The sequence below is a fragment of the Microbacterium paludicola genome (genome assembly GCF_015235415.1).
Classification (GTDB): Bacteria; Actinomycetota; Actinomycetes; order Actinomycetales; family Microbacteriaceae; genus Microbacterium; species Microbacterium paludicola.
The window spans coordinates 1-57475 of sequence record NZ_JADGLL010000019.1; the positions used below are offsets into that span (position 1 = coordinate 1).

At 70.3% G+C, this 57475-nt stretch carries 52 protein-coding genes (1 of these 52 cut by a window edge); 23 read left to right on the plus strand and 29 right to left on the minus strand.

The features are described 5' to 3' along the window. Nucleotides 1-50: 50 nt before the first annotated feature. The 7 genes from IR155_RS08990 to IR155_RS16240 all read right to left on the minus strand — a co-directional run bounded on the left by IR155_RS08990 (nucleotide 51) and on the right by IR155_RS16240 (nucleotide 5607). Complete coding sequence (locus IR155_RS08990; RefSeq protein ID WP_135114504.1) at nucleotides 51-812, minus strand: hypothetical protein; 762 nt, start codon at nucleotides 810-812, stop codon at nucleotides 51-53. Beyond that, nucleotides 809-1831 (minus strand): VWA domain-containing protein, encoded by a 1023-nt coding sequence (locus tag IR155_RS08995; RefSeq protein ID WP_233441160.1) that lies wholly within the window; start codon nucleotides 1829-1831, stop codon nucleotides 809-811. The genes IR155_RS08990 and IR155_RS08995 overlap by 4 nt, the downstream gene beginning before the upstream one ends. Beyond that, a complete protein-coding gene (locus IR155_RS09000; RefSeq protein WP_228066935.1) occupies nucleotides 1813-2805 on the minus strand; it encodes a vWA domain-containing protein in 993 nt (330 codons plus the stop codon). Before IR155_RS09000 ends, IR155_RS08995 begins: the two co-directional genes overlap by 19 nt. Next, complete coding sequence (locus IR155_RS09005) at nucleotides 2796-3269, minus strand: hypothetical protein (RefSeq protein WP_135114505.1); 474 nt, start codon at nucleotides 3267-3269, stop codon at nucleotides 2796-2798. The genes IR155_RS09000 and IR155_RS09005 overlap by 10 nt, the downstream gene beginning before the upstream one ends. Next, entirely contained in the window at nucleotides 3256-4143 is an 888-nt protein-coding gene (locus tag IR155_RS09010; protein ID WP_135114506.1) for a DUF58 domain-containing protein, read from the minus strand. Before IR155_RS09010 ends, IR155_RS09005 begins: the two co-directional genes overlap by 14 nt. A gap of 22 nt (nucleotides 4144-4165) precedes the next feature. Then, nucleotides 4166-5188 (minus strand): AAA family ATPase, encoded by a 1023-nt coding sequence (locus IR155_RS09015; RefSeq protein WP_135114507.1) that lies wholly within the window; start codon nucleotides 5186-5188, stop codon nucleotides 4166-4168. Nucleotides 5189-5250: 62 nt separating this feature from the next. Then, nucleotides 5251-5607 (minus strand): hypothetical protein, encoded by a 357-nt coding sequence (locus tag IR155_RS16240; protein WP_233441163.1) that lies wholly within the window; start codon nucleotides 5605-5607, stop codon nucleotides 5251-5253. Here IR155_RS16240 and IR155_RS09020 point away from each other — a divergent pair. The 4 genes from IR155_RS09020 (at nucleotide 5509) to IR155_RS09035 (ending at nucleotide 10527) form a co-directional block, all read left to right on the plus strand. Continuing rightward, nucleotides 5509-7092: a DNA glycosylase AlkZ-like family protein gene (locus IR155_RS09020; protein WP_233441162.1), complete on the plus strand. Its 1584-nt coding sequence runs from the start codon at nucleotides 5509-5511 to the stop codon at nucleotides 7090-7092. The two genes, IR155_RS16240 and IR155_RS09020, sit on opposite strands and share 99 nt — an antisense overlap. A 236-nt stretch (nucleotides 7093-7328) precedes the next feature. Further along, nucleotides 7329-8612, plus strand: coding sequence for an adenylosuccinate synthase (locus IR155_RS09025; RefSeq protein WP_135114509.1), 1284 nt, complete (start codon nucleotides 7329-7331; stop codon nucleotides 8610-8612). Nucleotides 8613-8704: 92 nt separating this feature from the next. Next, nucleotides 8705-10045: a lactonase family protein gene (locus IR155_RS09030; RefSeq protein WP_135114510.1), complete on the plus strand. Its 1341-nt coding sequence runs from the start codon at nucleotides 8705-8707 to the stop codon at nucleotides 10043-10045. Between the two features lie 179 nt (nucleotides 10046-10224). Then, nucleotides 10225-10527 carry a chorismate mutase gene (locus tag IR155_RS09035; protein ID WP_135114511.1) on the plus strand — a complete coding sequence of 101 codons (303 nt, stop codon included), beginning with the start codon at nucleotides 10225-10227 and terminating at the stop codon, nucleotides 10525-10527. Nucleotides 10528-10530: 3 nt separating this feature from the next. On the opposite strand, the gene IR155_RS09040 is transcribed toward IR155_RS09035, so the two are convergent. Genes IR155_RS09040 through IR155_RS09050 form a run of 3 tightly spaced genes read right to left on the minus strand, consistent with a single transcriptional unit; the run spans nucleotide 10531 to nucleotide 12502 of the window. Continuing rightward, complete coding sequence (locus IR155_RS09040) at nucleotides 10531-11220, minus strand: hypothetical protein (RefSeq protein ID WP_135114512.1); 690 nt, start codon at nucleotides 11218-11220, stop codon at nucleotides 10531-10533. Then, nucleotides 11217-12125, minus strand: coding sequence for an ABC transporter ATP-binding protein (locus IR155_RS09045; RefSeq protein ID WP_135114513.1), 909 nt, complete (start codon nucleotides 12123-12125; stop codon nucleotides 11217-11219). Before IR155_RS09045 ends, IR155_RS09040 begins: the two co-directional genes overlap by 4 nt. Further along, the gene (locus IR155_RS09050; RefSeq protein ID WP_135114514.1) at nucleotides 12122-12502 is read right to left on the minus strand and encodes a GntR family transcriptional regulator; all 381 of its coding nucleotides are present in this window, start codon (nucleotides 12500-12502) and stop codon (nucleotides 12122-12124) included. The genes IR155_RS09045 and IR155_RS09050 overlap by 4 nt, the downstream gene beginning before the upstream one ends. A gap of 149 nt (nucleotides 12503-12651) precedes the next feature. Between IR155_RS09050 and IR155_RS09055 the strand changes: the two genes are divergently transcribed. Then, the gene (locus IR155_RS09055) at nucleotides 12652-14097 is read left to right on the plus strand and encodes a class-II fumarase/aspartase family protein (protein ID WP_135114515.1); all 1446 of its coding nucleotides are present in this window, start codon (nucleotides 12652-12654) and stop codon (nucleotides 14095-14097) included. Nucleotides 14098-14109: 12 nt separating this feature from the next. Here IR155_RS09055 and IR155_RS09060 read toward each other — a convergent pair whose 3' ends face one another. The 13 genes from IR155_RS09060 to purL form a co-directional block, all read right to left on the minus strand. Next, nucleotides 14110-14511: a RidA family protein gene (locus IR155_RS09060; RefSeq protein ID WP_135114516.1), complete on the minus strand. Its 402-nt coding sequence runs from the start codon at nucleotides 14509-14511 to the stop codon at nucleotides 14110-14112. A gap of 47 nt (nucleotides 14512-14558) precedes the next feature. Next, nucleotides 14559-15092: an alpha/beta fold hydrolase gene (locus tag IR155_RS09065; protein ID WP_135114517.1), complete on the minus strand. Its 534-nt coding sequence runs from the start codon at nucleotides 15090-15092 to the stop codon at nucleotides 14559-14561. Continuing rightward, entirely contained in the window at nucleotides 15092-15880 is a 789-nt protein-coding gene (locus tag IR155_RS09070) for an ABC transporter permease subunit (protein WP_135114518.1), read from the minus strand. The genes IR155_RS09065 and IR155_RS09070 overlap by 1 nt, the downstream gene beginning before the upstream one ends. Further along, the gene (locus IR155_RS09075) at nucleotides 15877-16869 is read right to left on the minus strand and encodes an ABC transporter ATP-binding protein (protein ID WP_135114519.1); all 993 of its coding nucleotides are present in this window, start codon (nucleotides 16867-16869) and stop codon (nucleotides 15877-15879) included. The genes IR155_RS09070 and IR155_RS09075 overlap by 4 nt, the downstream gene beginning before the upstream one ends. A 54-nt stretch (nucleotides 16870-16923) precedes the next feature. Further along, a complete protein-coding gene (locus tag IR155_RS09080) occupies nucleotides 16924-17676 on the minus strand; it encodes a DUF899 family protein (RefSeq protein ID WP_322783518.1) in 753 nt (250 codons plus the stop codon). Beyond that, on the minus strand, nucleotides 17673-18032 hold the full coding sequence (locus IR155_RS09085) for a YciI family protein (RefSeq protein ID WP_135114520.1): 360 nt from the start codon (nucleotides 18030-18032) through the stop codon (nucleotides 17673-17675). Before IR155_RS09085 ends, IR155_RS09080 begins: the two co-directional genes overlap by 4 nt. Further along, nucleotides 18029-19312 (minus strand): RNA polymerase sigma factor, encoded by a 1284-nt coding sequence (locus IR155_RS09090; protein WP_135114521.1) that lies wholly within the window; start codon nucleotides 19310-19312, stop codon nucleotides 18029-18031. Before IR155_RS09090 ends, IR155_RS09085 begins: the two co-directional genes overlap by 4 nt. Next, complete coding sequence (locus IR155_RS09095; protein WP_135114522.1) at nucleotides 19309-19668, minus strand: YciI family protein; 360 nt, start codon at nucleotides 19666-19668, stop codon at nucleotides 19309-19311. Before IR155_RS09095 ends, IR155_RS09090 begins: the two co-directional genes overlap by 4 nt. 171 nt (nucleotides 19669-19839) lie before the next feature. Further along, nucleotides 19840-23448 (minus strand): ATP-binding cassette domain-containing protein, encoded by a 3609-nt coding sequence (locus IR155_RS09100; protein ID WP_228066936.1) that lies wholly within the window; start codon nucleotides 23446-23448, stop codon nucleotides 19840-19842. Nucleotides 23449-23572: 124 nt separating this feature from the next. Then, the gene (locus IR155_RS09105; RefSeq protein ID WP_135114523.1) at nucleotides 23573-24301 is read right to left on the minus strand and encodes a hypothetical protein; all 729 of its coding nucleotides are present in this window, start codon (nucleotides 24299-24301) and stop codon (nucleotides 23573-23575) included. Nucleotides 24302-24323: 22 nt separating this feature from the next. Continuing rightward, nucleotides 24324-24725, minus strand: coding sequence for a hypothetical protein (locus IR155_RS09110; RefSeq protein WP_135114524.1), 402 nt, complete (start codon nucleotides 24723-24725; stop codon nucleotides 24324-24326). Continuing rightward, nucleotides 24725-24883, minus strand: a complete 159-nt coding sequence (locus IR155_RS09115; RefSeq protein ID WP_194210318.1) for a hypothetical protein — start codon at nucleotides 24881-24883, stop codon at nucleotides 24725-24727. The genes IR155_RS09110 and IR155_RS09115 overlap by 1 nt, the downstream gene beginning before the upstream one ends. A gap of 16 nt (nucleotides 24884-24899) precedes the next feature. Then, nucleotides 24900-27281, minus strand: coding sequence for a phosphoribosylformylglycinamidine synthase subunit PurL (purL, locus tag IR155_RS09120; protein WP_135114525.1), 2382 nt, complete (start codon nucleotides 27279-27281; stop codon nucleotides 24900-24902). Nucleotides 27282-27321: 40 nt separating this feature from the next. On the opposite strand from purL, the gene IR155_RS09125 reads away from it, so the two are divergent. The 4 genes from IR155_RS09125 to IR155_RS09140 all read left to right on the plus strand — a co-directional run bounded on the left by IR155_RS09125 (nucleotide 27322) and on the right by IR155_RS09140 (nucleotide 31554). Next, a complete protein-coding gene (locus tag IR155_RS09125; protein WP_135114526.1) occupies nucleotides 27322-28938 on the plus strand; it encodes a hypothetical protein in 1617 nt (538 codons plus the stop codon). Nucleotides 28939-29136: 198 nt separating this feature from the next. Continuing rightward, complete coding sequence (locus tag IR155_RS09130) at nucleotides 29137-29934, plus strand: amino acid ABC transporter substrate-binding protein (protein WP_135114527.1); 798 nt, start codon at nucleotides 29137-29139, stop codon at nucleotides 29932-29934. A gap of 161 nt (nucleotides 29935-30095) precedes the next feature. After that, entirely contained in the window at nucleotides 30096-30755 is a 660-nt protein-coding gene (locus tag IR155_RS09135) for an amino acid ABC transporter permease (RefSeq protein ID WP_135114528.1), read from the plus strand. Further along, a complete protein-coding gene (locus IR155_RS09140) occupies nucleotides 30742-31554 on the plus strand; it encodes an amino acid ABC transporter ATP-binding protein (RefSeq protein ID WP_135114529.1) in 813 nt (270 codons plus the stop codon). Before IR155_RS09135 ends, IR155_RS09140 begins: the two co-directional genes overlap by 14 nt. Before the next feature lie 190 nt (nucleotides 31555-31744). On the opposite strand, the gene IR155_RS09145 is transcribed toward IR155_RS09140, so the two are convergent. Then, nucleotides 31745-32977 (minus strand): hypothetical protein, encoded by a 1233-nt coding sequence (locus IR155_RS09145; protein WP_135114549.1) that lies wholly within the window; start codon nucleotides 32975-32977, stop codon nucleotides 31745-31747. Between the two features lie 214 nt (nucleotides 32978-33191). Here IR155_RS09145 and rpsF point away from each other — a divergent pair, with 214 nt between their 5' ends. The 14 genes from rpsF to IR155_RS09215 all read left to right on the plus strand — a co-directional run bounded on the left by rpsF (nucleotide 33192) and on the right by IR155_RS09215 (nucleotide 51831). Beyond that, nucleotides 33192-33554: a 30S ribosomal protein S6 gene (gene rpsF / locus IR155_RS09150; RefSeq protein ID WP_135114530.1), complete on the plus strand. Its 363-nt coding sequence runs from the start codon at nucleotides 33192-33194 to the stop codon at nucleotides 33552-33554. A gap of 5 nt (nucleotides 33555-33559) precedes the next feature. Next, on the plus strand, nucleotides 33560-34078 hold the full coding sequence (locus IR155_RS09155) for a single-stranded DNA-binding protein (protein WP_135114531.1): 519 nt from the start codon (nucleotides 33560-33562) through the stop codon (nucleotides 34076-34078). 89 nt (nucleotides 34079-34167) lie between these two features. Further along, entirely contained in the window at nucleotides 34168-34422 is a 255-nt protein-coding gene (gene rpsR / locus IR155_RS09160) for a 30S ribosomal protein S18 (RefSeq protein ID WP_055987764.1), read from the plus strand. A gap of 9 nt (nucleotides 34423-34431) precedes the next feature. Next, complete coding sequence (gene rplI / locus IR155_RS09165; RefSeq protein ID WP_135114532.1) at nucleotides 34432-34887, plus strand: 50S ribosomal protein L9; 456 nt, start codon at nucleotides 34432-34434, stop codon at nucleotides 34885-34887. A 136-nt stretch (nucleotides 34888-35023) separates the two neighbouring features. After that, complete coding sequence (locus tag IR155_RS09170; protein WP_135114533.1) at nucleotides 35024-36337, plus strand: GAF domain-containing protein; 1314 nt, start codon at nucleotides 35024-35026, stop codon at nucleotides 36335-36337. Between the two features lie 189 nt (nucleotides 36338-36526). Then, on the plus strand, nucleotides 36527-38074 hold the full coding sequence (gene exaC / locus IR155_RS09175) for an acetaldehyde dehydrogenase ExaC (protein ID WP_135114534.1): 1548 nt from the start codon (nucleotides 36527-36529) through the stop codon (nucleotides 38072-38074). Nucleotides 38075-38108: 34 nt separating this feature from the next. Continuing rightward, nucleotides 38109-38492 carry a DUF779 domain-containing protein gene (locus IR155_RS09180; protein WP_135114535.1) on the plus strand — a complete coding sequence of 128 codons (384 nt, stop codon included), beginning with the start codon at nucleotides 38109-38111 and terminating at the stop codon, nucleotides 38490-38492. A 160-nt stretch (nucleotides 38493-38652) separates the two neighbouring features. Further along, on the plus strand, nucleotides 38653-41973 hold the full coding sequence (locus IR155_RS09185) for an AAA family ATPase (RefSeq protein ID WP_135114536.1): 3321 nt from the start codon (nucleotides 38653-38655) through the stop codon (nucleotides 41971-41973). A 543-nt stretch (nucleotides 41974-42516) separates the two neighbouring features. After that, nucleotides 42517-43860: a replicative DNA helicase gene (dnaB, locus tag IR155_RS09190; protein WP_135114550.1), complete on the plus strand. Its 1344-nt coding sequence runs from the start codon at nucleotides 42517-42519 to the stop codon at nucleotides 43858-43860. Nucleotides 43861-44511: 651 nt separating this feature from the next. Next, the gene (locus IR155_RS09195) at nucleotides 44512-45417 is read left to right on the plus strand and encodes a type III PLP-dependent enzyme domain-containing protein (RefSeq protein ID WP_135114537.1); all 906 of its coding nucleotides are present in this window, start codon (nucleotides 44512-44514) and stop codon (nucleotides 45415-45417) included. Between the two features lie 549 nt (nucleotides 45418-45966). Further along, nucleotides 45967-47139 carry a dipeptidase gene (locus tag IR155_RS09200; RefSeq protein WP_135114538.1) on the plus strand — a complete coding sequence of 391 codons (1173 nt, stop codon included), beginning with the start codon at nucleotides 45967-45969 and terminating at the stop codon, nucleotides 47137-47139. Continuing rightward, nucleotides 47136-48524: an NtaA/DmoA family FMN-dependent monooxygenase gene (locus IR155_RS09205; RefSeq protein ID WP_167760749.1), complete on the plus strand. Its 1389-nt coding sequence runs from the start codon at nucleotides 47136-47138 to the stop codon at nucleotides 48522-48524. The genes IR155_RS09200 and IR155_RS09205 overlap by 4 nt, the downstream gene beginning before the upstream one ends. A 45-nt stretch (nucleotides 48525-48569) precedes the next feature. Then, a complete protein-coding gene (locus tag IR155_RS09210; protein ID WP_135114540.1) occupies nucleotides 48570-50138 on the plus strand; it encodes an ABC transporter substrate-binding protein in 1569 nt (522 codons plus the stop codon). A gap of 136 nt (nucleotides 50139-50274) precedes the next feature. After that, nucleotides 50275-51831 carry a hydantoinase/oxoprolinase N-terminal domain-containing protein gene (locus IR155_RS09215; protein ID WP_135114551.1) on the plus strand — a complete coding sequence of 519 codons (1557 nt, stop codon included), beginning with the start codon at nucleotides 50275-50277 and terminating at the stop codon, nucleotides 51829-51831. 23 nt (nucleotides 51832-51854) lie between these two features. Here the strand turns inward: IR155_RS09215 and IR155_RS09220 are convergent, their stop codons facing one another. From IR155_RS09220 to IR155_RS09240, 5 genes are all read right to left on the minus strand, one after another. Then, nucleotides 51855-53237: an NtaA/DmoA family FMN-dependent monooxygenase gene (locus IR155_RS09220; RefSeq protein WP_167760750.1), complete on the minus strand. Its 1383-nt coding sequence runs from the start codon at nucleotides 53235-53237 to the stop codon at nucleotides 51855-51857. After that, a complete protein-coding gene (locus IR155_RS09225) occupies nucleotides 53234-54397 on the minus strand; it encodes a dipeptidase (protein WP_209306761.1) in 1164 nt (387 codons plus the stop codon). The genes IR155_RS09220 and IR155_RS09225 overlap by 4 nt, the downstream gene beginning before the upstream one ends. Nucleotides 54398-54437: 40 nt before the next feature. Further along, on the minus strand, nucleotides 54438-55331 hold the full coding sequence (locus IR155_RS09230) for an oligopeptide/dipeptide ABC transporter ATP-binding protein (RefSeq protein WP_167760751.1): 894 nt from the start codon (nucleotides 55329-55331) through the stop codon (nucleotides 54438-54440). Nucleotides 55332-55381: 50 nt separating this feature from the next. Further along, a complete protein-coding gene (locus tag IR155_RS09235) occupies nucleotides 55382-56344 on the minus strand; it encodes an IS481 family transposase (protein ID WP_135114543.1) in 963 nt (320 codons plus the stop codon). 112 nt (nucleotides 56345-56456) lie between these two features. Continuing rightward, nucleotides 56457-57475 carry the 3' portion of an ABC transporter ATP-binding protein gene (locus IR155_RS09240; RefSeq protein ID WP_209306762.1) on the minus strand. It continues 22 nt past the right edge of the window, so only the last 1019 of its 1041 coding nucleotides appear in the window; the start codon falls outside the window, past its right edge — the gene reads right to left on this strand; the stop codon is at nucleotides 56457-56459.

Here is a 57475-nt window from a genome sequence, read left to right on the forward strand (position 1 = left end):
GGTCTGCTGTGGGTCGGGGCTCACAGGCTCGGGGGTCACAGGCTCGGGGGTCACCATGGCTTGTCCGTTCCCGAGCCCGACTGCCCGTCGTCGCCCTGATACTGCTGGCGCTCGCCGTCGCCCTGCTGCAGCTTCTCCTCGAGGTCCTCCAGCTGCTCGTCCGACGGCTTCGGCTCCTGCCCCTCCTGCGGGTCCTCCGACGGGGAGGGCGACGGCTGTGGCTGCGGGGGCTGCTGCTTCTGCTTCAGCCGCTCCTCGAGGTCGTCGATGCTCTGTCCCGCGCTGCGCTCCGGATCCGGCGACTGCTCATCCGCCTCCTCCGAGTGGCACTCGTCGGGGGTGTCGGCGACCACCTGCAGGGCCTCGCCGTACAGCTGTTCGGCGGCGACGGGGTCGCCGGCCTCCCTCGCCTGATCGCCCATCCGCTCGATCGTGATGCCGAGGTTGATGTGCACGGCACAGGCCTCGAGCCCGGGGGCGAGGGGCAGGGCCTCCTCGAACCGCGCCCGCGCGCCGGCGAGGTCGCCCGCCCCGGCGAGGGCGTCGCCGAGGTTGTACGGCGCCTTGTACGGCTCGAACCAGTTGACGACGCCCTGCCCCTGCGCGGCGGCGGCCGAGCCCGCGAAGTCCCCGGCGACGTACGACGTGATCGCGCGGTGCGCGAAGGCGTACATCGACGCGATCTTCACCGGCAGCAGCATCGCGATGACGCAGAGCGGCACGGCGATCAGCAGCAGGATGCGCCGCAGCCGGGCGCGGCGCCGGTTGCCGGCGATCAGCTCGGCCGCGGCGGAGTCGGCGGGGGCGCTCATGCCTCACCTCCCTGCCCGGAGGGCCGCGGTCGCATCAGCTGCAGCACGCCCGGGATCGCCGTCGCGACCAGTGCGGCGTCCGCCGCCAGCAGCGCGACGATCAGCAGCGCGAGCATCCAGCCGAGCTCGGTCACGTCGCCGGTCGTGCCCGCGGCGCGCGTGGTGGTCGACGTCGGGGCCTCCGGGAGCTCGGGCTGACTGTCGGCCGTGCGGTGCTGGTATTCGACGCCGAGGTCGGCGGCGATCGTCTGCAGCGCGGCCTCGTCGATCTTCGACAGCGCGGCTTCGGATCCGTCCAGGATGTACTCGTCGGACGCGCCGCCGACCTCGCCGGTCTGCACCTTCATCCGGCCGCCCTCCGGCGTGCCGTAGCCGAGCACGGCGCCCCCGTCGAGCAGCGCCGCGCTCGACTCGAACGACTCGGGCTCGCTGGCGGCGGTCTGCTCACCGTCGCCGAGGTAGAACACCATGCGCGACCGCTCGGGCGAGCTCTCCGCCGCCGCCTGCAGCGTCTGCGCGAGCAGGCGGTTGGCGATGCCGATCGAACTTCCCTGCGAGCGCTGGGTGACCTCGGGGGTCAGCACCTCCAGCGCCGAGTGGAGCGCGGCGGTGTCGGTCGTCAGCGGCAGGCGCATCTCGGCCGAGGCGTCGAACGTCAGCAGCGCGAACCGCGCCCCGGGGTAGGCGGCGACGATGGCGTCGACGTCGGATCGGACCCCGTCGAGGCGCGGGGCGCCGTCGCCCCAGTCCTCCGCGACGATGCTCGCCGTCGAGTCGACGAGGATGACGACATCCGTGTCGGTCGTCAGGGTCTGGGTCTCCCCGCCGGGGATGCCGGGGCGCAGCGCGAGCACCGCGCACGCGAGCAGCGCCGCGATCCGCAGTGCCCAGGACGTCCGCTCCCGGGCGCCGCGGGCCCGCAGCAGCGAGCGCACCGCGACGAACGCCACCGGCGCGCACAGCAGCGCGAGCAGCAGCGGGTGAAGGACGGGCTGGAAGATCACAGTCTCACCCGCCACAGCAGCACGATCCCGGCCAGCACCAGGGCCAGCAGCACGGCGATCCACACGTCCGGCACGTCGCGCCACACCACGCGCGCCTCACCCTGCAGCGCGCGGGCCTCCTGCTCCTGCACCTCGTCGATGATCTCGCCGACGGTGGTGTCGCCCCGCAGGGCGTACGCCTGCCCGCCGGTGGTCTCGGCGGCGCCGGTCAGCTGCGCGCTGATCTCGTCGTCCTTGCCCTCCACCGGGTTCAGCGCGAACACCCGCACGCCCGCGTCGCGCGCGTAGACGCTCGCCTCCTCGAGCGTGACGATGCCGGCGCCGAAGGCCTCGTTGTCGGTGGCGAGGATGATCGAGCGCGACCGGTCCTCGTCGAGGTGGTCGAAGCGCATGGTGCACGCGGCGAGGCCGTCGCCGATCAGCGAGGATCCGGTGCCGTTGAGCGTGCCGACCCAGTGCTCGGGGATGTCGCTCGAGTAGTCGTCGAAGGCGGCCTTGATCGACTGCAGGTGCCCGCGGATGAAATCGTAGTCGTCGGTGAGGGGGAAGATCTGCACGGGCGAGCTGTTGAAGATCGTCAGTCCGATCCGCTCTCCCTCGAAGCCCTCGAGCAGTTCCTCGAACACTTCGAGCACCTCGATGTCGACCTCGCTCATCGAGCCCGAGACGTCGAGGCACAGCATGATGTCGCGGCTCGTGTCGACCGGTTGGATGGTCTGGGCCGCCATCGGCCGCGCGCCGACGACGCCGGCCACGACGGCCGATCCGGCGAGCAGCGCCACGGCTCCGGCGACCGCAGCCGCGCGGCGACGGGTCGCCCGGCGCACTGCCGGCAGGCTGCGCAGCCGCTCGGCCCGCGACACCGGCGCGGCCCCGGCCGACGCACGAGCGGCGCGACGGACCGCGAGCACGCCGACCGTCACCGCCAGGACGACCGCCGCCAGGGCGAGCACAATGATCCATGGGTTCGCGAGCTCGATCAGTGCCATTCGCTCACCACCCTGCGCGCCGCCTCGGCGCCCGCGGCCGGGTCGACGGCGGGACCGCGGCCGAAGATGCTCGGATAATAGTGGCGGCGCAGCGCATCGACGAGCGCAGGATGCACGCCGCGCGCCTGCAAGTCGGCGAGCGTCAGCACGGGGGCCTCAAGGCCGCTGTACTCGTTGACGAACTGGCGGGTCGTGCGGCTGAGCTCGAGGTTCGCCTGCCGCGCCGTCAGCTCGCGCGCCCGCCAGGCATGCTCGATCCTGCCGATGCCGTCGAGATACTCGTGGCGCAGCATCGTGAGCGCGTCTGATGCGACGGGCGCCGCGGCGGTGGTGGCGCGGCGCGGCCTCGTGAACAGCAGGATGAGCCAGACCGACAGGATCGCGAGCACGATGATCCCGAGCGCCAGCAGCATCCACCACGGCGCGTACTGCACCGGCGGGTAGAACTCGTCAGGCTCCGACATGGGCCCTCCGGTTCAGCATCCGCAGCAGCTCGGGCACCGCATCGTCCTGGGTGCGCAGCTCGACGTGGGTGATCTCGAGCGCGGTGAGCAGGGCGTCGCGCCGGGTCTCCTCCGCGCGGTGCTGCTCCTCGACCTCGCGCACGACGGCCTCATCGCCGTGAAGGAACCCCGGCACCGTCCATCCGGTGTCCACGTCGCGGCGCGACGATCCGTCCGCCGTCGTGAGCACCGGATCCGCGTCGCGCAGCGTGACCCACAGCACGTCGTGCTGGGTGCGCAGGCGGCGCACGAGCCGCTCGGTCTCGTCGGTGATCGGCGCCTCGTCGGTGACGACGACCACGATCATCCGGCGCGAGATCGTGCGGGCAACGAAGTCGAGCAGCCGCTCGCGGGCGCTGTGCGGGCCGTCGGGCGCGCAGGCGCCGTCGATCGCGCGCAGCGCGTGCTCGAGCGCGCCCTCGGAGCGCTTGGGAGGCAGCCGGCGGACGCGCTCGGCGTCGCCGAAGACGAGCGAGAAGTCGTCGTCGTGCCGCAGCGTCAGCACGCCGAGCGCCCCGACCGCCAGCACGGCGAGCTCGCGCTTGGGCCGGTCGTCGGCGGCCAGCGCCGCCATCCCGCGGCCCGTGTCGACAACGAACAGCACCGTGTGCATCCGGGACGCGCGCATCCGCTTGATCATCGGGGTGCTCAGCCGCGCGGTGGCCCGCCAGTCGATGTCGCGCACCTCGTCGCCCGCCTGGTACTCGCGCAGGTCCTCGAAGTCGTTGCTGCGGCCGCGCAGCAGCGACGCGTACGCGCCGTCGAGCGCGTGCAGCGACTTCTTGGACGAATGGATGAAGAGCTTGCTCTTCACCCGCGTGATGAGGCTGGGCATGGCAGCGGCCGATCGGACCGGATCAGGGGGTCGGGACGGCGGCGAAGATCGCGTCGATGATCTCCTCGCTGCGCACGCCGTCGGCATCGGCCTCGAAGTTCAGCAGCACGCGGTGCCGCAGCACGAGGTGGCGCAGGGCCCGGATGTCCTCGGGCAGCACGTGCGCGCGGCCGTTCAGCAGCGCGAGCGCGCGGGAGGCCTGCAGGAAGGCGATGGAGGCGCGCGGGCTCGCGCCGTACTTGATGTAGCGGGCCTGCTCCTCGCCGATGTACGGGGCAGGGTTCCGGGTGACATAGGCGATGCCGACGATGTAGTTGCGGATCGCGGGGGAGACGTGGATGCGGCTCGCGACATCCTGCAGGAGGTGCACGTCCGCGAGGGTCACCGAGCTGCGGGCATGGCGTTCGGGATCCAGCACGCCCGAGTCGATCCGCTCGAGGATCTCGAACTCCTCCTGGGGGCTGGGGTACTCGACGATCTCCTTGAGGAGGAAGCGGTCCATCTGCGCCTCAGGGAGCTCGTACGTCCCCTCCTGCTCGATCGGGTTCTGCGTCGCGATCACGAGGAAGGGCTTCGGCAGGCGGTGAACCTCGCCGCCGATCGTGGTCTGGTGCTCCTGCATCGCCTCGAGCATCGCGCTCTGCGTCTTGGCGCTCGAGCGGTTGATCTCGTCGAGCAGCACGAAGTTCGCGTGCACCGGGCCGAGCACGGTGCGGAACGATCCGGTGCTCGCGTCGTAGACCTGGTTGCCGGTGATGTCGCTCGGCAGCAGGTCGGGGGTGCACTGGATGCGCTTGAACTGCGCGTCGACCGTGTCGGCCAGCGTGGAGGCGGCGGTCGTCTTCGCGAGGCCAGGCACGCTCTCGAGCAGGATGTGCCCGCCCGCGATCAGGCCGATCAGCAGGCTCGTGCGCAGCCGCTCCTGGCCCACCATCTTCGCCGAGTAGGAGTCGGAGACGATCCGGATGACCTCGACGGCCCGCGCCATCTCCTCGCTCGTCGGCGCGGTCTTCTGCCCGGTGTTCGACGCAGCGGCCTGGTTCATCCTGCTCTCCCCTCGCTGGACCGGGGAGGCGCCACGGCACGCGTCGCGCCCATCCCCCGCGGTCAGCCTACCTCCGTCGGGATATCGATCCCCGGTCGTTGAGCGACGAGCGCAGTGAGGAGTCGAAACGCGGCGGGTGATACATATCGGGAGCGCGAGGCGTTCCAAAGTTTGGGCGACTTCCAAAACGGATTGCTAATGCCCACAAACTTTGGAAGACTTTGGGGGTGAACCAAAACGAGCTCCGCGACTTGACGAGCCGCGGTGAAACGATCGCGGTCGAGTTCAAGTCTGACCGGCCGAAGTTCGGCGATGACCGGATCGCGGAGGTCGTCGCCTGCCTGGCGAACGCCGAAGGCGGCATCCTGCTGATCGGCGTCGAGGACGACGGCACGATCACGGGCGCGCAGGCGCGACACGGGGAGGTCACGAACCCCCTGCGACTGCAGGCCCTGATCTCGAACAAGACTGTCCCGCCTGTGGTGACCGACGTGGACGTCGTCGAGATCGATGGGGCTGCGGTGATCGTGATCGAGATCCCGCGGGCGGCCTCGATCACCGGCACGTCCGCTGGTCAGTACTCGCGCCGTGGTCTCGGAGGTGACGGCAGGCCTGCCTGCCTTCCGCTGCTCGCTCACGAGATGCTCTCTTCGCGGATCGAACGGGGGGAGGTGGACTACGCCTCGATCGTCGAACCGGATGCCAAAGTGGACGATCTCGATCCATCCGAGTTCGAGCGCTTGCGACGGCTCGTGTCGCCGACCGGCGGGGGCTCGGTGCTCGCATCGTTGAGCGACGTCGAGATCGGCAAAGCGCTCGGCGTCATCGACGGCAGCGAGGAGTCGCCGATCATCCGGCGCGGAGCCCTCCTTCTCTTCGGACGGGACGAGCGTCTGCGCCAGTTCATCCCCACCCACGAGACGGCCTTCCAAGTTCTGTCGGGCACGGCCGTCCGGCAGAACGTCTTCAGTAACGCGCCACTGTTCCGCGCTGCTGAGGATCTCTACACGCAGCTCATGCGCTACGACGAGGAGGACGAACTCGACATCGGGCTGACACGAGTTTCAGTTCCACGGATCCCTGCCGTCGCCGCGCGTGAGCTCATCGCCAATGCGCTTGTGCATCGTGACTACACGATGCAGGGCCCGGTCTCCCTCCAGTTGACAGAGGAAGAACTCACCATCGCGAATCCGGGCGGACTGCCGCGTGGCGTCACTCTGGACAACCTGCTGTCGACGTCGCAGCCGCGCAGTCGCATCCTGTCGGAGGCGTTCTTCCGTGCCGGCATCGTCGAGCGGACGGGGCGCGGTATCAATCGCGTGTTCGAGTCGACCCTTCGCGCCGGCCGAGCGGCTCCTGATTTCTCGCGCACGGACGCGCATCACGTCGTCGTCACGGTGCCGACGGGCCGTGCGGATCTCGCTGTCGTGCGCTTCCTCGTCGCGCATACGGAGCGACGGGGGAGGCCCTTCTCATTGGAGGAGCTGCTCGTCCTGCATGCGCTTCAGGATGACCCGCGCCTCACGGTCGGCGAGCTCGCCGACCTCGTACAGCGATCTCAGATCGCGACGCGCACCGTGCTGACGCGCATGGTCGAGGAGGGGCTCATCGAGATGCGAGGGAATGGGCGAGGGCGTCGCTACACCATGAGCGCAGCGACCTATCGCGAGATCAGCAGCCCCGCGGGGTACGTGCGTGTTCGCTCGTTCGATACCGCCCAGCAGGAGCAGATGGTGCTGACGTACGTTCGCTCGCACGGGAGCATCACGCGGGCCCAGGCAGCAGACCTGTGCGCACTTCCCTCGGACGCTGCGAAGCACCTGCTCCGTTCACTGCGTGACCGGGGTTTTCTGCGGCTGGTGGGAGAACGCAGGGCGGCGCACTACGTCCTCGCTGTTGAGTGACGTGCAGCGTCCCGGCTCCCGGCCTGAGCCGCCGAAGCGGGCACGACGGTCGATTCGTCGCCTAACAACCCCGGGCGCTCACTCCGCTGAACGACCGGACCGAGCCGAAGTGGCGTCTCCTCTGTCTGTCCTGCCCCGTCGGTAGACTTGCCCCGGCCCAGAACGCAGCCCGAAGAGCGGGAGAGAGGTCTTGGGCACACCGAGCCGAAGGCTCGTGCACAGACAGGGGGAAACCCATGCCGGGAATCGTGATCGTCGGAGTCCAGTGGGGCGACGAGGGCAAGGGAAAGGCCACCGACCTGCTCGGCGACCGCACCGACTGGGTCGTCAAGTTCAACGGCGGCAACAACGCCGGCCACACCGTCGTGATCGGCGGCGAGAAGTACGCGCTGCACCTGCTGCCCTCGGGCATCCTGTCGCCCGGCGTGAACGCCGTCATCGGCAACGGCGTTGTGATCGACCTCGAGGTGCTGTTCGCCGAGCTGGATGCGCTGTCGGCCCGCGGCATCGACGTGTCGCGCCTAAAGGTCAGCGCGAACGCGCACGTCATCACCCACTACCACCGCACGCTCGACAAGGTCACCGAGCGCTTCCTCGGCAAGCGCCAGATCGGCACCACCGGTCGCGGCATCGGCCCCGCCTACGCCGACAAGATCAACCGCGTGGGCATCCGCATCCAGGATCTGTTCGACGAGTCGATCCTGCGTCAGAAGGTCGAGGCGGCCCTCGACCAGAAGAACCACCTGCTGGTGAAGATCTTCAACCGCCGTGCGATCACGCCCGAGGAGATCGTCGAGGACCTGCTGTCGTACGCCGAGCGGCTGAAGCCGATGGTGTGCGACACCGGCCTGCTGCTGAACCAGGCCCTCGACAAGGGCGATGTCGTCGTGTTCGAGGGCGGCCAGGCGACCATGCTCGACGTCGACCACGGCACGTACCCGTTCGTCACGTCGTCGTCGGCGACCGCCGGCGGCGCATCCACCGGCTCGGGCGTCGGCCCCGGCCGCCTCGACCGCATCGTCGGGATCGTCAAGGCGTACACAACACGCGTCGGCGCCGGCCCCTTCCCGACCGAGCTGTTCGACGAGAGCGGCGAGTGGCTGCGCAAGACCGGCTTCGAGTACGGCACCACCACCGGGCGCCTGCGTCGCACCGGCTGGTACGACGCACCCATCACCCGCTACGCGACGCGCGTCAACGGCATCACCGACCTCGTGATGACGAAGCTCGACGTCCTGACCGGCCTGGATGAGATCCCGGTGTGCGTCGCGTACGACGTCGACGGAGTGCGCTTCGACGAGGTGCCCGTGAACCAGACCGACTTCCACCACGCGAAGCCGATCTACGAGGTCTTCCCCGGCTGGAAGGAAGACATCACGGGCGCCCGCACGTTCGAGGATCTTCCCCAGAACGCGCAGGACTACGTGCTCGCGCTCGAGAAGATGAGCGGCACGCGCATCTCGGTCATCGGCGTCGGCCCGGGCCGCGACGCGGTGATCGTGCGCCACGACCTCGTCTGAGCCGCACCTCGTCTGAGCTCACGCCTCGTCTGAGTCCGCCCCTCGTCGAGGACCGGATCTGCGAGGACTCACCGCTCTGCGAGGATCGACCCATGAGACTCTGGATCGGGGCGCGCGGCGCGGACATGGGCAAAGAGGCGCGCGGAATCATGGCCGCCACGGCCGGAGAGCCCGATTCGCCGCTGGCCGGGGGACCCCTCTCTCTCGTCGGAGACGCGGTCGAGGCGCCGTCGCCGACGTGGCTCGCGGCGCATCCGAAGCTCGACGTCGTGTACGCCGCGCTGGAGGCGCAGGGCCGCGTGGCCGCGTTCCGCCGCACCGGTGAGGCGACCCTCGCGCCCCTCGGTTCGCCCGTCGAGGCCGGCGAGACCACGTGTCACGTGGCCGTCGCGCCCGACGGCTCGCACCTGATCGCCACCGCCTGGGGCAACGGGGTCGTGACCCACGTGGCTCTCGACGCATCCGGCCGCCTCGGCACCCGCACCGAAGCCGAGCCGTCGGCCGATCCGTACGACCGCGAGAACGCGGGCGGGACGTCCGCCCCCGACACGTCCGCGCTGCTGGACGAGCAGCCGGGGGTCGCCGACCTGCGCAGCCTCGTCGAGCGCGGTGCCGACGCGTCGCAGCTCGCGGCGATGCTCGCCGGCGCCACCCCGACGCCGGCCATCGGCGCGGATGCCGGACTCGACGACATCCTGGCCCTGCTCGGGCAGTCCAAGAACCCGTTCGACGATCCCGCGGTGCGCGGCATCCTTCGCGGCGCGCGGGACACCCCGGCCGCCGCGCTCGCCGGCGGCGTCGATCTCGGCGGAGCCACCGCCGAGCCGACCGAGCCGCGCACCCCGCGCGCGCACTGCACGGTGTTCCTTCCCCGCGGCCTCGTCGCCACGACCGACCTCGGCTACGACCTCGTGCGCATCTGGCGCACCTCGCCGCGCGGGATGACGCTCGACCACGAGGTCGCGCTCCCCCTCGGCACCGGTCCGCGCCACATGAGCCTTCACCCCAGCGGGCACCTCTACGTGGTGACCGAGCACACCTGCGAGATCTTCGTGCTCTCGGCCGGCCCCGACGGACGCTGGGCGCTGCGCTCCGGCATCGCCGCATCCCCGGGATCGCTGCCCGGCGACAGCGCCGCCGAGCTCACCCGCTCGCGCGACGGCCAGTTCCTCTACGCGGGCCTGCGGGGCAGCGACACGATCGCCGTGCTGCGCGTGCGCGACCAGGGCGACCGGATCGAGCACGTCGCGCTCGCCGAGTCGGGCATCCGCAAGCCGCGTCACCACGTCGTGCTGCGCGACACTCTGCTCGTCGCCGGCCAGGACTCGCACGAGATCGCCTCGCTCGGCATCGACGAGCGCACCGGAGTGCCGGGCAGGGTGCGGCACCGGCTCGCGGTGCCGTCGCCCCAGCACATCCTGCTGGCGCGCTGAGACTGCGCACCGATCTCGACTCGCTGCGCTCGCTCGATCCGTTTCGACTCCGCTTCGCTCCGCTCAACGACCGGGGCGTGGGAGCGCGCGCCGCGCGTCAGGGCGGTGGGTCTTGCTCCCTTTGCTCGCAAGGGGCTTCGGTGGTCCCTCGGATCCGGGGCACCGGTAGCCTCGTGTCCATGACGGACGTGCCCGCCGAAGACCCCCAGGAGACCCTGCTGCGCCTGCGCGCGAGCATCGACAACATCGACGCCGCTCTCGTCTATCTGCTGGCGGAGCGGTTCCGGGCCACGCAGCAGGTGGGCCGCCTGAAGGCCCGGCACGCGATGCCGCCGTCCGACCCGAGCCGCGAGGAGCAGCAGGTCGCGCGCCTGCGCGCGCTCGCCGAGGCCGCCCACCTCGATCCCGAGTTCGCCGAGAAATGGTTCAACTTCGTGGTGGCGGAGGTCATCCGCCACCACGAAGCCTTCCGAACCGAATAGCGGTCAGGCGATCGTCCGCCGCAGGGTGAGGTACGAGCCGGCGGCCATCAGAGCGATGGCGGGCACCGCCCACAGCGCCAGGCCGAGCGGCCCGGTCTCGACGAGCCACGTCCACGTCGCCGGCCACGCCTCGAGGTGCGTGATCAGGAACACCGCGCCCACCAGCAGCAGGCCGAGCCCGACAAGGACGACCGTGACCATGATCGTGCCCCAGCGCTTGTAGATGGTCGCCGACCAGAACCCGATCACGAAGAAGAACATCGTGATCACGAAGTACGTGATCCAGGCGCCCCACCATCCGGCCTCCCACACCGCGGGAAGGTAGGAGAAGTAGCCGTTGACGCCGAGGCCCTCGGTCGCCTGCTCGAGCAGACCGATCAGGACGAAGACCGTCGACAGGATGACGCCCGTGATCGCGGCCGCCACGAGGGTGCCGAGGTAGAACTCCCGGCGCGTCAGGCTCATCGCCTGCGAGAACGGGAACGACAGCGTCATCGCCTGGATGCCCACGGCGAGGAACGCCCACAGCGGCGCCTGGCTTCCCCCGCCGTACTTCGGCTCGTCGATCGGGATCATCGCGAAGATCAGGAACGAGATGAGGAACGAGCCGCCCAGGACGATCAGCGGCATCCACAGGTAGGTCACCTTGTTCACGAACTGCAGACGGACGACGTTCAGCACGCGGCTGTTCATCGCGCCACCTCCTCGGTCGAAGCCGGCGCGGACGCCGGGCTGTGCTGGGTGCTGCGCACGATGAGCTGCTGCAGCGAGACGGGGGCGAGGTCGAGGCCGGCGGCCTGCGCCTCGGCGCGCTCGGCGGCCGACAGGGCGCCGAGGAACGTGACGGACGTGACCCGGCCGAGGCTCTCGCGGTGGATGACCTCGCGTCCGCTGATGAACGGCTCGACCGCCTCGGCATCGCCGACCAGGTTCGTGGCCTTGTCGCGCGCATCCTCGGTCGTCTCGTCCATGACGATCCGGCCCTGGTCGATCACGAGCACCCGCTCGATGAGGTTGGCGACCTCGTCGATCAGGTGGCTCGACAGCAGCACGGTGCGGGGGTGCTCGGCGTAGTCGGCGAGCAGGCGGTCGTAGAAGATCTGCCGCGCGACCGCGTCCAGGCCGAGGTACGGCTCGTCGAAGAACGTGACCTCGGCGCGGGCCGCCAGGCCGATGATGACGCCCACGGCGGAGAGCTGGCCGCGTGAGAGCTTCTTGATGCGCGTCTTGACCGGCAGCTGGAAGTCGGCGATCAGCGCGTTGGCGAAGTCCTGGTCCCAGTTCGGGAAGAACAGCCGCGCGGCGGCGAACGCGTGAAGGGGCGTCGCGTCGTCGGGGTACTTCTGGCTCTCCCGCACGAAGCAGAGGCGGCTCAGCACGCGCGCGTTCTCGTACGGGTGCTCGCCGAACACGCGCACGGTGCCGGAGGTCGCGAAGTTCTGAGCCGTCAGGATGGACATCGCCGTCGTCTTTCCCGCGCCGTTTCGCCCGAGGAAGCCGTAGATCGTGTCGCGCTCGATGTCGAAGCTGACGTCGTCGAGCGCGAGCGTGTCCCTGTATCGCTTGGTGAGGTTCCTCACCTCGATGACCGCGGTCATGATCGCCTTTCGGTGGTGGTCGTTGCGCCGTGCTCGCGGATGAGCGCGGCGAGGTCGTCGGTGCCGAGGCCGATCTTGCGGGCCTCGGCGAGGAGGGGGGTGACGTAGCGGTCGGCGAACGCCTGGCGCCGTTCGCGCAGCAGCAGCTCGCGGGCGCCGTCGGCGACGAACATGCCGATGCCGCGGCGCTTGATCAGCACGCCCTTGTCGACGAGCATCGCCACTCCCTTCGCTGCGGTGGCCGGATTGATCCGGTAGAAGGCCGCGAGCTCGTTCGTCGACGGCGCCTGCGCCTCCTCGGCGAGGCTCCCGTCGACGATGGAGTCCTCGATCTGCTCGGCGATCTGCACGAACAGCGGTCTGCCTTCTTCGATCAATCCGATCCTCCGGTGGTCTGGTTACTTACTTGAGTAATGAACCACTAAACCGGGCGGGTGTCAACACCGTGTGCGAGATCCCCGGCGCAAGCATCCGCGGGCGGCGCTTCCGGCCGCCGCCGAGCCGGGCACCGCCGTAGCATGACGCCATGCCCGATACCGCACCGACCCCGATCCCGCCGTATCCGGCCATCTCGTCGCTCAGCACCCTCGCGAGCGACCTGACCATCGCCGAGGTCGCGGGGGATGCGGGGCGGTTCACCGACTACTCGGTGCCGGATGCGGGCATCCGCGCGCTGTACACGACCGAGAGCGTGTGGCAGTCGTGGCTGGACGTCGAGGTCGCCCTCGCGCGGGCGGAGGCCGAGGTCGGCATCGTCCCCGAGGAGGCCGCGCGCCGGATCGCGCACGTCGGCCGGCTCTCGCACCTCGACCCCGAGAAGGTCATCGAGGGGATGCGCGTTCAGGGCCACCCGCTCGTGCCCCTGATCGAGGAGCTCGCCGAGGCGGCGGGGGAGGGCGCCGGCGGATGGGTGCACTGGGGCGCCACGAGCCAGAACATCATGCAGTCGGGGCACGCCATCCTGATCGGCCGCGCCCACGCGATCGTCAGCCGGCTCATCATCGAATGCCTCGCCGCGCTCGCCGACCTCGCCGAGCGCTCGGCGACCATGATCATGCCCGGCCGCACGCACGGCCAGCACGCGGTGCCGATCACGTTCGGCCTGAAGGTGGCGACCTGGATCGACGACCTGCTGCGCGGGCTCGACCGCATCGAGCACGGCGTGCGGCCGTGCCTGCGCGTGATGATGGCCGGCGCCGTGGGGAGCTTCGCCTCGCTCGGCGACGTCGGGCCGAAGGTGCAGCGCCGGGTTGCCGACCTGCTCGGCCTCGAGCCGATGCCCGTCGCCTCCCGCGCCCTGCTCTCGCCGCAGTCCGGCTACATCTCCGACCTCGCGATCGTGGCGGCGTCCTGCGCCCGCATCGCGATCGAGGTCGAGACGATGATGCAGACCGAGTTCGGCGAGGTCTCGGAGCCCGTCCCCGAGGGATCCGTCGGCAGCTCGACGATGCCGCACAAGCGCAACCCGAAGCTGTCGGCGGATGTGCTCGACCTCGCCGCGCTCGTGCGCTCGACGGCGCCCGAGGCGGTCGCGGCGGTCATCCATCCGCACGAGGCGGACGGCGGCGCGACCGCGAAGCTCGACGCCGCGATGCAGAAGACCCTCATCGCGATGGGCGACCTGCTGATGCGGGTGAAGGTCATCCTCGAGGGGCTCGAGCTGTTCCCCAAGCGGATGCGCCGCAACCTCGAGCTGAGCGGCAACCTGATCGGCTCGGAGGCCGTGATGCTCGCCCTCGGCGAGGAGATCGGCCGCGACGAGGCTCACCGCATCGTCTACGAGGCGGCGATGCGCTGCGCCACCGAGGGCGAGGACTTCGAGGGCCTGCTTGTGTCCGATCCGCGCGTCACCGCCGCGCTGCCGCCGATGCGGATCCGCCAGCTGCTCGATCCCTCCGGACACGTGGGCCTGGCGCCGCAGATCGCCCGTGAGGCCGCCGCCCGCGCCCGCCGCGCCGTCGCGGGGGAGTGACCCGCGTCGCGGTCAGCGCATGACGGCCGCGATCGCGCTCACCTCGATCAGTGCGCCGGGCACGCCGAGACCGGCGACCCGGGCGGCGGTGACGAGGGGCGGCTCCGGGGAGGCGAGGCGGCCCGCGATGGCTCCGTAGGCCGCGCCGAGGTCGACGCCGTCGACGAACAGCACGGTCCACTGGATGACGTCGGCCGGCGTCGCGCTGACGGCGGCGAGGGCGGTCGTGGCGTTCTCGATCGCCCGGATCGCCTGGGCCGCGACGTCGTCGCCCCCGACGAGTGCGCCATCCGCGTCGACGGCGTTCTGGCCGCCGACGTAGATCGTCGTGGCTCCGGGAGGGACGACCGCGACGTGGCTGAAGGCCGGGCTGACGACGAGGCCGTCCGGCCGGATGCGTTGAATGGTGTCCATGCATCAACGCTCCACCGGCCACCGACATGCGGCAGGTCGGTCGCCGGTCAGGCGGGGTCGGGGATGATCCGGTCGAGCAGCGGCAGCGTGTCGTCGACGAAGTGGTCGTCGTCGCGGATCACCAGCGTGCCACCGAGGCGGTCGAACATCGCCCGGCCGTGATCCGCATCGCAGCCGAACATGTCGGTCACGGAGTTGAGGAACCACAGATCCTGCACGTGGGAGCGGATGCGGTGCCAGTCGTAAGTCTCCTGCAGCACCGGCTCGTCCTCGTCGTTGGGCGGCGTCGCGTAGCCCGCCACGAGGATCGCCTGCGGCACGACGACGTCGAGGTGCTCGAGCACGGCGAGCAGCAGAGCCGCGCCGCCCGAGTGCCCGATCAGGATCGTCTCGTCGTCGAACGCGTGCGCTGCGAGCAGACCGGGGAGGAACTCGGCGATGGGCTCCACATTGATGCCCGGGTGGTGGGGAACCTCGACGAGGTAGCCGCGGGCGCGGAGGCGCTCGGAGATCCAGGGATACCAGCACGCCTCAGGCGTGGCTCCCGTGCCGTGGAACAGGATGACCCTGCGCGCGCTCATCAGCCGCGCAGGTCGCGCTCGCGCAGGGCGAGCATCGCGGTGAGCGGGAAGACGAGGACGAAGATCCACAGCTGCCACTGGTCGGCGATCGTCCCGCCGCCCTTCAGCGGGTCGTCGCCGAAGGCCCAGGTGTAGGGCGACGCGTCGCCCAGCCACTCGGTGTCGGGGTTCTGTCGCGAGACGGCGTTGAGCGCGTATCCCGCGACCGCGACGAGCGCGCCGATCCCCGCCGACAGCGCGCGCCCGCCGATCGCCGCGCCCGCCAGCAGCGACCACACGCCGCAGAACAGGGCGAGCCCTGCGAGCGCGGCGCTCGCCACCAGCACCGGCCCGGGATCGAGACCGAGCTCGGCCGAGTCGTTGAACGCGAGCACGGTGACCGCGCCGACGGCGACGAGGATCAGCACCCGGATGATCAGGGCGAGCGACTGCGCCGCCACATACTGCGCCCGGCCGACGCCGTGCGCGAGGTCGAGCTCGAGGCGGCCCGACTGCTCGTGGCCCGCGATCGCCTGCGAGGCCCACGTGACCGAGGCCGCGGTGATCAGGAAGAAGCCCATCAGCCCGAAGTACGTCGCCTGCGCGTAGCCGGCGCCGGAGGTGATGTCGTCGTACCCGAGCGTGGTGACGAGGTCGGGCGGCAGGGAGTCGAGCAGCTGCTGCATGTCGCCGCCGGTCAGGCTCGGGTACAGCGGCAGGTAGAGGGTCAGGATCGCCACGATCGCGAGCGCCCACAGCGCCGTCGAGCGCCAGGATCCGGCGAGCTCGCGCAGCAGGACGGGCATCATGCGCCGGCCTCGCCCTCGGTGCGCCCGGCCTGGCCGTACAGGGTCGCGAGGTCGAGCGGCGCCTCGCCCTCCGCGGGGGCGTGCGATCCGCTGTAGAGCTGCAGCACCGCGTCCTCGAGGTCGGGTTCCTGGATGTCGAGCTCGAGGGTCGTGAGCCACGAGATCGTCTTGATGAAGGGATCCAGGTCCCCGTCGTAGAGCGCCTCGAGGTGCACGCCGTCGCTCTCGTCGCTGAGGGCTGTTTCGCGCAGCGGCAGCTGCCATATCTGGTCCCACACGGCGTCGGAGTCGGTGCCGCCGAAGACGGCCCGGATGCGCCGCGCGGCCCCGCGGCGCAGCGCCGCGACGTCTCCCGTCGCGATGATGCGGCCCTCGGCGAGCACCGCCACGTCGTCGGCGACGTGCTGGATCTCGCTCAGCACGTGCGAGCTGAGCAGCACCGCCGCGCCCTCGTGCCGCGCCTCGCGCACCAGCTCGAGGAACGTCCGCTGCACGAGCGGGTCCAGACCGCTCGTGGGCTCGTCGAGGATCAGCAGATCGGGGTCGTGCATAAACGCCTGGATGAGGCCGAGCTTCTGCCGGTTCCCCTTCGACAGCGTGCCGATCGGGCGGGACAGGTCGAGGCCGAGCCGCTCGGCGAGCTGGTCCTCCCTGCCGCGCGCGACGGGGCCCGAGACGCTGCGGTAGAACGACAGCATCCGCTTCCCGGTGGTGCGCCCGTCGAGCCGCAGGTCGCCGGGGAGGTAGCCGATCCGGCGTCGCAGGGCGGGCCCGCCGCGCCGCGGATCCTCGCCGAGCACGCGCACCGCGCCGCTCGAGGGGCGCAGCAGATCGAGCAGGATGCGCAGCGTCGTGGTCTTGCCCGCGCCGTTCGGGCCGATGAGGCCGAGCACCGTGCCAGGCTCGAGCCGGAGGTCGATGCCGCGCAGCGCCGGGGTGCGGCCGTAGTTCTTCCGCAGCCCCTTCACCTCGATGGCGGCGTTCGTCACGGCCACACGCTAGCACCGCGGATGGGCGGCCCTTCCCCTCCGCGGTGCATCGCGTCAGTGGTGATGCGCGTGCCGACCGAGCGTCGTCACCGGATCCGCGCCCGGCCGCGTCCACTGCGGCGCGGGCCGGCTCGTCGGGGTGCCACCGCCCGCTCCGGTGTCGTCGGTGCGCCAGTACCAGCAGGCCTCGCGTCCCTCGGGCCACCCGTCCGGCACCTCCTGCCACGCCTCGCCGCGCCCGTACGGGGTCAGGTCGAGAAGCTGCAGCTGGCCATCCGCGATCTCCGTGCCCCTCCCCGTCGTGTCGTACGTCAGGAACACCCGATCGCCCCGCCGGAGGAACACGGTGAAGTGGCCCATCTCACCGCCGATCGGCCAGCCGAGCCCACGCACCGAGTACCAGGGCTGCGTGTAGCCCATGAACCGCAGGAACGGCGCGATCTCGTCCCACGGGCCCTCGCACAGGATGGCGAAGGACACTCCCCGCGCGTTCAGGTAGACCGCGTCGCGCAGGTGCCAGGCCGACACCGTGCACCCCTCGCACTGGCCCTGATGCGGGGCGCCGTCGTGCCACATGTGCTTGTAGACGACGAGCTCCTCCCTGCCGTCGAACAGCGAGACGAACGGGACCGGGCCATCGGGCCCGGTGACCTCGACCGAGGCGTCGATCTCGACCATCGGCAGGCGCCGGCGGGCGGCCGCGATCGCATCGCCCTCGCGGGTGTGGGCCTTCTCGCGCAGCAGCAGCTCGTCGCGCGCCCGCTGCCAGGTCGCCTGATCGGCGACCGGCGGCATCCCGGTGCTCACGACTCCTCCTCCCAGGGGAGGCGGACGACGGGAAGGATGTACATCCGGCCCGAGACCGCCGTCGGGTGCTTCGACATGTAGGCCGCGGCCTCGTCGATCGAGTCGGCCTCGATGAGGTCGTAGCCGGCGAACCACTCCTTGAACTCGGGGAACGGGCCGTCGGTGATCAGCGTCCGCCCGTCGCGCACGGCGACGGACTTCGCCTGCTCGGGCCCGGCGACCGGAGCCCCTGGGCCGAGGATGCCCGCGGCCTCTCCCTCGCCGGCCCAGCTCTCGAGCATGCGCTTGTCCTCATCGCGCTCGAGGCGCGATCCGGTCGAGTCGGTCATGTGGAGCACGAGGTACTTGCTGGTCATGATGCTTCTCCTTTCGTGGGGGTGTCGTGCTGCGCCGCGAGCTGACCGCGGCGGCGGATGAGGTGGGAGACCTCGGCGGTGTTGCCCGCCAGTTCGATCGCTCGGTCGTAGGCGGCGCGCGCGTCGCCGGAGCGGCCCAGCCGGCGCAGCAGCTCGGCGCGCGTCGTGTGGAACGCGTGGTAGCCCTCGAGCCGGTCGGCGAGACGCTCGACGAGCGCCAGGCCGACCTCGGGGGAGTCGAATTCGGCGACCGCGATCGCCTTGTTGAGCGTCACGATCGGGTTGGGATCGATCCGCTCGAGCAGGCCGTAGAGCGCCACGATCTGCGACCAGTCGGTGTCGCGGGCGTCCGGCGCCGACACGTGCACGGCGTTGATCGCCGCGAGCAGCTCGTACCGGCCGAGGCTGTGCGCGCCGCGCGCGGCGTTCATCCGGTCGCGGACCAGCGCCAGGCCCTCCTGGAGGAGCGCGCGGTCCCAGGCGCCGCGATCCTGCTCGTCGAGGCGCACGAGCTCCCCGTCGGCCGAGACCCGCGCCGTGGCGCGCGCCTCGGTCAGCAGCATGAGCGCCAGCAGCCCCGTCGTCTCGCCGTGCTCGTCGGATCCCTCCGGAAGCAGCTCCCGCATCAGCCGGGTGAGCCGGATCGCCTCGCCGGTCAGGTCGCGCCGGATCGGATCCGACTGCTGGCCGGACGCGAGGTACCCCTCGTTGAAGATCAGATAGAGCACCGCGAGCACCCCCGCCACGCGACCGGGGAGGTCCTCCCGCTCGGGAACGCGATACGGGATCCGGGCTGCCTTGATCTTCGCCTTGGCGCGGCTGATCCGCTGGCCCATCGTCGTCTCCTGGACGAGGAAGGCGTGCGCGATCTCCTGGACCGTGAGTCCGCCGACGATCCGGAGCGTCAGCGCCACGTGGGCCTCCGTCGACAGGGCGGGATGGCAGCACGTGAACACGAGGCGCAGCCGGTCGTCCTCGACGGCGCCGACCGGGTCGGGCGGGGAGTTGTCCTGGAGCATGAGGGCCTCGTGGTGCTTGTCGTGGCGACGCGCCTCGCGGCGCAGCCGGTCGATCGCCTTGCGGTGGGCCGTGGTGGTGATCCACGCGCCCGGGTTCGGCGGCACGCCGTCGACGGGCCAGTGCTCGACGGCCGTGGCAAAGGCCTCGGCGGCCGTCTCCTCGGCGAGGTCGAGGTCTCCGTAGCGCCGCGCGAGGCCCGCCACGATCCGCGCCCACTCCTCGCGATGGATGCGGGCGACCTCGGCGGCGGCGTCGCTCATGCGCCCGCGAACGGACGGACCTCGAGCGGCCTGTCGCACGCGCGCGACGCCTCGGTCGCGATGCCGAGCGCCTCGTCGAGGTCGGACGCCTCGATGATCCAGAGGCCGTTCATCCCCTCCTTCGCATCGACGTAGGGCCCGTCGGAGATCACGGGCTCCGAGCCGCGCGCATCCGCGACCGTCGTCGCCTCGGATCCCTCGAGCCCGCCGACGAAGACGAGCGAGCCCGCCTCGCGGAGCCGGTCGTTGAACGCCCGGATCGCCGCCATCGTGTCGCGCTGGGTCTGCTCGTCGCCGTAGCCGCCGTGAGGGCGGCTCTCGCTCGGGCCCCACACGACGATCGCGTACTGCGCCATGATCCTGCCTCCCGTCGGTCGCCCCGGTGGCGATCCTCATCAGAGCGACGAACGCGCTCCCGTCGATTCGACAGCCCGCGGCCAAGAAATCTCAAGAGGCGCCCGGATGTCGAAGTCGCCGGGCTCGCACGACAACGGCTGCGGGGTGGGCGAGAAGGAGCGGGTTCGGGGTCAGCCGGCGAGGTGGCTCCACCGCGGGGCGAGGTCGCGCCAGGGTCCTACGGCCGCGACCGCTCCGTCGGACAGCACGACCACCCGATCCGCGCGGGCGAGCGCCGCCCGCTTCGAGGTGGCGCCGATGACGGTCGTGCCGCGGTCGCGCAGCGCCTGCCAGAGCTCGATCTCGGTGCGGGCGTCGAGCGCCGAGGAGACGTCGTCGGCGAGCAGCAGCTCGGCGTCGGTGGCGAGCGCCCGCGCGAGCGCGAGGCGCTGCACCTGGCCGCCCGAGAGTCGCACGCCGCGGTGCCCGACGAGCGCGTGCGCGCCGCCCGCCTCCGACACATCCTGACCGAGCCGGGCGCCGTCGATCGGTCCCTCGACGTCGCGCTCGTGGTCGAGGCGCACGTTGTCGGCGAAGGTGCCGCTGAGCACCCGGGGGACCTGGGCGACGTGCGCCACCTGACCGGGGCGCAGGAACGCCTGCGCGTCGGCGATGTCGGTGCCGTTCCACCGGATCCGGCCCGTGTGCTCCATGAGTCCCGCGAGCGCGGCGAGCAGGCTCGACTTGCCGGACCCGACCTGCCCGAGCAGCAGGATGAGCTCGCCCCGCCGGACCGTGAGGTCGACGCCGCTGACTCCGAGGGTTCCGTCGTCGTGCACGGCGGTGACGCCGGCGAGTTCGAGGGCCTCGAGCGGCTCCCGTCGCACGGCGGGAGGCTCGGGCGCGGTGCCGGCGACGAGGTCGACGCCCGGGACCGGGTCGACGAGATCCACGCCGCCCGCGAAGCGCGCGGTGGCCTGCTGCCAGCTGCGCGTGCCCGGTGCCTCGGTGACGACGGCGCCCGCGACGACGCCGAACCAGCCGAAGCCGGTCACGGCGTTCGCGACGAGGAGGGTGGTCGCGAGGTTCCAGATGTCCGTGAGGAACGCCGCCCACGCGGCCACGGCGCCGAGGTGAAGCGTGACGATGGGCACGCCGTCGAGCACCGCCTGGACGCGGTGCTCGAAGATCGCCGCGCGCACGCGGCCGCTGTCGACCTCCTGCAGGTGCCTGTGCACCTCGGGGGTGCGGGCGGCGAGCTTGACGGTGCGGGCCGCATCGAGCGCGGAGACGAGCGAACGGCCGAACCGCGCGCGGGCGGCAGAGGAGCGCGTCGCCGACCGGCCGGCGATCGGCCGGCCGAGCGCGGCCGCGAGCGCCGAGACGACCATGACCGCGAGCAGCACGCCGCCCGCGAGCCAGGACCGCGAGACGAGCGCGGTGACCGCCGCGATGATCAGGCCGTTGACGAAGTCGACCCAGCGGTCGGCGTACATGACGTAGCGGTCGGCATCCATCGCGCGGGCGACGATCTCGCCCGCCGGCGTGGTCGGCAGCCGGTGCTGTCGGGTCTGGCCGTACATGACCCGCATGCGCACCCGCAGCAGGTTCTCGATCCACCAGCTCGGGTAGAGGTAGATCGCCCGGCCCAGCGCCAGCGGGCTGATCAGCACAAGCAGCACAAGCGCGGCGAGCAGGCCCCAGGGCAGGTCGCCCGCCTGGAGCGCCTCCACCGTCCGGCCCCAGAGGAACCCGGTCAGCGCTCCCTGCGCCGAGGCGAGCGAGGCCACCAGGAACAGCGCGGCGCCCACGACGCCCCACTGCGGCCGCACGAACAGCACGTGCAGGATGCCGCGCGCGAGCGACGGTCCGTCGCCCGGCTCGGGGAGGTCGGGCGGGGTGCCGGTGCGCCGGCGCGTGCCGACGCCCGCGGCGCCGTCGGCCACGGGGTCGTCCGCCGGCGCCTCCTGCGCGGGGGACGCCTGGCCGGGTTCATCCGCGTCGCCGGATGGCACCGCGTCGGAAGGCACCGCGTCGTCGATCACGCCGTCCGAGGCGGCGGCCTCCTGGAGGCGGCGGAACGGCCCGTCGGCCACCGCGAGCGCCGTCCGCGGTCCCTGCTGCACGACCCGCCCGTGGTCGAGCACGGCGACGAGGTCGGCCCGCTCGATCGTCGTGAGGCGGTGGGCGACGAGCACTCCCGTCCGGCCGGTGAGCAGGCGTTCGGAGGCGGCGACGACGCGCGCCTCGGTGAGCGGATCCATGCGCGCGGTCGCCTCGTCCAGCACAACGACCTGGACGTGCCGCACGAGCAGCCGCGCGAAGGCGACGAGCTGCTCCTCGCCCGCGGACAGCGCGGTGCCGCCGGGCCCCAGCGGCGTGTCGAGGCCGTCGGGCAGGCCTGCGACCCAGTCGGCGATGCCGAGCTCGACGACCGCGGCCTCGATCTCGCCCCGGTCGACGGGCGAGAACAGGGCGATGTTCTCGGCAAGGGTTCCCGAGAGGATCTCGGTGCGCTGCGTCACGACGCCGACCGTCGCGCGCAGCTTCTGCAGGTCGAGGTCGCGCACATCCACGCCGCCGAGGAACACGGTGCCGGGCGGGGGCTCCTGGGCGCGCGAGACGAGCGCCGCGAGCGTCGACTTGCCCGATCCAGTGCGCCCGACGAGCGCCACTGTCTGCCCGGCGGGGACCTCGAGCGACACGTCCGCCAGGGCGAACGCGCCCTCCTCGTACGCGAAGTCGAGCCCGCGCACCTCGAGGGCGACGGGGCCCGCGGGAACGTCGAGGCCGCCGACAGGCTCGGGCTCGACCTCGAGCATCTGCCGGATGCGGATCAGCGCGCCGATCCCCTCCTGGATGTCGGGAAGGTGGTGGACGAGGTTCGACACGGATCCGACGAGCAGCGCGGTCGCCAGGAACAGCGTGACGAGCTGCTGCACGGGCAGGCTGCCGCCGAACGCGAGCACGGCGCCCGTGACGGCGACGCCGCCCAGCAGTGCGTGGAGCAGCACCTCGGCCCGGTAGATGAGGCGCATCTCGAGCCCCGTGAGGGCCCGCAGCCGGGCGTGGACGACCGCGGAGATCTGCGCGAGGCGACGCACCGCGAACGCCTGGCCGAGGCTCGTGCGCAGGTCGTTGCGCGCCGCGACGGCCTCCTCGAACGCGGCGGCGTGATCCGTCCAGGCCTCCTCCTCGACGACCTTGCGCCGCGCGATCTCGCGCAGCAGCGGCCGCGACACCAGCGCGACCACAACGCCGAGCACCGGGAACATAAACCAGGCGGGCCACCAGGTGATGCTCGCGACGATCCACAGCGGCAGGACGCCCGCGAGGGTGCGCCCGACTCCCCAGAGCTGGCGCCGCACGAGGGATCCGACCGCGCGGGTGTCGTCATCCACCCGGTCCATGACCTCGCCGACCGCCTGCTCCGACAGCACCGCGAGCGGCTGGCTCATCGCCGCCGTCAGCAGGTCGCCGCGCAGGCGTCCCTCGGCGCGGTCGACGACGCCGGCCCACAGCACCTGGCCGACGCTGTCGACGATCGCGCCGCCGACCACGCACAGGGCGAAGAGGATCAGCGCGTCGACCGTGGGGTCTCCCGAGAGGCGGCCCGCGATGACGGTTCCGGCCGCCTGCCCGGTCGCGCCGGCGACAAGCAGCACGATCGCCAGGAACGACGCGACGCCCCGCAGGCGCCGCCAGTCGAGCCGGCGCCACGCGGGAAGCCCGGATGCGCTCGTCCGCGCTCCCGCCCGATCGTCGGGGAGGAAGGGATCGGGAGGCAGCATCTCGGACATCAGGTCAACGCTAGGGGGAACATCCGACACTCCGTCGCCGAGCAGGCATCGCCACCGGGATCAGGTATGCGCGCGCATGCCCGCTCGCGGCACAGATGCCTGCTCGGCGACCCGCAGCGGCGGGTCAGGTGGGCTCGGGCGGGCGGCGCTGCTCGAGCGGGGCGGCGACCTTCTGCTCGAGCACCTCGATCGCTTCGTCCGAGACGGCGATGAGCCCGTCGAGCTCGTCGCGCACGCGCCGATACGCCACCTGGCGCTCGGCGGCGGTGGCCGACCGGTCGACCGCGACCTGCAGCAGCTGCCGTGCGCGCTCGAGCCGCTTGCGCTCAGCCTCGGTGAATCCGCTGTCGCGCACGCGGCGCGCATCCTGCTCGGCGACGTCGAAGGCCACCTCGTAGTCGTGAACGGCGTCGCGGTACTCGGCGAGCTCCTCGGCGTCGATCCTGGCGTCGGGGGATGCGGGACGCAGCCCGTCGGCGACCTTCTTCGCGCGCAGGAACGCCGCCGTGAGGGCCTCGCGCCCGTCGCTCATCGTCGGGAACGCGATGAGCTTCGCGACGTCGAGTTCGTATTCGAGCCAGCGCCGCGTGACGTCGTCGTGCGCGTCCATAAGTCGTTGGAGGCGGTCGGCGCGCGTGCGCTTGTCCGCCTCCTCCACACCGGCCGGAAGCGCGGCCGCCGCAAGCGCCTTCGCCTCGGCCTTCGCGCGGATGATCTCGAGGCGGCGCTTGTGACGGCGCTTCGCCGCGCGCGCGGACCACGACTGGATGCCTCGGACGCCGCCGACGATGGCGCCGCCGAAGACGAACCACAGCCAGAAGTAGTTCCCGAGAAACCTGAAGAACTCTTCCACGCTGAGACTCTAGGGCCCTGCGCTATCGCGTGCCGAGCCAGGCGCCGAGGGCCGCGAACTCCGTCGGGCTGAGCACCGTGCTCAATGCGGCGGCCCCGTCATACCCCGTCGTGTGCGCGAGCAGCCACGACTCGGGATCCCGCCCGGCCGCGAGCGGAGCGATCGCGGAACCCGGGGACGGGGCGTCGGCGCGGAAGAGGAACGCGAGCGGATCACGGCCCACGCTCTCGAGGACGAGCGCGCGCCCGGCGGCCGCCTCGCGGAGGTCATCGGCGCGGAAGGTCTCGCCCTCGGCGAAGCGCACGCAGCCGACCGGCTTGCGGCCGAACAGCACCGGCAGCTCGACCGTGACGGCCTCGGCCGTCGTGCCCGCGCCTGCCCAGGGCTGCGTCGGCAGCGGGGGCTCCGCGCGGCGGCCGAACATCAGCCGAACAGCAGGGCGAGCACTGTCGCCCCGCCGCCCGTGACGAGCAGCGCGCCGATGACGACCCACGCGACCGCGCGGATCCGGCGGTTGCGGCGCTCGTTCCAGTGGTCCGAGGCCTCGCCGTCGGGCTCGAGCTCCGAGTGGTTGATGCGCACGCCGGGATCCGTCATCTCAGACCGCGACCGGCTCGGCGACGGTCGGCCCGAAGGCGGCGGGAAGCGTGCCCGTCGACAGGGCGCGGAGCTCGGCGACCGGCACCGTGAACAGGTCGGTCACCTCGAGCGCGGGTCCATCCTCGACCGATCCGGAGTCGGTCACGCCGATGCGCAGCACGGGGTAGCCGCGGCCCGCGCACAGGCCGCGGAACTTCACGTCCTCCTCGCGGGGAACCGTCACGATGACGCGGCCCGTCGACTCCGAGAACAGGGCGGTCGCGGCGTCGACGCCGTCGCGCTCCATGAGTTCGCGCAGCCACACGCGGGCGCCGACGCCGAAGCGCAGCACCGCGTCGACGAGCGACTGGGCGAGGCCGCCCTCCGACAGGTCGTGCGCGCTCGAGACGAGCATCTCGTCCTTCGCGGCCTGGATGAGCCCCGCGAGGCGGCGCTCGGCGGCGAGGTCGACCTTCGGCGGGCGTCCGCCGAGGTGACCGTGGATGGTGCCGGCCCACGCCGATCCGTCGAGCTCCAGGGCCGTGGTGCCCAGCAGGTAGATGTTCTCGCCCGCGTCCTGCCATCCGCTCGGGATGCGGCGCGAGACGTCGTCGATGATGCCGAGCACGCCGACGACCGGGGTCGGGTGGATCGGGGTGTCGCCCGTCTGGTTGTAGAACGACACGTTGCCGCCCGTGACCGGCACGCCGAGCTCGAGGCAGGCGTCCGACAGGCCGTCGACGGCCTGCGAGAACTGCCACATGACCTCTGGGTTCTCGGGCGAGCCGAAGTTCAGGCAGTCGGTGACCGCCGTGGGCATCGCGCCGGTGACGGCGACGTTGCGGTAGGCCTCGGCCAGGGCGAGCTGCGCTCCCGCGTACGGGTCGAGCTGGCAGTAGCGGCCGTTCGCGTCGGTGGCGATCGAGACGCCGAGGCCCGACTCCTCGTCGACGCGGATCATTCCGGCGTCGTCGGGGAAGGCGAGGGCGGTGTTGCCGAGCACGTAGTAGTCGTACTGGTTGGTGATCCAGCTTGCATCGGCGAGGTTCGGCGACGCGGTGAGCTTCTTCAGCTGATCCAGGATCTCGCCACCCTCGGTCGGGCGAGCGAGCGAGGCGGCCGAGTCTGCCTGCAGCGCGTCGATCCAGGTCGGGTACGCGACGGGGCGCTCGTAGACCGGGCCGTCGACCGCGACGGTCGAGGGGTCGACGTCGACGATGGTCTCGCCGTTCCAGGTGATGACGAGGCGGCCGTCGCCGGTGACCTCGCCGAGCACGCTGGTCTCGACATCCCACTTCTTCACGACCTCGAGGAACGCGTCGAGCTTCTCGGGAGAGACGATGGCCATCATGCGCTCCTGCGACTCGCTCATGAGGATCTCCTCGGCGGTGAGCGAGGGGTCGCGCAGCAGCACGTTCGTGAGCTCGACGTTCATCCCGGATCCGCCGTTGGCGGCGAGCTCGCTCGTCGCGCAGGAGATGCCGGCGGCGCCGAGGTCCTGGATCGCCTCGACGAGGTCGCCCTTGTACAGCTCGAGGCAGCACTCGATGAGCACCTTCTCGGCGAACGGGTCTCCGACCTGCACCGCGGGCCGCTTCGTGGGGCCGCCGTCGGCGAAGGTGTCGGAGGCAAGGATGGACGCGCCGCCGATGCCGTCTCCGCCGGTGCGGGCGCCGAACAGGACGACCTTGTTGCCGGCGCCGGTGGCGTTGGCGAGGCGGATGTCCTCGTGACGCATCACGCCGACCGCGAGCGCGTTGACGAGCGGGTTGGCCTGGTAGACCGAGTCGAAGACGGTCTCGCCGCCGATGTTCGGCAGGCCGAGGCAGTTTCCGTACGACGAGATTCCCGACACGACGCCGTGCACGACGCGCGCGGTGTCGGGGTGGTCGATGGCGCCGAAGCGCAGCTGGTCCATGACGGCGACCGGACGGGCGCCCATCGAGATGATGTCGCGGACGATGCCGCCGACGCCGGTCGCGGCGCCCTGGAACGGCTCGATGTAGGACGGGTGGTTGTGCGACTCGACCTTGAAGGTCACCGCCCAGCCCTCGCCCACGTCGACGACGCCCGCGTTCTGGCCCATGCCGACCATAAGGCGCTTCTTCATCTCGTCGGAGACCTTCTCGCCGAAGCGGCGCAGGTAGATCTTGCTCGACTTGTAGGAGCAGTGCTCCGACCACATCACGGAGTACATCGCCAGCTCGCCCGAGGTGGGGCGGCGGCCGAGGATCTCGCGGATCTTCGCGTACTCGTCGGGCTTCAGACCCAGCGCCTCGAAAGGCTGCTCGCGCTCGGGCGTTGCGGCCGCGTTGGCGACGGTGTCGATCGTGGGGGTGGTCACGCGGTGGCTCCTCAGGCGGCTGGCCGGACGGGAACCAAGTCTATCCGCGCGCGGCATATCGCCCGGCCACTCAGGAGCCGCCGGATACCCTCGAACAATGCCCCGCCGCGACCTCGATCTCATCCGCAACGTCGACGAGGCGCTCCGGGGAGACGCGTTCGACCTGCTCGCCTACGCGAGCACCGTGCTCGAGATGCTGCGACGTCCGCTCGACGGCGAGGGGAACCCTGTCAGCGGGATGCCGACGCTCGCCGAGATGGTCGACCGCACCCTTGCCGACAGCGTGCGGCAGAGCGACGCGCTGCTGCTGGCGATGGCGATCCTGCTCGACGGCGCGGGATCGGGCGACACCGCGCTCGCGGAGCGCATCCGCGCGGAGGCGGGCGGCCGCTGGCGCAACCTGCCGGCGTGGCTTGACTCCCCGGACGCGGCGGACGTCACGAGCGTCGCCGCGTTCGACCACGTGCTCGGCGCCGACGCGACGATCCTCATCGGCGCGACACTCGCGGATGGCACGCCCGCGACCGCGACGGTCTTCATCGACCGCGACGGCGGCGGCGTTCTCGGCGACGCGTTCATCGCGCCCGAGACCCTCCCTGCCGCGCTCGCCGCGGGAAGCAAGGGCGTCGACGCCGACGAGTACCCGAGGGTTGAGGTGTCCGCCGCCGACGCCCGCGCGCGCGTCGAGCAGGCGATGGCCGAGGATCTGGCACTCGAGCCGCCGCTTGTCACCGCGACCTGGCCCGCGTCGCGCCCGCTGCTCGCGTGGCTGCTGCGGACGCTGCCCGAGGGCGGATCCGGCTTCCCCAGGGCCGGTGCGGATGCCGCCCTGGACGACGAGCTCACCGCGGCCGTCGCCGAGCGGCTTCCCGAGGGCGAGGGCCACGCCCGCCTTCTGATCTCGCTCAACCGCGAGCACAGCGGCGCCGGGGATCCGCGGATCTGGAGCGACACGTTCGTCGAGGCGCTGCTGATCGAGATCCTGCCGTTCGACGACGCCACCGAGGCCGATCCGGAGGGCGTGCTTGCGGCGCTGCGCGCGCTGATCGATGAGGGCCACGCCCGCGCGGGGGTGCCGGCCGGGCTGACCGCGCGATCGCTCGAGACGGTCGACGAACTCGCCGACACCCTGCTCGACCTGCTCGAGTTCGACGACGAGGCCCCGGCCGAGGACGGCGGCGCGCTCTCGGTGCTCGCGGCCCGGGTCGGCGGGCGCCGGCACCTCGACGCCCTGGATGCCGTGCCGATGACGCGCGTTGTGGCGGATCACCGCGGGCTGGACGAGCGGGTGCGTCGCGGCCTCGAGGCTGTGCGCGGCCACATCGAGCGCGCGTCCGCCGAGCTGTTCGAGGATCCCGAGCTCGCGATCGCGGCCACGCGGATCGCCGACCTGCTGGTGGAGACCGACCCTCGGCTGTTCGCGAAGGGCAAGCCCGAGCTGGCCGCGGCCGCGATCGTGTGGATCGCCGGCACCGCCAACGACGCGTTCGCTCCGGCCGGCGCGGCGCAGCCCTCGGCGCTGATGGCGGCGCTCGGGCTGCGCGGCGGCACCCCCGCCGCGCGCGCGGGCGCGTACCTCGCGGCGCTCGGCGTCGACGACCCCGACGACTGGGCGTCGCTGCCCGTCCTCGGCGATCCGTCGCTGCTGACCTCTCGCGTGCGCCGCGAGATCATCCGCCGTCGCGACGAGGCACGCGCGGCTCCGACCGCGTAGCGCCGCACCGCTCTTCGGTGCGGTCCGGCCCCTTCCCTCGGCCGTGAGGGCCGCTCGCCACCGCCTGAGTTCCGGCCGAGGGTTTCCCGCCGGGGGAAGAAACACGGCGTCTCCCGGGTTCGACAACTCCTGGGCCCGCGTGCTGAGCTAGATGATCGGGCCTGTCGCCCGACCTCTCTCCTCACGAAGGATCCATCCATGCGCCTCACCCGCATCACCACCGTCGCCGCCGCATCCGTCGCGCTTCTCGCGCTCGCCGGCTGCTCGCAGCCCGCCGCCGAGGGCCCGGCCGTCGAGGGACCCGCCGCGCTCGCCGACGGCACGCTGATCGTCGCGACCGAGGGCACCTACCCTCCCTTCAGCTACCACGAGGACGGCGCGGGCGAGCTCACCGGCTACGACGTCGAGGTCGCCAAGGCCGTCGGCGAGAAGCTGGGCGTCGAGGTGCAGTTCGAGGAGACGCAGTGGGACGCGATCTTCGCGGGCCTCGACGCCGGTCGCTTCGAGACGATCGCGAACCAGGTCACGATCAACGACGAGCGCAAGGCGAAGTACACGTTCTCGACGCCGTACACGGTGTCGCCCGGCGTCATCGTGGTGCCCGAGGACAACACCGACATCACGTCGTTCGACGACCTCGAGGGCAAGACCACCGCCCAGTCGATGTCGAGCAACTGGGGCGCGCTTGCCGAGGAGTCGGGCGCGGACGTGCAGGCGGTCGAGGGCTGGGCGCAGTCGATCGCGCTGCTCGAGCAGGGCCGCATCGACGCGACGATCAACGACAAGCTGACGTTCCTCGACTACGCCAAGCAGCACCCCGACGCGCCGATCAAGATCGCGGCCGAGACGCCCGAGGCCGGCGAGATGGCCTTCGTGTTCACGAAGGAGAACGCCGAGCTCGCCGAGGCGATCGACGGCGCCCTGGCCGAGCTGGCCGAGGACGGCACGCTCGCCGAGCTGGGCGAGCAGTTCTTCGGCGAGGACGTCTCGAAGTAATCCTCCCGCCGCGGGCCGTGTCCCACTTCGTGCCGGAATCCGCGCGTGATTCCGGCATCAAGTGGGACACGGTCGTTCTGTAAGCGGCGCGAAGTGGGACATGCTCGGGGGAGGAAGGGAGCCGCTTGCGGCCCCGCAGCGCGCGAGAGGTTTCTGAACAGATGGACTGGCAGCTGATCGTCGACTCGTTCTGGCCGCTGCTGCTGGGCGGCCTGCGGGGCACGATCCCGCTGACCCTCGCGTCGTTCGCGCTGGGTCTCGTGATCGCCCTCGGCATCGCGCTGCTGCGGCTCTCGCCCAATGCCGTGCTGTCATGGATCGGCCGGGCGTACGTGTCGATCATCCGCGGCACGCCGCTGCTTGTGCAGCTGTTCGTGATCTTCTACGGCCTGCCGTCGATCGGTGTGACGCTCGACCCGTGGCCGAGCGCGATCATCGCGTTCTCGCTGAACGTCGGCGGCTACGCGGCCGAGATCATCCGCGCGGCCATCCTCTCGGTCCCCAAGGGGCAGTGGGAGGCCGGCTACACGATCGGCATGTCGAACGTCACGACCCTGCGCCGGATCATCCTGCCGCAGGCCGCCCGCGTGAGCGTGCCGCCGCTGTCGAACACGTTCATCTCGCTGGTGAAGGACACGTCGCTCGCGTCGATGATCCTCGTCACCGAGATGTTCAAAGAGGCGCAGCGGATCGCGACCTTCTCGAGCGAGTTCATGACGATCTACATCGAGGCGGCGCTCATCTACTGGATGTTCTGCACGGTGCTGGCGTTCGCGCAGGATCGGATCGAGAAGAGGCTGGATCGCTATGTCGCGCACTGAGCACACGATCGGCGACAGGCTGCTGACGGCGCGCGGCCTGCGCAAGCGATTCGGCGACCACGAGGTGCTGAAGGGGATCGACCTCGAGGTGCGCCGGGGCGAAGTGGTCGCCGTGATCGGCGCGAGCGGATCCGGCAAGACCACCGTGCTGCGCTCGCTCAACGGCCTCGAGACCCCGGATGCCGGGACGCTCGCGTTCGACGGCGGGCCCGAGGTCGACTTCGCGCGCGGCCTCGCCAAGCCCGAGCGCTTCGCCATCCGGGATCGCTCCGCCATGGTGTTCCAGCACCACAACCTCTTCCCGCACCGCACGGTCATCCAGAACGTGATCGAGGGGCCCGTGACGGTTCAGCGCGAGCCGCGCGCGGAGGCGATCGCCCGCGCCGAGGAGCTGCTCGACCGCGTCGGCCTCGCTGCGAAGCGCGACGCCTACCCGCACGAGCTCTCCGGCGGTCAGCAGCAGCGGGTCGGCATCGTCCGCGCCCTGGCGCTGCGGCCCGACCTGCTGCTGTTCGACGAGCCGACTTCGGCGCTCGACCCCGAGCTGGTCGGCGAGGTGCTCGTCGTGATGAAGGAGCTCGCCGACGAGGGCTGGACCATGGTCGTCGTCACACACGAGCTGCAGTTCGCGCGCGAGGTCGCCGACGAGGTGCTGTTCCTCGACGGCGGCGTCGTCGCCGAGCGCGGGCCGGCGGAGCAGATCTTCCGCAACCCGCAGAACGAGCGCACCCGCCGCTTCCTCGACCGCATCCTGCGCCCGTTCGAGGGGCATCCCGGGCCGGATCCGGAAGAGATCTGAGAAAACTTCCGGAAGTCGCGTAACCGATCCGGCCCTTCCGCGTCTCTTCTAGTGAAGACGTCGCCAGGCGTGGTCACCGGGGGGTTTCCGCGTCAGGCTGTGCGGTTAACGGAGCCCGTTCCGACCGCGCGGGGTCCGGATGCCTCGGGGGAGGACGTCCGGGCCCCGACGCTTCGCTCCGCGCAGACCCTTACGACGCGAGGGAGACGAGCATCCCGGCGAGGCCGAGGAGCATCGGGCCGACGAGGACGAGCAGCAGGATGCCGCCGCCGATGATCAGGGCCCAGGGAACCCCGCCCTTCAGCCGGCGCCCCGGCTGGGCGACCCCCTTCGGGCCGAGCCAGTCGGTCGGCGGGGGAGGCGCGGCGCTCGCCGTCGTGTGGAACGGGAAGGGTGCCGAAACCGGCGCCGCGCCCGCCGCGGCCGCGGCCGGAGCGACGGCCCGGGCATCGCGCTGCGCCCACGCCTGAGCCTCCGCGGCGAGCCGGTCGTCGCGCCAGCGCTGCCACTGGGCGAGCTTGTCCATCAGCGCCGACACGGCGGAGAACAGCCACGCCCAGGTGCCGGGATGCAGCGTGACGACGGGGCGCCCCGTGTAGAGGAACAGCCACTCGTCGACGATCTCGACGTCCAGCTGCGCGGCGTGGTCGATGAAGCGCGCCATCACATCCGGGGTGAAGAGATAGAGTGCGTCGCGCTCGTACCCCTCGGGGCAGTACAGCGTGAAGTAGCGGTCGAAGTCGCCTTCCAGGCTCAGGCGCTGGGCCTTGGCGAACTGCGCGGGCAGGTTCGATCCGAACACCGCGTTGTTGCCCACCGCGTCGAGCACGATGTGCGGCAGGGGCGTGCCGATGTGGATCGCCACGTAGCCCCAGCGGTGCGTCGTCTGCTCCTTGCCCGAGCCCGTCGTGTACTCGTAGTTCGCGAACTCGACGAACCGCGGATGCTCGCCGCGCAGCAGGTCGCTCGCTGTCCGTCCGCTTCCGCGGTCGAAGATCATGCCGGGCAGCTTCGGCGCGGGAAGCGTCGGGCGATACGTCATCGCGTTCGCGCGCGCGAACCGGTCGAGGCGGTACCGTCGCTCCTTCGTCCTGGCGAGGTTCGCGCGCACGAGGACGAACACGAGCAGCCCGACCACCCCGACGATGAACAGGACCGGCAGCAGCGGAAGCAGACCGAACCCGCCGCCGTCGGCCGAGGTCGTCACCGCGATCGCCGCGACCGAGATCACGATCGGGAGCAGCGCGCCGAGGAAGACGACTCCGGCGATCACCAGGAAGACGATCGCGACCGCGCTCATCCGCGCCGCGGGGAAGCGTCGCTTCAGCTCCTCGTGGAAGCGCTGCGCCTCGCGCTTGTCCACCGGCTCGAGAAGCGGGCGCGCCTCGAACGGGAACGTGCGCGGGGGCGGGCTCGACTGGATGCTCACGCTGTCACGGTAGCGCGGGAGGCCGGATCGTCCGAGAGCCGCGCATCGCCGGCGTCGATCCGGCTGAGGGGGCGTGCCAGCCTGATCCGCTATGCTGTCCAGGTTGTGCGGATCCGCGCGCGCTCGCGCTCGCCCGCATGACGTGCAACACACCCTCCTGCTGTCGGGAAATGCCCGGCAGCCGATCAAGTCCGAAGGAGGTGGGTAAGTGACGCACCAGTACGAGCTCATGGCCATCCTGCAGCCGGAGATCGACGAGCGCCAGGTTCCCGCGATCGTCGACAAGTTCCTCACGGTGATCACCGACAACGGTGGCACCATCGAGAACATCGACATCTGGGGCAAGCGCCGTCTCGCCTACGAGATCCAGAAGAAGAACGAGGGCATCTACGCCGTCGTCAACTTCACCGCGACCAGCGAGGCCACCCAGGAGCTGGACCGCCAGCTCGGCCTCAACGAGCAGATCATGCGCACCAAGGTGCTGCGCGCCGAGGAGGCCATCGCGATGGTCGCTTCGGAGGCGAAGCGCGCCGAGGCTCGCGCGGCTCGCAAGACGGCGGCGAAGGCCTAAGTCCCATGGCCGGCGAAACCGTCATCACCGTTGTGGGGAACCTCACGGCCGACCCCGAGCTGCGTTACACGCAGAACGGGCTGCCCGTGGCGAACTTCACGATCGCCTCGACGCCGCGCAATTTCGATCGCGCGTCCGGCGAGTGGAAGGACGGCGAGGCTCTCTTCCTGCGGGCCAGCGTGTGGCGCGAGTTCGCCGAGCACGTCGCGGGCTCGCTGACGAAGGGCATGCGCGTCATCGCGCAGGGCCGTCTCCGTCAGCGCTCCTACGAGGACCGTGAGGGCCAGAAGCGCACCTCGATCGAGCTCGAGATCGATGAGATCGGGCCGTCGCTGCGTTACGCCACCGCACAGGTCACCCGCGCCGCGGGCGGCCAGGGCGGCGGCGGTGGCCAGGGCCAGTTCGGCGGCGGCGGACAGCCGCGCCAGCAGGTCTCGGAGGAGCCGTGGTCGACCCCCGGGTCGCAGACGAGCGCCGACGCATGGAGCACCCCGGGGTCGTTCGGAGACGACACCCCGTTCTGAATCTCTTGCGTTGCCGACCCGCTCTCCGCTCACTCGGTCGTTGAGCGAGCGAAGCGAGTCGAAACGCAGAAACCATCAAAGGAAGCACAATGGCTGGAAAGTCGAGCGGCGACCGCCGCAAGCCGCGGAAGGGCGCGAAGAACGCCGCTCCCGCGAAGTCGATCCGGGTCGGCCTCATCGATTACAAGGATGTCGCCACCCTTCGCAAGTTCATCTCGGAGCGCGGCAAGATCCGCGCCCGTCGTATCACCGGTGTGTCGGTGCAGGAGCAGCGTCTGATCGCGAAGGCGATCAAGAACGCGCGCGAGATGGCGCTCCTGCCCTACGCCGGCGCTGGCCGCTAAGGAGCACTCATGGCAAAGCTGATTCTCACTTCTGAGGTCGACGGCCTGGGTTCCGCCGGTGACGTCGTCGAGGTCAAGGACGGGTACGCCCGCAACTACCTCATCCCCCAGGGCTTCGCCACCGCGTGGACGCGCGGCGGCGAGAAGCAGGTCGCGTCGATCCGTGCCGCTCGCGAGGCTCGCGCCATCGCGACGCACGACGAGGCCGTCGCCCTGAAGAACACCATCGAGGCCGCCAAGGTCAAGCTCGCCGTCAAGGCGGGCGCCGAGGGTCGCCTCTTCGGCTCGGTCAAGACCGGGGACATCGCCGACGCGGTGTCCGCTGCCGGCCTCGGCTCGCTGGACAAGCGCAAGATCACCATCCCCGCCGCCATCAAGACGGTGGGCGACCACGAGGCCGTCGTGCGTCTGCACGACGACGTCACCGCAGTCATCGCGCTGCAGGTCGTCGCGCTCAAGAAGTAAGCGTCTCCCCGACGCTGTCGAAGCGGGGCGGATCCTTCTGGATCCGCCCCGCTTTCGTCGTGCGTCTGGCCCGGTCCCACGCGCCCGCCTACACTGAGCCCGAACCCGCCTGAATCACCGTCGATCGGAGGGGGACATGACATCCACCTGGGGCGTGCGGCCTGCGCCCGTGCGCGAGGCGCCGCGTGCGCTGATCGAGCGGGCGCACGACGAGCGGATCGCAGGAAACGCCACCGATCCCCGGCTCGATCTGGTCCGTCCCCTCGTACGCGCCTCGTGGGAGCGCTCGATTGCGAGCCTTGTCGGCGCAGAGGGGGTTCCCCGACTCGAACTGATGGGCGATGAGCTCGAGCGCTACCGCGCCGAGCATCCGCTCGCGGGAACGGCCGAGACCATCCGCCACCTGCTGCTTCCCGGGGATGCCGCCCGCGCGGGAGTCGTCGTCGCGGTCGGCGACGCCGCCGGGCGGCTGCTCTGGGTCGACGGCGATTCGGGAGTACGCAGCCTCACCGGCGACATGGGCTTCGTGCCCGGCGCCAACTGGGCCGAGGACCACGTCGGCACGTCGGCCCCCGGCACGGCCCTCGCGCTCGAGCGCACGGTGCAGATCGCAGGGGCGGAGCACTTCAACCGGCTTGTGCATCCATGGTCGTGCACGGCGGCGCCGGTGCGGGATCTCGAGACCGGTCGGGTGCTCGGGATCCTTGACGTCACGGGCGGCGACGAAGCCGCGTCCTCGCACGCCCAGATGCTCGTCGAAGCCACCGTGCGCGCCGTGGAGAGCGAACTGCTCGTTGCCCGGTTGCGCGCCCGGCACGAGGCCCCGCGGCCGAAGCGCAGGGTCGCGCGCCCCGCGACCAGGCCGACCCTCAGCGTGCTGGGGCGCGACCGCGCGCTGCTCGACCGTGGCGGAATGGCTCCGCGGCTGGAACTGGGTCAGCGGCACGCCGAGATCCTGTTGATGCTGACGATCCACCGGCAAGGTCTCACCGCCGAGCGGCTCGCCGAGCTCGTGTATGGCGCTCCGGCCGTCGGGACGCTGCGCCCCGAGATGGTGCGGCTTCGGCGTCGCCTGCTCGCTGAGGCGCCCGGCATCGACCTCGAGTCCCGTCCGTACCGCCTGACGGGCGAGATCGAGACGGATGTGCAGCACGTGATCGCGCTGATCGACCGCGGCGCCCACCGCCTGGCACTGGCGGCATTCCGTGGCGACGTGCTTCCCGACTCCACCTCGCCCGGCGTCGAGGAGGTGCGCGACACGCTCCGCGCCACTCTGCGCGACGCGATCCTCACCGAGGCAGGGCTCGACGTCCTGCTCGCGTACATCGACGCCGACGTCGGCGCCGCGGACGAGGAGGCGCTCCGCCAGTGCCTCGCGATGCTGCCGCCGCGCTCGCCACGTCGCACCGGAATCGTGGCGCGGATCGAGCGCCTCAGGAGCGTCGCCTGAGCGACGCAGCGTCGGATCGGCGGTTCAGTCGTCGGATGTGCCTCAGCCGTCTCCCGCGCCCGTGCAACTCCGTGCAACCTGCGTCGACGTAGCGTGGCGGCGATCGCGCACCCCCGTTGCCCGTCCCGTCGGCACCGGCGATCCGCGTGGTCATCCCGTCGAACAGACATGCAGTCGAAGGAGACAGCAATGACGATCGTGGAAGAGGGCGTCTCGAACGTCTACGCCGCACCCGGAGAACGCGGCTCGGTGGCCGAATACCGCAGCCGCTACGGCCATTACATCGGAGGCGAGTTCGTCGAGCCCGTCAAGGGCCAGTACTTCGAGAACATCACGCCGGTCACGGGCAAGCCGTTCACCGAGGTCGGCCGAGGCACCGCCGAGGACATCGACCGCGCGGTCGACGTCGCGTGGAAGGCGTTCGACTCATGGAAGCGCACGACCCCCGCGCAGCGCTCGGTCATCCTGAACAAGATCGCGGACCGGATCGAGCAGAACCTCGAGCGGATCGCCGTGGCGGAGACGTGGGAGAACGGCAAGCCAGTGCGCGAGACGCTCGCGGCAGACATCCCGCTCGCTGTCGACCACTTCCGCTACTTCGCGGGAGTGCTGCGCGCTCAGGAGGGCTCGCTCAGCCAGTTGGACGAGGACACGGTCGCCTACCACTTCCACGAGCCGCTGGGAGTGGTCGGCCAGATCATCCCGTGGAACTTCCCCATCCTGATGGCGACGTGGAAGCTCGCACCCGCGCTGGCCGCCGGCAACTGCGTCGTGCTCAAGCCCGCGGAGCAGACGCCGGCGTCGATCCTGTTCCTGTTCGAGATCATCGGCGACCTCCTGCCGGCCGGCGTGGTCAACGTCGTCAACGGCTTCGGCATCGAAGCGGGGGCCCCGCTCGCGCAGCACCCGCGAATCCGCAAGGTGGCATTCACCGGCGAGACGACGACCGGCCGCCTGATCATGCAGTACGCCTCGCAGAACCTCATCCCGGTGACCCTCGAGCTCGGCGGCAAGAGCGCCAACGTGTTCTTCGAAGATGTCGCCCGCGAGCGTGACGCGTACTACGACAAGGCGCTCGAGGGCTTCACGTTCTTCGCCCTCAATCAGGGCGAGGTGTGCACGTGTCCCTCGCGCGCACTCATCCAGACGTCGATCTACGATCGGTTCCTTGCCGACGGACTCGACCGCGTCAGCAAGATCGTGCAGGGAAACCCCCTGGATCCTGCCACCATGATCGGCGCGCAGGCATCGAACGATCAGCTCGAGAAGATCCTGTCGTACATCCAGATCGGCAAGGAGGGCGGCGCCAAGCTGCTGACAGGCGGGGAGCGGGTCGACCTCGGAGGCGAGTTGAGCGGCGGCTACTACGTCGCCCCGACGGTGTTCGAGGGCACCAACGACATGCGGATCTTCCAGGAGGAGATCTTCGGTCCCGTGGTGTCGGTGACGTCGTTCACCGATCTGGACGACGCGCTGTCGATCGCCAACGACACCCTCTACGGCCTCGGGGCCGGCGTGTGGAGCCGCTCAGCCGGCACCTGTTACCGCGCTGGCCGCGGCATCGAGGCAGGTCGCGTCTGGACGAACACCTATCACCAGTACCCCGCGCACGCGGCGTTCGGCGGGTACAAGCAGTCGGGCATCGGCCGCGAGAACCACCTCAAGATGCTCGACCACTACCAGCAGACGAAGAACCTGCTGGTGTCGTACGCAGAGGGGGCGATGGGCTTCTTCTGAGCCCGATGAGCGGCCGGACGGCAAGGGGACGGCGATGACCGAGGTCGAGCGCGTGGCGGTCACGGAGGCGGCCGCAGCGTTGCTGCGCACGCTGACCGCGCAGCATGGGCCGCTGATGTTCCATCAGTCGGGTGGATGCTGCGATGGCAGCGCCCCGATGTGCTTCCCCGTGGGCATGTACCTCATCGGGCCGGGCGATGTCGCTCTGGGGGGAGTGGACGTCGGCCTCGATGATCCGGTGCCCGTGTACATGTCTCAGTCGCAGTACGAGTACTGGAAGTACACGCACCTCACGATCGATGTGGTGCCGGGAAGGGGCGCGGGCTTCTCTGTCGAGGCCCCGACCGGCAATCGATTCCTCACCAGGTCGCGGATGCTCACCGCATCCGAGTTGCAGGGGCTCGGGCTCGCCGGCTGAACCTGCGTCGACAGAAGCGGGGCGGATCCTTCGGGATCCGCCCCGCTTTCGTCGTGCGTGGCGGATCTCGCGCGGCAGCCCGCGCTGAGAGGATCCGCGGGCGGCTAGCGTAGACGTGGGGGGCGGAGCCGACCGCCGCAGAGCGAGACTCGGAGGATGCATGGCGACGTTGCGCGTCGGATCCGGCTTCATGAAGCTCAGCCTGGAGACCGCAATCCGGCGCGCCGCGCCGGGCGACGTGCTCTCGCTCAGTCCGGGCGCGTACGAGCTCGGGATCCTCGAGATCTCCGGGCTGACGATCGTCGGCGAGGACGGCCCCGGCGCGGTGCGGCTGACCGGAAAGCTCCGCCCGCACGGTCGCTGCGTGCTCCGCGATGTGGTCCTGCAGGCGCCGCTGTATGACAACGCGCTGCAGCTCGCGGACGCCGGAGCCCACGTGAAGGTCGAGCGCAGCACGATCGTCGGCGAGCAGGGCCTGAAGTACCCCGCCGTGTGGGCGGGAGGCGGCACGCTCATCCTTGACCGCGTGACGATCGAGCAGGAGGGCTCGCTGTTCACGATGAGCCTGACCGAGGGCGCCAGGCTTCACGCGACGGCATCGGAGCTCGGCGGGGTGGAGCTGCAGCAGACCCATGCCGATCTCATCGACTGCGCGGCGCACACGGTCGCGGCGCTGGATCGGTCGCGCGTGATGGCCTACGGGGCGCTCACGCTGCATCCGCTGCCGGGCAAGAGAGCGTTCCAGGTCGTCCGCGAGGCGTCGGCGGAGATCGCACACCTCCGCCTTGCCGGGGCCGACGAGTTCGAAGGCTACGTCGAAGAGGCGTATCTCAAGCTCGGGGCTGTGCAGGTCGCCGACGAAGGTTCGCTGCTGGTGATCACGAAGGACCTGGGGCGGGTGATCTGCGATTCGGATCGCGTCACGGTCGTCGACCAGGACGCGCCCGCGCCGGCGCGGCCGAAGCGGGTTCGGTGGCCGGCGGCCCGCGCGCGGGAGTTCGCGACGTTCGTCGAGCCGCAGCTGAATGCGGGTGACACGCTGGTGCTCGAGGAGGGGGACTACTTCTTCGGCGATGACCCGTTCCGCGCCTTCGCGGTCGACGTCGTCGGTGAGGGGGATCCGCGGCGCATCGTGGTGTACGGATGCCTCGGCGTGATGGACGATGCGTCGGTCACGATCGCGAACCTCACGGTGGCTCAGCCGGAGGAGCACAACGCCGTCTCGGTGCCCGCGTCGGCGTCGCTCACGCTCGAGCAGGTCACCGTCATCCCGCCCGCGGAGGCGGCGTATCCCTCGGTGTACGTCGACGGCACTCTGACCCTGCGCGACAGCGCGATCCTCGCGTCCGACGCGGCGCTGAGCGGCCTCGTCATGGTGGCGCCGGATGCACGTCTGACGGCGGAGCGAAGCGACCTCGGCTGGCTGCGCTGCGAGGCGAGCGCGGCGAGGCTCGACGACTGCTCGTCGTTGCAGCTGTTCGCGATCGAGGGGGCGACCGTGACGGCGACGACGCACACGCTGCGCGCGAATGCGGCGGATGTCTACGGTATCTACGCGACCACCCGCGCGAAGGTGTCCGTCTCGCGCCTCGTCGTCGAGCCGTCCGAAGCGCCGGCGGTGGACGCCTTCACCTCCGAGGACGCGTCGCTGACCGTCGCGGAGGCGGCGGACGGAGTCTCGTTCGCCCTCGTGGACGAGGGCAGCGCGAGCGTCAGCGTGCCCGCGTCGAACGCGCCGGACGAGCCCGGCATCGCCGAGCCGACGGGCGGCCCGGCCGGTCACGGTGCCGCGGAACAGGAGGACCCGCTGGCCGAGATCCATGCGCTGACCGGCCTGGCGACCGTGAAGAAGCAGGTCGATCGGTTCGTGAAGCTCGCGGTGATCAACCGTGAGCGGGAGCAGCTCGGTCTGAAGACCGCGGGCGTCACTCTCCACAGTCTGTTCCTCGGCAACCCGGGCACGGGCAAGACCACGGTCGCGCGCCTGCTCGGCAGGGCCCTCCATCGTGCGGGAGTGGTCGCCTCGGACCGTTTCGTGGAGGTGGGCCGCGGCGACCTCGTCGCGAGCGTCATCGGCGGCACCGCGAAGCAGACGCTGCAGGTTCTCGAGGGGGCGCGGGGTGGGGTGCTGTTCATCGACGAGGCGTACGCCCTGGCGCAGGAAGGCAACACCGAGTTCGCGCAGGAGGCGATCGACACGATCCTCGCCTACATGGAGAACCACCGGGACGATCTGGTCATCATCTTCGCGGGGTACACCGACAGGATGCAGCAGTTCCTTGCGATGAACCCGGGGCTGGCGTCGCGGATCCCCAACAGGTTCGATTTCGAGGACTACTCGGCCGACGAGATCTCGGCGATCGGCACGAGCGCGCTCGCGGCGAGCGACTACCGTCTCGAGGACGAGGAACTGTATCGGCGCATCGTGGGCCGCAGCTATGCGCAGAGCGCCGATAGGAGCAACGGGCGCTGGGTGCGCAATTTCAACCAGCGCCTGATCGAGCATCAGGTGGAGCGCGTGCACGAGCTCGCCAGCCGCACCGCGGACGACTATGTGCTCATCAAGACGGAGGACATCCGAGCACTCGCGAGCGGAGGTGCCGAGGCGCAGGTCGACAACGTGGAGGCACTGCTGGCGAAGCTCGACGAGATGGTCGGGCTCGCGGAGGTGAAGGACTGGGTGCGGATGCTGGCCAACCGCGTCACGGCCGACCAGCGGCGACTCCAGATCGACGCGACGCTGTCGAGGCCGACCTATCACGTGACGTTCACGGGAAACCCCGGAACGGGCAAGACCACGGTCGCCCGTCTCGTCGCGCAGCTGTTCCACGCGCTCGGAGTGCTGTCCACGCCGACCGTCAAGGAAGTCGACCGCGCGGCGCTCGTAGGGCGCTGGATCGGCGAAAGCGAGGCGAAGACCTCGCAGGCGCTCGACGAGGCAATGGGCGGAGTGCTCTTCATCGACGAGGCGTACGACCTGTACCGGCCCGGCGGTGTGGGCGGCGACTTCGGCGCGCAGGTGATCGCCACGCTGCTGCCTCGGCTCGAGAACGATCGGGACAAGTTCGTGGCGATCCTCGCGGGCTACACGGACGAGATGGATCAGTTCTTCCAGGCGAACCCCGGCCTGCGCTCGCGGGTTCCGCACGCCGTCCATTTCGCCGACTACTCGTCAGAGGAGGTCGCCGAGATCGTCGCCCGCACGCTCGCCGCGTCGTGGATCGTCGACGCCGGCCTGCTGCACGACGCCGTCGTCGCCGTGTATGACGCGCTCCCGCCGGCCGAGCGCGCGAACGGCCGGACAGCGCGCATGTTCGCGGAACAGCTGGAGGGGATCCAGTCCAATCACATCGCCACGAGCGACATCCAGGGCGAGGCGCTCCGGGTCATCCCGGATCATGTGGTCGTCGCGTTCGCCCGCGCCTACGGGGTGTCGCTGGACGGCTCGGCGACAGCTGATCCGAACGCCGGGGGCTCCTGAGCGGCGAGCCGCTCGTCGGTGGCGGGCGGGTACCCGGGGATGTGCTCCGGCACAGGGGGACCCGGACATTCTTTGTGGTCATATGCCGTTCACCAACCCTTGACATATCGGGTCCCGGGGGTGCCGGCGCCCCCCGGAGTTCTTCACACCCACGGCGCGTCGCGCGAACCTTCAAGCCCGTGTTTAATCACAACGCCATCCACAGGCTGTGGGAATCAGGAAGCCCCGGTCAGCTGCGAAATAAAACATTCACGCCGCCGGGCGCGTCGCGTTTCTCCACAGTCGGTTTCCACACCCGTGTCGGCGGTTTCCGCAATCTCTCCACAGAGTTATCCACAGGTGCGTTTGCTTGGGGAGAATGGCGACCCTACGGTGAACGGGCGGATGTCGGAGGCCCCTGCTTACCTTGCCGTGCGGGCCCGGATCCGGCCCACCCCGTTTCCCGTTCAGGCCGGATCGCCAGCGCGGATGCGTGCCCGACCCCGTGTCCCGAGCAGCAGGAAGGAAGTCCACGTGTCGATCGCCGATATCACCGACGAGCGGATGGGCGGCCGCCGCGAGCACGAGCGCACGCCCCCTCACGACCTCCTCGCCGAGCAGTCGACGCTCGGCGGCATGCTGCTGTCGAAGGACGCCGTCGCCGATGTCATCGAGTCGCTGCGGGGAAATGACTTCTACATCCCCAAGCACGAGCTCATCTTCGAGGCCGTGCTGTCGCTGTACTCCCACGGCGAGCCGACCGACGTCGTCGCCGTCACCGACGAGCTGATCAAGACCGGCGACCTGCAGCGGGCCGGCGGCGCCGACTACCTTCACTCGCTCACGTCGATCGTCCCCACGGCCGCGAACGCGGGCTACTACGCCAACATCGTCGCCGAGCGTGCCCTGCTGCGCCGCCTTGTCGAGGCCGGCACGCGCATCGTGCAGATGGGGTATTCGGGCGAGGGCGAGGCGGTCGATCTCGTCAACAACGCGCAGGCCGAGATCTACAGCGTCACGGGCAGCGAGCGCACCGAGGACTACGTGCCGCTGTCGATCGCGGTCGACGCGGCGATGGAGGAGATCGAGGCCGCGGGCGGCCGAGACGGCGGCATGACCGGCGTTCCCACCGGCTTCGGCGAGCTCGACGAACTCACGAACGGCCTTCACGGCGGGCAGATGATCGTCGTCGCCGCCCGACCCGCCATGGGAAAGTCGACTCTCGCGCTCGACTTCGCGCGCGCCGCCGCGATCAAGCACAACATGCCCGCCGTGTTCTTCTCGCTCGAGATGGGCAAGGCCGAGATCGCGATGCGTCTCCTCAGCGCCGAGGGGGCGATCCCGCTGCAGAACATCCGCAAGGGAACCCTCGACTCCCGTGACTGGACGAACATCGCCCAGACGCGCGGCCGCATCCATGAGGCGCCGCTGTTCATCGACGACAGCCCGAACATGACCCTGGTGGAGATCCGCGCGAAGTGCCGCCGGCTCAAGCAGCGCGCCGGCCTGAAGATGGTCATCATCGACTACCTCCAGCTCATGACGAGCGGCAAGAAGGTCGAGTCGCGTCAGCAGGAGGTCAGCGAGTTCTCGCGCGCGCTGAAGCTGCTCGCGAAGGAGCTGCAGGTGCCGGTCATCGCGCTGTCGCAGCTGAACCGTGGCTCCGAGCAGCGCACAGACAAGCGCCCCCAGGTCAGCGACCTGCGTGAGTCTGGATCGATCGAGCAGGACGCCGACATGGTGATCCTGCTTCACCGCGACTCGGTCTACGACAAGGACACCCGCCCCGGCGAGGCCGACCTGATCGTCGCGAAGCACCGAAACGGCCCCACCGCGACCATCGAGGTCGCCTTCCAGGGGCACTTCTCGCGCTTCGCGGACATGGCGCCGGTCAACGACTTCCAGTGACGTGTAGGTCCCGCGTCAAGGTGGCGTTCTCGGCGGTGAGATGGCATGGAGATGGCGCATATGCCATCTCGTGCGGAACTCTGGCGGGCCGCTGTGCGGCCGAGCCGGGAACCCGCCTGGACCTACGTCGATGCACTTCCACAGCGCTCGGGGATGCGGGCGCGGATCGCTCCGAGGAGCCGAGGCCGGCGCCGGTGCGGTCTCGCTCGTGTAGCTCACGATGTGTCCACTCGGCGAGTCATGGTGAGCTGGCTGCGAGTCCCCTCGGCGGTGGTCAGCGCGCGGATCGTGAGTGGCGCATCCAGACCGCGACGTCGTCGTCGGGAGGATTCGAGAACAGCGCGCGCAACGCGCGCCAGGCGTATCCGAGCGCGGAGGGTGATGGCCGTGCGGGCCGTGTCTCTGTTGCTCTCTGGTTTCTGTGACTCACGAGCCGTGCGCTTCATCCGATCCGCATACACGCGCCCTGTCGTTTGTGTGGATGCCGTCGCGCTCTGCGTCGATCATCGTGCCAGCGTGATATGGCGCGTTGTCAGAGTCAACAGCTGGTCGCCGATTGTCGATTGCCCGTAACATGCCGAGCTTCCCGGCGGGACCTCATGCGGTGCCGCGCCCGGGGAGCGTCGATCCTCGCACGATCAGGCGGCAATCATGCTGCTCGATGCCGGACCCGGCTGCCCCGGTCTCGATGCCGGCGACGAGCAGCTCCGCAGCCCGTCTGCCGGCGAGGGCACGTCGGTGTGGGGATTCACCGTCGCGACGCCTCGGCAGGCGATGACGCTCGCATCCTGGGGCGCCCCACGGATCCTGCACGCCAATCTCCTCGTCGATCCCGCGGCGATCGCCTGGGTCGCAGAGACGGCGCTCGTGGACGATCCGGCCTTCCGGTACCTTTGTCAGGCGGGCTCCGTGGCGGCGGTCGAGCTGCTGGACCCCGAGCTCTCCCGGCTGCGTCCGTCGCGGCGTCTCGACGTGCTCGTGGAGCTGGGATACTCGGGTGGCCGAACCGGTGCGCGGTCGGTCTCCGACGCGCGGGCCGTCGCCGAGGCGATCACCGCGACGTCCACCCTGCAGTGGGCCGGCGTCACGGCGTACGAGGGCCTCGTGGGCGGCGAGATCGACGAGGACCGATACCCGATCGGCGCGGTGCACCTGCTGAGGGGAGTCCGCGAGACGGTCGAGTGGGGGCTCGCCGCCGGGCGCTTCGCGGACGTCCCGATCGTCTCCGCGGGCGGAAGCGCGTACCCGGATCTCGTCGCCAGAGATCTGGGCGAGGGCTCCGGATGGTCGGCGCCGGTGACGGTCGTCCTCCGCGCCGGCTGTGCGCACATCCACGACCACGGCCTCTATGACCGGATCTCGCCGTTCGGGTCGGTGCGCGGTGGCGGCGAGCTCCGCGCGGCGCTCGAGCTGCGCGCCCGCGTGCTCTCGGCGCCGGAACCAGGACGCCTGATCCTGGGGTTCGGGCGCCGAGAGGTCCCGACGGACGACCGCCTCCCGGTGGTGCTCGGCGTGCTGGATGCTCCGGGGGCGTCCACGAGCGGGTGGACGGTCTAAGCGGTCAATGACCACCACGCGTTCGTCAGCGTCCCCGCGGGCGTGGCGCCGGCACCCGGGACCGTGATCCGGCTCGGCATCAGCCACCCCGTGCGGTGCGTTCGACCGCTGGCGCCGCATCCCGGTGCTCGACGACGACGGCGCGATCATCGGCGAGCTCACCACCGAGTTCTGACGGCACCGCTGCGGCGTCGGTCAGGAGGCTGCAGGCGTGCCCTTCCAGTCGCTCAGCACGTGCTCCAGGTGAGCCGCCATCGCGCGGCCATGCTCGGGCAGAGCGCCATCGTCCATCCGTGGCATCAACCAGGCACCTCCGTCCCGCACTTCTCATGCCATCCTCGGAGCCGTGACGCTCGCGCTTGCCGCTTCGGGATCCGAGACACATCCTCGCGGAATTGCCGGAGACCAATCCCCAGCTACGGGCGTGTTTGTAACAGGACGATTCGTGGCGGTTACCTGTCGGAAATGGGAGATCCGTAACGTAAAGCTCGGCTGCGACGACTACCCGCGCAGTGTGGAGCAGTTCTCAGACATCGAACGGATCATCGCGTGAGCTTTCCGGCAGCGGCCACCAGCAGCAGTGTCGTCCGGGAGGTGCTCGCCGATTTCCCGATCTTCGACGGTCACAACGACCTGCCTTACGCCGCGGGAGTTCAATACGGCCTCAGTGTCGAGGCGACCCGGATCGATCAGGGCAATCCGAGGCTTCACACCGACATCCCGAGCCTGCGCGCCGGCGGCGTGGGTGCGCAGTTCTGGTCGGTGTACACCGACTCGACGCTCCCGGAGGCGGAGGCGACCTGCCAGCTCCTCGAGCAGATCGACTTCGTCTACCGCTTGGTGAAGACCTATCCCGACACCTTCCGGCTCGCCCGCACCGCGGCCGACATCCGTGCCGCGTGGGCGGAGGGGAAGGTCGCCTCGCTGATGGGCGCGGAGGGCGGCCATGCGATCCGCGAGTCGCTCGGCGTGCTCAGGATGCTCCGCCGCCTCGGGGTCGGGTATCTGACCCTCACCCACAACGACAACACGGCCTGGGCCGCGTCGGCCACCGGTGAGCCCGTCGAGTACGGGCTCACCGACCACGGCCGCGCGATCGTCGCGGAGATGAACCGCATCGGCATGCTCGTCGACATCTCGCACGTCGCACCGTCGACGATGAGGGACGCGATCGACGCCTCGTCGAGGCCGGTGATCTTCTCCCACTCGTCGTGCCGCGGTGTCGCCGACCACGTGCGGAACGCGCCCGACGACGTCCTGACCAGCCTCGCCGGCAACGGTGGCGTCATCATGATCACTTTCGTCCCCAGCTTTGTCAACGAAGCCGCGGCCGAGCATGTCCGCATCGCGCGCGCGAAGCGCGAGGAACTGGGGCTCGACACGGCGATCGCGCAGCCAGGGAGGCCGGCCCCCGAGCCCGATCCTGCTGCGGTGGCGGCCTTCGACGCATGGGCGGCCGCGCACCCGGCGCCGGTGGTCGGCATCGGCGACGTCGTCACGCACGTCGAGCACGCCCGCGAGGTCGCCGGCATCGACCACATCGGCATCGGCAGCGACTTCGACGGCGTCCCCGCCGGTCCCGAGGGTCTCCGGCGCGTGTCCGACTACCCGCGCCTCCTCGAGGCGCTCGAGGACAGGGGCTGGTCGGCCAACGACCTGAAGAAACTGACGTCCGGGAACATCCTGCGCGTCATCGAGGAGACGGAGGTCGAGTCCTGGTGAACGGGCATCGCGATGGACAGCTGTACTTCAACGCATTCGTGCAGGCCACCCCGGGGCACCACTACGCCGGGACGTGGGCGCTGCCAAGCGTGCGAGAGCACCGCTACAACGATCCGAAGACCTGGCGCCAGCTGGGCGCGACGCTGGAGAAGGCGAAGTTCGACGGTGTCTTCGTCGCCGACACCATCGGCCTGCTCGGCACCTTCCGGGGGAACCACGACTACCAGATCGAGCACGCGGTCGAGTTCCCGCACACTGACGCGATCATCGTCGCCACGCTCATCGGCGCCACGACCGAGGATCTCGGGATCTTCTTCACCAGCTCGATGATCCAGAACCACCCCTTCGAGTTCGCGAGGCTCGCCTCCGCGGTCGATCAGATGACGAACGGACGCGCCGGCTGGAACGCGGTCACGTCCGCGCTGTCGAGCTCATACCGGAACGTCGGCTGGGACGACGTTCCGAGCCGCGAGGAGCGCTACGCCCGCGTCGACGAGTTCATGGGGGTCTGCTACAAGGCCTGGGAGGGGTCGTGGAGCGACACCTCCGTGCTGTTCGAGGTCGAGAGCGGCCGCTACGCCGATCCGTCGCAGGTGCGCCGGATCGACCACAGCGGGCATTACTACACCTCCGCCGGCCCTCACGCCTCCGAGCCGACGCCGCAGCGCACCCCGCTCATGGCGACGGCGGGCGGCTCGGCGTTCGCCGTGGACATGGCGGCGAGGCACGCCGAGATGATGCTCTCCGCCCCGCGGAACCCCGCCGAGGCGCGCGACATGCGCAAGGCGCTCGACCAGAAGCTCATCGAGTACGGTCGCAGTCCGGAGGACGCGGTCCTCTTCCAGAACATGCACTTCGTGGTGGGCTCGACGCACGAGGAGGCCGAGCGGAAGGCCGCGGAGATCGCCGAGTACATCGACCCCATCGGCGGTCTGCTCATGAGCGGCGGCATCGCCAACCTCGACCTCGGCATGTGGGATGTCGACGAGCGGTTCAAGGTCACGGATGCGCCGGCGGCGTTCCAGGCGCACTTCGGCCCGCGGATCGCCGCCATAGGAAGCCCGGAGACGATCACGATCCGCGAGCTCACCGGCTTCGGGACGCCGAAGGTGGGCTTCGCCGGCACGCCGGAGGAGATCGCGGACGAGCTCACGGTGTGGCGGGACCACGGCATCGGCGGGGTCAATCTCGGCGACTACGCGTTTCACGGCATGTACGAGGACTTCGTCGATCACGTCGTGCCGGTCCTCCAGGAGCGAGGGCTCATGCAGCGCGAATACACACCCGGCACGGTCCGGCAGAAGTTCTTCGGACAGGGCGATCTGCTCCCGTCGAGCCACCGCGCGGCGTCGCATCGGTGGTGGGACGCGACGTCCCCGGCCTGACCTGCACCACCCACCTGCAGCACTGACCAGAAAAGGAAGAATGACATGCGCACAGCAATGCGTGCGGGCGTGGTAGGCGGCATCACGGCGGCCGCGCTCGTCCTCGCCGCGTGCTCCGGCGGCTCCACCGGAGGCGCTGACGGCACATCAGCCGACGCCGAGAACGACGTGATCACGGTCGCCTACGCGGACGGCGGCACCTCGATCGACCCGCCCGCCACCTACGGCGGCACCGGCCTGTCGATCCTGCTGTACAGCTACGACATGCTCGTGGACTACAAGACCGAGAACGGCGAGTTCGTCGACGGCGAGTACGTCCCCTCCGTGGCCACGAGCTGGGAGACCTCGGAGGACGGCCTCACCTGGACCTTCCAGCTCCGCGACGACGTCGTCTTCCACAGCGGCAACCCGCTCACCGCCGCCGACGTCGAGTACTCCTTCGACCGCGGCGTCGAGGCGACGCTCTGGAACGTCGCGAACTACGACGACACCGAGGTGATCGACGACCACGCCGTCGCCGTCCACCTCGTGGAGCCGAACCCCTCGCTTCTCGGCTACCTCGCCCAGAGCGGCTTCGCCATCATCGACAAGGTCGAGGCCGAGAAGGCCGGCGACGCCGATGCGCAGGCGGCCTTCCTCGCGACGAACAGCATCGGCTCCGGGCCCTACATCCTCGACTCCTGGGACTCCTCGACCGAGGCGAAGCTGCACGTGAACCCCGACTACTGGGGCGAGGTCCCGACGATCGAGAACGTCACGATGCGCTTCATCCCCGAGCTCTCGACGCAGATCCAGCAGCTGAAGTCGGATGACGTCCAGCTCATCTACGGCGTGCCGTTCCAGAACATCGACGACCTAAAGGCCACCGACTCGCTCGTCGTCGAGGAGTACCCGTCGGCGACGTCGAACTTCATGGCGATGAACAACACCTCCGACGTCTTCGACGACGCGAGGGTCCGCCGGGCGCTGGCCTACGCGACCCCGTACGACGACATCATCGACGCGGTGCTCATGGGCCACGGCGTCCGCGATCAGTCGCCGCTGTCGCCGCTCACGCCGGGATACGACGTCTCGGTCTCTCCGTACGAGTACGACCTCGACACGGCGCGGGAGATCCTCGCGGAGTCCGATCTGCCGGACGGCTTCGAGTTCAGCGCGCTCGTCTCGAACGCGAACACGCTCGGCGGCCAGGCCGCGCTGCTGATGCAGGAGTCCTACGCCGAGATCGGCGTCAGGATGAACATCGAGACCGTCACCGCGGCGCAGCTGACCGAGCAGCGCCCCACCGCGGACGCGAACTTCGGCGCCTGGCTGTCGTACGTGAACCACCCGTTCTACCACCTGGGCTTCCTGATCGAGTCTTCGAGCTACACGAACTACGCCAAGTACTCGAACCCGGAGGTCGATCAGCTCATCGCCGAGGGCGAGTTCCTCTCCTTCCCGGAGGCGAACGAGACCTGGTCCGAGGTCCAGGCGCTCATCGCTGAGGACTCCCCGTGGATCACGCTGTACTCGGAGAACGCCTCGGTGGCCTACAGCGACAGGATCGACGGGTACGTCACCGGATACGTCGATCAGCTGATCCGCATCCAGGACCTCTCCTACGCCGAGTGATCCTGTGAGCGGTGCTTCCCGGTCGGGCTACGGCCCGACCGGGAAGCGACCCGTCTCGCCGGTGCCGCGGGCGGGGGCCGACGCCCGGCTGGATCGACGCCCGTCGGCAGGGCGAATCGAAGGAGTCGAATTGCGCATCGGCATCGGCATCGACGTCGGCGGCACGAACACCGACGCCGTCCTCATGGACGGCAACACCGTCGCGGGCTGGGTGAAGGCGGCCACCACGGCCGACGTGTCGTCCGGGATCCACGCCGCGCTCGCGGAGCTCGTCGCCGTCACGTCCCACGATCCCGCCGCGGTCACGCGCGTCATGATCGGCACGACGCACTTCATCAACTCGCTGGTCCAGGCGCGCGGGCTCTCCCCGACCGCCTGCATCAGGCTCGGCCTCCCGGCCACGAGCGCGCTGCCGCCGATGACCGCATGGCCCGCGGACGTCCGCCAGGCGCTGAACGGTCAGGCGTACCTCGTCCACGGCGGCAACGAGTTCGACGGGCGCAGGATCGCCGACCTGCAGCCGTCGGAGATCGCGGCGGCGTGCGAAGACCTCGCGGAGAAGGGCATCCGCTCGCTCGCGATCTCGAGCGTCTTCTCGCCGATCAGCGCGGGCTTCGAGCTCGAGGCGGAGGCCATCGCCCGGGAGGTGCTCGGGCCCGGCTTCCACATCTCGCTCTCCCATCGGATCGGCCGCATCGGCCTGCTTGAGCGAGAGAACGCGGCGATCATCAACGCCGCGCTGCGCGAGATGGCGGTCGGCGTCGTCTCCGGCCTCGTCGACGCGGTCACGGACGCCGGGATCGACGGCGCCATCTACCTCAGCCAGAACGACGGCACCCTCATAGACCTCGACACCGCGCGGGAGTACCCCGTGGCGACCTTCGCCTCGGGGCCGACGAACTCGATGCGCGGCGCCGCGATCCTGTCCGGCCTGAGCGACTGCGCGGTGATCGACGTCGGCGGCACCACGAGCGACATCGGCGTGCTCGGCGGCGGCTTTCCGCGTGTGGCCACGACCGACGTCGAGGTCGCCGGCATCCGCCCCAACTTCCGGATGCCGGACGTCCTCTCCCTGGGCATCGGCGGCGGCTCGCACATCGCAGACGGCGGGGCGTCCGTCGGGCCCCTCTCCGTGGGCTATCTGCTCCCGCACAGGGCGCTCGTCTTCGGCGGGGACACGCTCACGGCGACCGATGTCGCGGTCGCCGCCGGTCGCGCCGACGTCGGCGACGGATCGCTCGTCGCGCACCTGGACAGGAGCATGGTCGCCGCCGCGCTCGAGACCATCGCCCGCCGCGTCGCCGAGACCGCCGACCGGATGCCCACGTCGTCGGAGCCGATTCCCGTGCTCGGAGTGGGCGGCGGGTCGATCCTGCTACCCGACGAGCTGCCGGGCTTCGGCTCGATGATCCGGCCCGAGCACTTCTCGGTGGCGAACGCCGTGGGCGCTTCGATCGCGCAGGTCGCGGGCGAGATCGACCGGGTGTTCGTCATCCAGGGGTCACGCGGGGACGTCATCGAGGCGGCGAAGCAGGAAGCCCTAGACAAGGCGGTCGCCGCCGGCGCGGAACCGGGAAGCGTGCAGCTCATCGAGTTCGACGAGGTGCCGATCCCGTATCTGCCGGGCGACAACGTGCGCATCCGTGCGAAGGCGGTCGGCGACCTGGCCGCCGTGCCCGGCGAGATCGTCTGACGTCCCGCTCGCCGGCGGAGCGGTCACGCCCACCAGCGGTAGGCGGCCGCCGGGTGGCTCGACGGAAGCCGGTCGCCCTCGCCGAACACCTTGTTGCGCAGGCTCCCCCGGGTGTACTCGCGCTGCATGAGGCCGCGCTCCTGCAGGACGGGGCAGAGGTGGTCGACGAAGTCGTCATAGCCGCCGTGGAAGGCGTAGTCGCCGACATTGCAGCCGCCGAGGCCGGCGTCACGCCACTCCTCGAGCCGATCCGCGATCTCCTCCGGAGTGCCGGCGAAGACGAGGTCCTTGAGCGTGTGCTCGGGGAAGCCGGTCAGCTGGCCGATGGTGACGACGTCCGGGTTCCCGAGCGCCTCGAGCTGGCGGGCGAAGTGCGCCTTCATCCGCGGCTCGTCATCGATCCGGAAGGGCTCGTCGTAGGGCCGCATGCCGAGGTCGAGGCTCGCGATGCCGCCGAGCACGACCAGGTCGCTGAGCGGGTCGATGTAGGAGAAGGTCTCCTCGAGCTTGCGCATCGCCTCCTCTCGCGTGGAGCCGATGACGAAGTGCGACATCTGCATGAGCTTCACGCTCTTCGGGTCGCGCCCGTAGGAGCGCAGCTTCGCATCGAGCATGCGCTTCGTGTCCTTGAGCACCTCGATGCTGGGCGCCGCGGTGAGGAAGAGCTCGCCGTGCTGTGCCGCGAGGTCGATCGCGTAGGTGGAGCCGCCCGGCGTCGCGAGGAATGGAGTGCGCTGCGGCGACGGCTGGGACTGATGCGGCCCTTCTGTGGAGAAGGATCTGCCCTTGTGGTCGATCTTTCGGATCCTCGAGGGATCGGACCAGACGCCGGTCTCGACGTCGGCGATCACCGCGTCGTCGGCCCACGAGCCCTCCCAGAGCTTGTACACGACCTCCAGGAACTCGTCCGCCCGCGCGTATCGTTCCTCGCGAGAGGGCAGGGCGTCGTATCCGACGTTCTTGAAGGAGTTCTCGAGCGCCGAGGTGACGACGTTCCACCCCATCCGGCCGTCGACGAGGTGGTCGAGCGTCGAGGCCAGCCGGGCGAACTCGAAGGGATGGTTCTGGATGAGCGACGAGGTGAAGATCGCCGAGAGGTTCTCGGTCGCGGCCGCCATCGCCGTCGCGACGATGATCGCGTCGTTGTTCGGGAAGAGGAAGCCGTGCGACATCGCGTGGTCGTGGCTTCCGCCGAACGTGCCGCCGAGCCCGAGGCCGTCGGCGATGAACACCGCGTCGAAGCAGCCGCGCTCGAGCGTCCTCGCCATGTCCGTCCAGGTCTTGAGCTTGAGATAGCTGCGGTCGCGGACCGCGGGGAGTCGCCAGGTGCCGTCGAAGTGATGGCCGGGGGTGAGCTCGGTGAACGCGTTGAACACGAGCTGGCCGTCGCGGTGCGCGGTGCTCACCAGGAGCTCACCTCCGAGGCCTCGACCACTCGGAGGATGTTGCCGGAGGCCAGCTTCTTGAGATCCTGGGCGGACCAGCCCTTCGCCGTGAGCGCCTCGAAGAGGCGCGGGTAGTCGGACACGCGCTGGAGACCCTCGGGACCGGCGGGGATGCCGTCGAAGTCGCTGCCGATGCCGATGTGGTCGATGCCGGCGACCTCGCGGGCGTGCTCGACGTGCGTGACGACGTCGTCGATCCCCACGGCAGGCGCGGGGTTCTCCGCGAGCCACGTCTCGTACGCCTCCGCCTCGCGGGACAGCTGGGGGGCGCCGTCCGCCTCGGGCTTGAGCGGATGGCGCAGGCCGAGCTCTTCGCGCTTGGCCTGCGAGGCATTCCAGTGCTCGCCGGCGGCCTCGTTGATGAAGAACGGCACGAAGGTGATCATGATCACGCCGTCGTTGGCCGCCAGCGCCTCGAGCACGCCGTCGGGGGCGTTGCGCGGGTGGTTCGCCACGTCGCGGCAGGAGGAGTGCGAGAAGATCACCGGCTTGGACGAGGCCGCGAGCGCGTCGTACATGGTGTCCTCGTGCACGTGGGAGATGTCGACCAGCATGCCGATCCGGTTCATCTCCCTGACGACCTCGCGACCGAAGTCGGTGAGCCCGTAGTCGGCGTCCTCGCCGGTCGCCGACTTCGCCCACGTGGTGTTGTCGTTGTGGGTGAGCGTCATGTAGCCCACGCCGAGCTGGCGCAGCATCCGCAGCACGCCCAGCGACTCGCGGATCGAGTGGCCGCCCTCGGCACCCATCAGCGAGGCGATCCTGCCCGCCGCCCAGGCGGAGCGGATGTCCGCGGCGGTGCGGGCGATCTGGAAGGTGTCCGGGTAGGTCTTCTCCAGTCGGTAGACGAAGTCGATCTGCTCGAGCACCTGGCAGACGGCCTCCGGTTCCGGCAGGTGCGAGGGCACGTACACGGACCAGAACTGAGCGCCGACGCCGCCGGCCCGAAGGCTCGGGATGTCGGTGTGCAGCGCGTCGTTCCCTTCGGCGATCCGCGCCGCGACCGGGTCCTCGCCGTAGCGGCCCCTGGCGGTGATGGGGAGGTCGTTGTGGCCGTCGAAGACGGGATACTCCGACAGCACCTCCCTGACCAGGTCGCTGTCGGTGATCGGGGCGAACATGTCGTCTCCTCTGGGGTCGGTGGGTCCGGGCGAATCGCGTTCAGGCGTACATCGCGGTGCCGTCCGCGGCGACCCGGTGGCAGGCGACCCGGCTGCTGTCCGGCAGGATCTTCAGCTCCGGTCGGTCGGTGCGGCACTGGTCGAGGACGAAGGGGCAGCGGCTCGCGAAGGGGCAGCCGGTGACGCGCGTGTGCTGCAGCGGCGGCTCGCCGGTGAGGCGGATCTTCTCTGTCTCCTGCACGTGCACGGACGGGAGCGCCGACTTCAGCGCGACGGTGTACGGGTGCCGCGGCGCCTCGAAGGCCACCTTGACGGGCGCTTCCTCCATGATCTGCCCGAAGTACAGCACGATGACGCGGTCGGCGATGAACTGGATCACCGAGAGGTCGTGCGAGATGAAGATGGTCGCGACGTCGTGATCGCGCTGGAGTCGCTTCATCGAGTTGAGCACCTGCGCCTGGACGGACACGTCGAGGGCGGAGACGGCCTCGTCCGCGACCAGCACGCGGGGCCGCGCGATGAGGGCGCGCGCGATCGAGATGCGCTGCCGCTGACCGCCGGAGAACTCGTGCGGCAGCCGGTCGAGGTGATCGGCGTTGAGGCCCACCGACTCGATCGCCTCGACGACCATCTCCCTGATCTGCGCACGCGCGACCCCGCGGGCGACGAGCGGCTCGGCGAGCGAGCGGCGGATCTTCCAGCGCGGGTTCAGCGAGCCGTACGGGTCCTGGAAGACCATCTGGTTCTCGCCGACGTCCTTCGACCGGCTGCCCGACACGGCCTCCGAGTCGCGGCCGTAGGATATCTCGCCGATCACCTTGGGCGTCATGCCGAGCACGGCGCGGCCGATCGTGGACTTGCCTGATCCGGACTCGCCGACGAGGCCGATGGTCTGGCCCCGTCCGACGGTGAAGCTGACGTCGTCGACCGCCACGACCTTCTTCCCTCCCGGCAGGTCGAACTCGACCGAGAGCTTCGTGACCTCTAGCTGTAGTTCCCCGTGAGGTTGTGAACGCGTGAGGCCGGGGTCTGGCCGCCGAGGGCGGTGTGGGGTCGGTGGTGATTGTAGTGATGCAACCAGGCCGGGAACGCGGCGACGCGAGCGGCTTCGTTGGGGTAGAAGCGGGCGTATGCCCATTCGTCCTCGGCGGTGCGGTTGAGGCGCTCGACCTTCCCGTTCGTCTGCGGCCGGTAGGGCCGCGTTCGACGGTGCTTCACTCCATTGCCGAGCGCATCTCGGAAGGCACGTGAGCGGTAGCAGGCGCCGTTGTCCGTCATCACCGCAGTGACCGTGATCCCCGCATCCGCGAAGAACGCGCGGGCGCGGATCCAGAACGCTGCAGCCGTCTCCTTGCGCTCGTCATCGAGGATCTCCGAATACGCCAACCGGGAGTGGTCGTCGATCGCGTTGTGGACAAACGCGTAGCCGACACCGCGCTGTCGGTCCCGGTTGCCTGCCGCCCGGCCGAGGGCGCGGTGCCCGCCGCCTTCGGGGATGCGCCCCTGCTTCTTGATGTCGACATGGACCAGCTCGCCCGGCCGCGACGCCTCGTAACGGATCGGCTTGGGCTTGCGGACCGGCAGTCCGGTGAACCGGTCCAGGTGCTTGAGCAACGGCATCCCGTAGCGGGCCAGGACCCGCCCGACCGTCGAGCGAGCCAGGCGCAGGTGATACGCGATCCGGTGAGGCCCCCAACGACGGGTGAACCGCAACGCGATGATCCGCCGCTCCGTCCGCCGTGACAACTGATGCGGCGACAACACCGGCCGAGACGACCTGTCGGTGAGCGGCTCGCCCGCGGCGTAGCGTTTGGCCCACTTCGACGCGGTCGCGGGCGAGCAGTTGAACCGTTCCGCTGCCCGCCGGATCGTCCAACCGGCATCGACGATCGCGGATGCGAGGCGACGACGCCCTTCCGGCGTCAAGGGAGCGTTAGCGTGAGTCACGAGGGCCTCCGTTGTGACGTAGTGAGTGTGGTAACCCACATCGTCCCGGAGGCCCTCGCCTCAGCTCACACGTTCACAACGTGTCGGCGAACTACATCTAGCGCGTTCGTCATCAGACCGCCACCTCCAGCTTGCGGTCCACCCGGATGCAGCGGGCGGCGTGGTCGCCGCCGGTCGGGATCAGGTCGATTGGGGCCATGCGGCATTCCTCGATGGTGAACGCGCAGCGGTCGGCGAAGCGGCAGCCGGTGAACCGGGTGCCCGGGCGCGGCACGGTCCCGGGGATCACGGGGAGCTCCTCGGCGCCGATGTTCATCTCCGGCAGGCAGCCGAGCAGCGCCTCGGTGTACGGGTGCTGCGGATCGGCGATCACCTCGCGCAGGTGGGAGCTGCGCTCCACGATCTGGCCGGCGTACATGACGAGTATCTCGTCGCACGACTCGGCGACGACACCGAGATCGTGGGTGATGAAGAGGACCGCGGCTCCCTCCTCCTTGCAGAGGTCGACGATGAGGCGGAGGATCTCGGCCTGGATCGTGACGTCCAGCGCGGTGGTCGGCTCGTCGGCGACGAGGACCTTCGGCTTGCAGGCCATCGCCATGGCGATCATCGCGCGCTGACGCATGCCGCCGGAGAGCTCGTGCGGGTAGCGGTTCATGAATCCCGCGGGGTCGGCGATGCCGATGCGCTTGAGGAGGCTCCAGGCCCGCTCGGTCGACTCGGTCGTCGTCAGGCCGAGGTGCAGCTTCATCGGCTCGACGATCTGCTCGCCCACCGTGAACGCAGGGTTCAGCGAGGACATCGGGTCCTGGAAGATCATCGAGATCCACTTGCCCTGCAGGTCGCGGAGCTGCTTCTTCGAAAGCTTCAGGAGGTCTTTCGCGCCGCCGTCGAGGAGCACATCGCCCTCGACGAGCGCCTCGTGCTTCTGGAGCAGTCCCATGAGGGCGAGGGAGACCGTGGACTTGCCGCAGCCCGACTCGCCGACCAGGCCGCAGATCATGCCGGGCTTGAGGTCGAACGAGACGTCGTCGACGGCCTTCGTGAGCTTGCCGCCGGATCCGTGATACGAGACCGAGAGGCTTCGGACGCTGAGCACCACGGGTGCTTCGGTGAGGGTGCCGCGGCTCA

Coding starts and splice junctions, on each gene's coding strand:
- IR155_RS09045 (WP_135114513.1), bottom strand. CDS start 12,125: ATGACCGCGGTCATCGAGGTGAGGAACCTCACCAAGCGATACAGGGAC.
- IR155_RS09225 (WP_209306761.1), bottom strand. CDS start 54,397: ATGTTCGCCCCGATCACCGACAGCGACCTGGTCAGGGAGGTGCTGTCG.
- IR155_RS09025 (WP_135114509.1), top strand. CDS start 7,329: ATGCCGGGAATCGTGATCGTCGGAGTCCAGTGGGGCGACGAGGGCAAG.
- IR155_RS09090 (WP_135114521.1), bottom strand. CDS start 19,312: ATGAGCGACGCCGCCGCCGAGGTCGCCCGCATCCATCGCGAGGAGTGG.
- IR155_RS09130 (WP_135114527.1), top strand. CDS start 29,137: ATGCGCCTCACCCGCATCACCACCGTCGCCGCCGCATCCGTCGCGCTT.
- IR155_RS09195 (WP_135114537.1), top strand. CDS start 44,512: ATGCTGCTCGATGCCGGACCCGGCTGCCCCGGTCTCGATGCCGGCGAC.
- IR155_RS09155 (WP_135114531.1), top strand. CDS start 33,560: ATGGCCGGCGAAACCGTCATCACCGTTGTGGGGAACCTCACGGCCGAC.
- IR155_RS09000 (WP_228066935.1), bottom strand. CDS start 2,805: ATGGCACTGATCGAGCTCGCGAACCCATGGATCATTGTGCTCGCCCTG.
- IR155_RS09055 (WP_135114515.1), top strand. CDS start 12,652: ATGCCCGATACCGCACCGACCCCGATCCCGCCGTATCCGGCCATCTCG.
- IR155_RS09095 (WP_135114522.1), bottom strand. CDS start 19,668: ATGGCGCAGTACGCGATCGTCGTGTGGGGCCCGAGCGAGAGCCGCCCT.
- IR155_RS09170 (WP_135114533.1), top strand. CDS start 35,024: ATGACATCCACCTGGGGCGTGCGGCCTGCGCCCGTGCGCGAGGCGCCG.
- rpsR (WP_055987764.1), top strand. CDS start 34,168: ATGGCTGGAAAGTCGAGCGGCGACCGCCGCAAGCCGCGGAAGGGCGCG.
- IR155_RS09005 (WP_135114505.1), bottom strand. CDS start 3,269: ATGTCGGAGCCTGACGAGTTCTACCCGCCGGTGCAGTACGCGCCGTGG.
- IR155_RS09085 (WP_135114520.1), bottom strand. CDS start 18,032: ATGACCAGCAAGTACCTCGTGCTCCACATGACCGACTCGACCGGATCG.
- IR155_RS08990 (WP_135114504.1), bottom strand. CDS start 812: ATGAGCGCCCCCGCCGACTCCGCCGCGGCCGAGCTGATCGCCGGCAAC.
- dnaB (WP_135114550.1), top strand. CDS start 42,517: ATGGGCGGCCGCCGCGAGCACGAGCGCACGCCCCCTCACGACCTCCTC.
- IR155_RS09040 (WP_135114512.1), bottom strand. CDS start 11,220: ATGAACAGCCGCGTGCTGAACGTCGTCCGTCTGCAGTTCGTGAACAAG.
- IR155_RS09010 (WP_135114506.1), bottom strand. CDS start 4,143: ATGCCCAGCCTCATCACGCGGGTGAAGAGCAAGCTCTTCATCCATTCG.
- exaC (WP_135114534.1), top strand. CDS start 36,527: ATGACGATCGTGGAAGAGGGCGTCTCGAACGTCTACGCCGCACCCGGA.
- IR155_RS09185 (WP_135114536.1), top strand. CDS start 38,653: ATGGCGACGTTGCGCGTCGGATCCGGCTTCATGAAGCTCAGCCTGGAG.
- IR155_RS09210 (WP_135114540.1), top strand. CDS start 48,570: ATGCGCACAGCAATGCGTGCGGGCGTGGTAGGCGGCATCACGGCGGCC.
- rplI (WP_135114532.1), top strand. CDS start 34,432: ATGGCAAAGCTGATTCTCACTTCTGAGGTCGACGGCCTGGGTTCCGCC.
- IR155_RS09125 (WP_135114526.1), top strand. CDS start 27,322: ATGCCCCGCCGCGACCTCGATCTCATCCGCAACGTCGACGAGGCGCTC.
- IR155_RS09140 (WP_135114529.1), top strand. CDS start 30,742: ATGTCGCGCACTGAGCACACGATCGGCGACAGGCTGCTGACGGCGCGC.
- IR155_RS09135 (WP_135114528.1), top strand. CDS start 30,096: ATGGACTGGCAGCTGATCGTCGACTCGTTCTGGCCGCTGCTGCTGGGC.
- IR155_RS09070 (WP_135114518.1), bottom strand. CDS start 15,880: ATGATGCCCGTCCTGCTGCGCGAGCTCGCCGGATCCTGGCGCTCGACG.
- IR155_RS09035 (WP_135114511.1), top strand. CDS start 10,225: ATGACGGACGTGCCCGCCGAAGACCCCCAGGAGACCCTGCTGCGCCTG.
- IR155_RS09110 (WP_135114524.1), bottom strand. CDS start 24,725: ATGTTCGGCCGCCGCGCGGAGCCCCCGCTGCCGACGCAGCCCTGGGCA.
- IR155_RS09180 (WP_135114535.1), top strand. CDS start 38,109: ATGACCGAGGTCGAGCGCGTGGCGGTCACGGAGGCGGCCGCAGCGTTG.
- IR155_RS09100 (WP_228066936.1), bottom strand. CDS start 23,448: ATGTCCGAGATGCTGCCTCCCGATCCCTTCCTCCCCGACGATCGGGCG.
- IR155_RS09060 (WP_135114516.1), bottom strand. CDS start 14,511: ATGGACACCATTCAACGCATCCGGCCGGACGGCCTCGTCGTCAGCCCG.
- purL (WP_135114525.1), bottom strand. CDS start 27,281: ATGCCGCGCGCGGATAGACTTGGTTCCCGTCCGGCCAGCCGCCTGAGG.
- IR155_RS09015 (WP_135114507.1), bottom strand. CDS start 5,188: ATGAACCAGGCCGCTGCGTCGAACACCGGGCAGAAGACCGCGCCGACG.
- IR155_RS09065 (WP_135114517.1), bottom strand. CDS start 15,092: ATGAGCGCGCGCAGGGTCATCCTGTTCCACGGCACGGGAGCCACGCCT.
- IR155_RS09030 (WP_135114510.1), top strand. CDS start 8,705: ATGAGACTCTGGATCGGGGCGCGCGGCGCGGACATGGGCAAAGAGGCG.